Genomic DNA, 57,671 nt, shown 5'->3' with positions numbered 1-57,671 from the left:
TCAATGTATCAATGCCATTTTTCTTTGGCATCATCACGTCGAGCAATAAAAGGTCAATGGTGTCATCAAGAAGCTCCAACGCTTGTTCGCCATCGTGGGCAACAATTACGTTAAAACCTTCCATGTCGAGCAGTTCCTTTAACAGGGAAGTAAGCTCTCGGTCATCATCAACTAGCAGAATTTTATTCATTGTTAAATTACCTCCGAGGCAGAAATTACGTCATCAAGGCGCGCTAATCTATGACTTTACGTTGTTTTACACCCCCTGACGCTAGTTTGCAGCGGGAATCGTAGACTGACTCTCGTTGAATCGCAGCACAGATGATTTCAGGAGCAAGTGATGCGCAATGTTACCGCTGCCGTCATGGCCTCTACATTGACTCTGATTACCCTGGCGAGCCAAGCCAGAGAGTTACCGGCTAGCGATAACTGGTACCAGGGCGGTGAAGGCACGGTGAAGCGAAATAGCCTTCAAAGCCATATGTTCGACGGGATTAACCTGACCGAACAACAGCGCCAACAAATGCGCGATCTAATGCAACGGGCACGGCATGATAGCCCACCCGTGAATGTAAGCGAAATGGAGACCATGCATAATCTGGTCACCGCAGAGAATTTTGACGAATCGGCAGTGCGTGCTCAGGCTGAAAAAATGGCACAAGAACAAGTGGCTCGCCAGGTTGAAATGGCGAAGGTACGCAATCAAATGTACCGCTTGTTAAGTCCTGAACAGCAGGCCGTTTTGAATGACAAACACCAACAGCGCATGAATCAGTTTCGTGAACTGTCGGATCTGCAACATATGTCTTCGTTGCAGGCATTGAGTAGTAGCAGTAAGCGTAGTAACCAGTAACAAACCCTGTTTTCCTTGCCATAGACACCATCCCTGTCTTCCCCGCCTTAACAGGCGGGTTTTTTTTGCCTGAAGGTTCGGATGAATCCGCTATACTAGCCAGCAATCATTCGCTGGAGCCCCTATGAATCAACAATATGGGAAGCTGGTCAGCCGTGCAGCAATTGCCGCAACGGTGATGGCATCGCTGTTACTTTTGATCAAGATTTTCGCCTGGTGGTATACCGGTTCGGTCAGTATTCTGGCTGCATTGGTCGATTCGCTGGTGGATATCGCCGCGTCGCTGACTAACCTTCTTGTCGTGCGTTATTCTCTGCAACCTGCGGATGAAGAACACACTTTTGGGCATGGGAAAGCGGAATCGCTGGCGGCACTCGCACAAAGTATGTTTATTTCTGGTTCCGCACTGTTCCTGTTTTTGACCGGGATTCAGCATTTAGCGGATCCGGCACCAATGAAACAACCGTTAGTGGGTGTGATCGTTACGGTTATCGCATTACTCAGTACACTTGTACTTGTGACGTTCCAACGTTGGGTCGTGCGCAAGACGCAAAGCCAGGCCGTTCGGGCAGATATGCTTCATTATCAGTCTGATGTTATGATGAACGGAGCCATTTTGGTTGCGCTGGCGCTGTCCTGGTATGGCTGGCATCGCGCGGATTCGATATTTGCATTAGGTATTGGCGTCTATATTTTATATAACGCGATTCGCATGGGGCATGATGCCGTGCAATCTCTTTTAGATCGCGCATTACCTGATGACGAACGACAGGCAATTGTTGATATCATCAATGCATGGCCCGGTGTTAAAGGGGCGCATGATTTACGCACGCGGCAGTCAGGGCCGACCCGCTTTATTCAAGTCCATATCGAAATGGAAGACAATCTGCCACTGGTTCAGGCGCATGTTATTGCCGAACAAGTGGAGCAAGCGATTTTGCGTCGTTTCCCTGGGTCAGATGTGATTATTCACCAGGACCCCTGCTCGGTAGTCCCGACGCAGCAGCAAGGGCATTTTGAGCTCTAAATATTCGTTGTAAAACCAGGCATTATCGGAATTTTTTGGATAAAATACCGACATATGGCCTGACCTGAATCAATTCAGCAAGAAGCGGTTGTTATACTATTTGTAGCAGAGTCGACGCCTCGGCATGCCGCAGGCCGTTTCCGGCAACAGGATTAATTTGCATTCAAAAGTTCAGAGGTAGTCATGATCAAAAAAATTGGTGTGTTGACGAGTGGCGGTGATGCGCCAGGTATGAACGCCGCGATTCGTGGTGTTGTCCGTGCAGCATTGTCGGAAGGTCTGGAAGTTGTGGGTGTTTATGACGGCTATCTGGGACTTTATGAAGACCGCATGGTGAATCTGGACCGCTACAGCGTGTCCGATATGATCAACCGTGGCGGCACCTTCCTGGGTTCCGCTCGTTTCCCGGAGTTTCGTGATGAGAAAATCCGTGAAGTGGCTATCGAGAATTTGAAAAAACGCGGTATCGATGCGCTGGTTGTTATCGGTGGTGACGGTTCCTATATGGGTGCGATGCGCCTGACTGAAATGGGCTTCCCATGCATCGGTCTGCCAGGCACCATTGATAACGATATCAAAGGCACCGATTACACTATCGGTTTCTTCACCGCTCTGGAAACTGTTGTTGAAGCAATCGACCGCCTGCGTGACACCTCTTCCTCCCACCAGCGTATTTCTATCGTGGAAGTGATGGGCCGTTACTGTGGCGATTTGACCTTAGCTGCATCGATTGCCGGTGGCTGTGAGTTTGTTGTCCTGCCAGAAGTTGAATTCAATCGCGAAGACCTGGTTGAAGAAATCAAAGCGGGCATCGCTAAAGGTAAAAAGCACGCTATCGTGGCGATTACCGAGCACATCTGTGATATCGACGAACTGGCTCAATATATCGAAGCGGAAACCAAACGCGAAACTCGCGCCACAGTTCTTGGCCACATTCAGCGCGGTGGTTCACCGGTTGCTTACGATCGCATTCTGGCTTCCCGCATGGGCGCTTACTCCATCGAACTGTTGCTGCAAGGCCACGGTGGTCGTTGCGTAGGCATTCAGAATGAGAAGCTGGTTCACCATGACATCATCGACGCTATCGAAAGCATGAAGCGTCCGTTCAAAGGTGACTGGCTGGATTGCGCTAAGAAACTGTACTAATTCACGAACAGTGAAAATTGAAGCCGGGGAAACCCGGCTTTTTGTTGTCTGTTATATGCCCAATAGTTATAGCCAATCTTTTTTTATTCTTTAATGAACGGTTAAATTTCTGGCACGCTGCTTTTATCAAATCTGATTAAAGAGAGCGAATGATGAACAAGTGGGGAGTTGGACTTACATTACTGTTGGCATCAACCAGCGTACTGGCGAAAGATATTCAGTTACTTAACGTCTCTTACGATCCCACTCGCGAACTTTATGACGAGTACAACAAGGCGTTCAGTGCTCACTGGAAACAACAAACCGGCGATAACGTTGTTATTCGTCAGTCTCACGGTGGTTCAGGTAAACAAGCAACGTCTGTTATCAACGGCATTGAAGCTGACGTAGTGACTCTGGCCCTGGCGTACGATGTCGATGCTATTGCTGAACGTGGCCGTATCGATAAAAACTGGATCAAGCGCCTGCCAGACAACTCCGCGCCTTATACGTCGACTATCGTTTTCCTGGTGCGCAAAGGCAATCCGAAACAAATTCATGACTGGAACGATCTGATTAAACCGGGCGTTTCCGTTATCACTCCAAACCCGAAAAGCTCAGGCGGCGCGCGCTGGAACTATCTGGCAGCGTGGGGTTATGCCCTTCATCACAACAATAACGATCAAGCCAAAGCGCAAGATTTCGTAAAAGCGCTGTATAAAAACGTTGAAGTGCTGGACTCCGGTGCTCGCGGTTCAACCAATACCTTCGTTGAGCGCAATATCGGCGACGTGCTGATTGCCTGGGAAAACGAAGCATTGCTGGCAACTAACGAGCTGGGCAAAGATAAGTTTGAAATTGTCACCCCAAGCGAATCAATCCTTGCCGAGCCTACCGTTTCTGTCGTCGATAAAGTGGTCGATAAGAAAGGGACTCAGGAAGTTGCTACGGCATATCTGAAATACCTTTACTCGCCAGAAGGCCAGGAAATTGCGGCGAAAAACTACTATCGCCCACGCAATGCAGACGTTGCGAAGAAGTATGAAAGTGCTTTCCCGAAACTTAAACTGTATACCATTGATGAAGAGTTCGGCGGCTGGACAAAAGCGCAGAAAGATCACTTCTCAAATGGCGGAACCTTCGACCAGATTAGTCAGCGTTAAGTTTAAAGGCGGCTCCGAAAGGAGCCGTTTTGCTTTTGAGTTTCCGTAAGTTGCGTTACGCTGAGCATCCCTCTTATTGTTTCTGAGGTTTCAATTGCGGTTACGACGCCCGGTAATTCTTTTAATCCTCGTATTGCTTGTTACCGCGATGGGATGGTTTAGCCTGCGGCAATATCTGCATCACCCCGATGCACTTTGGCGAATCGTCAGCCAGCAATGTGTTCCTCATCAGCAAAAAAACCAAAGCCCTGAACCTTGCGCCAAAGTGGATTTGCGCTCGGGATATGTTTTGCTCAAAGACATCAACGGCCCACTTCAATATCTGCTTATGCCCGCTGCGAAAATTAAAGGTATGGAAAGCCCTGAGCTTTTGCAGCCGAAAACACCGAATTTCTTTTGGCTGGCCTGGCAGCAGCGCAATGTGATGAGTGTTCACCGAGGATCTCACGTGCCTGACGACGTCATTTCGCTCACGATAAATTCCACGTCCGGGCGCACGCAAAACCAGCTGCATATTCATATTTCCTGTTTGCGGGAGGATGTGCGCGAGCAGTTGAATCGCTATACAAACACCCTGAACAGCCACTGGCAGCAATTCCCGGAATCACTGGCGGGAAACCAGTACATCGCAAGAAAAGTGGGTGCGGCGGAATTTTCACAATCTGGCCCGTTCATCATGCTGGCGAATCAGGTTGCGCAGGCACGCGAGCATATGGGGCGTTACAGTATTGCGATGGCACAACTGGCTGACGGAGATTGGGTGGTTTTGGCGACGGAGCGGAATTTACTACGCTTGAATCTGGCTTCTGCTGAGCAACTACAAGATCATGACTGCGGATTGCTCAAAAAATAAAGACCCTGCCGGAGCAGAGCCTTAACGTTTATTCGCGAGAGTACTTACGCTTTTTTCGCTTCAGCCGCAGCTTTAACGATAACGGCAAATGCGTCTGCTTTCAGGGAAGCACCGCCAACCAGCGCGCCGTCGATATCCGGCTGAGCAAACAGCTCTGCTGCGTTTTTATCGTTTACGGAACCGCCGTACTGGATGATCACTTGCTCAGCTACTTTCGCATCAGCTTTAGCAATGTGGTCACGAATGAATTTGTGAACAGCCTGAGCCTGAGCAGGAGTTGCTGATTTGCCAGTACCGATTGCCCATACTGGTTCGTAAGCGATTACCACGCCTTCGAATGCCGCAGCACCCTGAGTTTTCAGAACCGCGTCAATCTGACGTGCACAAACTTCTTCAGTTTTGCCCGCTTCGTTTTCTGCTTCGGTTTCGCCGATGCAAAGAACAGGGATCAGGCCAACTTCTTTCAGAATGGCGAATTTCTTAGCGATCAGTTCGTCAGACTCTGCGTGGTAAGTACGACGCTCTGAGTGACCGATGATGATGTATTTAGCACCAACATCTTTCAGCATTTCTGCAGAAACTTCGCCAGTGAATGCGCCAGACAGGTTCAGGTCAACGTTCTGAGCACCAAGAATGATGTGGCTGCCAGAAGCGGCATGTTTAGCCAGATCCAGATACATAGTAGGAGGAGCGATAGCCACGCCACAGCCAGCAACGCCAGCCAGTTCTTTGCGTAAGCCAGCAACCAGCTCGTGTACCATGTGCTTGCTGCCGTTCAGTTTCCAGTTACCCATCACCAAAGGATGTCGCATCTTAATTCTCCACAAGGTCAAACTAATAAAAGAATCGCTGCCATTCAGGGCAGCATGGTCTGTGAAACAGTATAGAGACTCAACTGCCTAAAGGCTTTGCTTTTTGTCATTTATTCGCCGTTGTTAAGCGTTTCAGATAGCGTCAGCTTAATCGGTTCAACTGCGAAGGTAAGCCCCTTTTCACCGTTATCCGCAACCACATAGCGAATCGCGCCATCTGTTTGCGCGTAATAACGCTTGTTCTTACCATTGCCGAGCAATTTGTTGAGTTTCGTAACGCTTTGCGGCTTTGAAAGCGATGGCGTAAACGTGCGAACCAGCGCCGCCATATATTCATTCGCTTTTGCGCGAGCGGCTTTTTGCTCCGGTCCCTGAATCGGTAACCAGGTTATCTGAATAGATTTTATCTTGAGCGTGCCGCGCTCAAGTGCGGCGGACGCATAGAGATTTTCGTTAATCTTACTGGCTGCGCGCATCAGGTTGATTTCATCGGCATTAGAGTCGATGGCGCGGAATTCGTTGATCGGCAACTTCGGATTTTCAGCGCTGAATTTTTCCCGAAACTGCGTGATGTTCATATCAAACGTTGGCGCTCCTGCCAGCAAATACGGAGCGGCTTGTAGCGTTGAAGCAGAATCTGTAGGCGGATCGGCCCAGACCATCGCGGCGGGTAGCATCATTAAAGCCAGAGCTGCAAACAGATGTCTCATTGACAAATTCTCCTGTGAATTCTGCGTCCCGATTAAATCGGCATTCCGTTGGCTTGTCAAAACCCGGCATAGCCAGGGTACACTACGGCGCTAAACAATAAAATGGACCTTACCATGACCATACAGCAATGGCTGTTCTCTTTTAACGGACGTATTGGACGCCGTGACTTCTGGATTTGGATTGGCGTTTGGTTAATCGCGCTGATCATTCTCTTCACCCTGGCGGGTGCAGAAATTATGCCTTATTCCACCGCGGGTTTCTTTTTATCGGGTTCGTTGATTCCAACGGCGGCGGTGATTGTGAAACGTCTGCATGACAGAAACAAGAAAGGCTGGTGGGCGCTGCTGTTTATTCCAGCCTGGCTGCTGCTCGCGGGCAACTGGGAAACTTTCGGAACTTTAGCGCAATGGGGACTTGGACGTTTTATTCCAACGCTAATTCTGGTGATGGTGATTATGGACCTGGGCGCGTTTGTTGGCACCCAGGGTGAAAACCGTTTTGGCAAAGACACCAGCGAAGTGAAGTACCGCTAACTTACCAGTAATGTTCAGCAGTCATATGGCCCGGTCGGCGACGTAAATGTTTGGTCATCTGCCGGGTATCTTTCAGCAATTGCTGCGTATCACGTACCATCTGCGGGTTTCCGCACAACATCACATGGCTGGTTTCAATGTTCATCGGCAAGCCGACTGCCGCTTCCAGCTCACCGTTTTCGATCAATGCAGGCACGCGTCCGGTTAGCGAACCCGGAATAGACTCACGGCTGACAACCGTCTGAATGCGTAACTTTCCTTCGTATTGCTGCTGGAGTTTTTGCATTAATGGCAAATAACTCAAGTCCTGCGCGTAACGTACCGCATGCAGCAAAACGATATTCTCAAAACGCTCGAGTCCAGTGCCTTCCTGCAAAATTGAAAGATACGGCCCTAATGCGGTTCCTGTCGCCAGCATCCATAGCGTCTGGCACTCAGGAATTTCATCGAGCACAAAGAAACCTGCCGCTTCGCTGACCAATGAAATTTCGTCGCCGGGTTGCAGCGCGTGTAAACGCGGGCTGAGTTTGCCTTCAGGTACGGTGACCAGATAAAACTCAAGATTCGGATCGCTGGGCGCGTTGACGTAGGAGTAGGCTCGCTGCACGCGTTCGCCATCGATTTCCATCCCAAGCTTGGTAAATTGGCCGGCGGTGAAAGGGGCGACAGGCGCATGAACAGTGAGACTAAACAGAGCATCGGTCCAGTTTTCAATCCGGATGACTTTACCTTTGACCCATTCCGCCATGATGAACGCTCCCCTTTGTTGTGTTTTCCCTATCTTCACCAGAAAAGTGTGAGATTTCCAGCCGGTTAAAGCTGGAAAGCTCAATCAGACAAACGGCGGCCTTACAGAATATGAGTCTGTACGTCCGGGTCTTTGCGGTCGAGATAGTGAATAGATTGGATACGGCGAATAGTGCGAGACTTGCCGCGAATCAGCAGTGTTTCTGTGATCGCCATATTCCCTTTGCGCGTAATCCCGTCCAGCAAATCGCCTTTAGTGATGCCGGTTGCGGAGAAGATAACGTTGTCGTTACGCGCCATATCATCGAGTTTTAATACCACACCCGCTTCAATGCCCATTGCCTTACAGCGTTCTAATTCTTTTTCACCGATAAGACGGTTTTCTTCGCTATCACCCTTCACATGGTGACGAGCTAACAGGCGGCCTTGCATGTCGCCATCCAGCGCACGAATAACCGCTGCGGAAATCACACCTTCAGGTGCGCCGCCGATGCCGTACATCACATCAACTTCGCTATCTGGCATACAGGTCAAAATTGACGCTGCAACATCACCATCAGGAATGGCGAAAACGCGCACGCCAAGTTTTTGTAACTCAGCAATGGTGGCGTCGTGGCGTGGTTTAGCAAGAATGGTAACGGTGAGCTCGCTCAGTGGCTTATTGAGCGCAACGGCGATGTTATAGAGGTTTTCAGCCAGTGGTAGATTGAGGTCGATAATGCCTTTCGCACCCGGGCCGACAATCAGTTTTTCCATGTACATATCGGGCGCATTCAGGAAGCTGCCTTTATCGCCGACGGCCAGCACCGCCAGCGCGTTGGCCTGGCCCATTGCCGTCATGCGGGTACCTTCAATCGGGTCAACGGCGATGTCTACCGCGTCGCCCTGGCCGGTACCGACTTTTTCACCAATGTAGAGCATTGGCGCTTCGTCGATTTCCCCTTCGCCAATCACAATCTGGCCATCAATATTGACCTGATTGAGCATGATACGCATGGCGTGAACGGCTGCACCATCCGCCGTGTTTTTGTCGCCACGACCCAACCATTTATAACCCGCCAGTGCCGCCGCTTCGGTTACACGGGAAAATTCAATCGCAAGTTCTCGTCTCATTACACACTCATTTAAGAAGCCTAATTGCGACCGAGTTTAGCACACGCGGGGTAGGGTGATCCCCTCTCCCTGAGGGAGAGGGTTAGGGGGAAGGGCAATTAACCTTCTTCGTGATCTTCCCAGGCGAGCGCACGTTTCACGGCTTTTTTCCAGCCAGCGTAACGGTAGTTGCGTTCGGTGGTTTCGATACCTGGACGGAACTCTTTTTCGATAACCGCTTTCTCGCTAACTTCGTCCAGGTTCTGCCAGAAACCAACGGCCAGACCCGCCAGATATGCCGCGCCCAAAGCTGTGACTTCGCGGACTTCAGGGCGTTCTACACGCGTACCTAGAATGTCCGCCTGGAATTGCATCAGGAAGTTGTTCGCCACCGCACCGCCGTCTACACGCAGAGCGTGAAGACGGATATTCGCGTCAGCCTGCATCGCTTCCAGCACGTCACGCGTTTGATAAGCGATGGACTCAAGCGTGGCGCGGATAATGTGGTTGGCGTTCACGCCACGCGTCAGGCCGAAGATGGCGCCACGGGCATACGGGTCCCAGTAAGGAGCGCCGAGGCCGGTAAAGGCTGGCACCACATATACACCGTTGGTGTCTTTCACTTTCGTTGCAAAGTACTCGGAATCCGTCGCGTCGCTGATAAGTTTCATTTCATCGCGCAGCCACTGAATAGAAGCGCCACCCATGAATACGGCACCTTCCAGCGCATAATTCACTTCGCCGCGTGGGCCGCAAGCAATCGTCGTCAACAAGCCGTGAGTAGATTTAACCGCCTGAGTACCGGTGTTCATCAACATAAAGCAGCCGGTGCCGTAGGTGTTTTTCGCCATCCCTTCTTTGACGCACAACTGACCAAACAGCGCGGCTTGCTGGTCGCCAGCAATCCCGGCGATAGGAATACGCGTACCGCCTTTACCCCCGATGTTAGTCTGACCATAAACTTCTGAAGATTTACGCACTTCTGGCAGCATCTCGCGTGGGATATCCAGCGCTTCGAGCATGCGGTCATCCCAGGTGAGATCGTGGATGTTAAACAACATGGTACGGGAGGCGTTTGTGTAGTCGGTGACGTGCACGCGCCCTTGAGTCATTTTCCAGATAAGCCAGGTATCGACCGTACCAAACAGCAATTCGCCACGGCGAGCACGTTCGCGCGAACCCTCCACATGGTCCAGAATCCACTTTACTTTGGTGCCGGAGAAATACGGGTCAACCACCAGGCCGGTTGCTGATTTGATGTACTCTTCCAGGCCGTCGCGTTTGAGCTGTTCGCAGATTTCTGCGGTACGACGGCACTGCCAGACGATGGCGTTATAAATCGGTTTGCCCGTCTCTTTTTCCCAGACAATCGCGGTTTCACGTTGGTTGGTGATACCAATGGCGGCAATTTGGTCTGAGTTGATGTCAGCTTTCGCCAACACTTCGACAAGTGTGGAACTTTGTGTTGCCCAAATCTCCATTGGGTCGTGTTCTACCCATCCTGCTTTTGGGTAGATTTGCTGGAATTCGCGCTGCGACACGCTGACTACGTTGGCATCGTGATCCAGGACGACGGCGCGGGAGCTGGTGGTACCCTGATCAAGTGCGACGATATATTTTTTTTCGTGAGTCATAATCTTGTCCTGAAGTCAGTCTTACAAAGAAGCATTTTGTTGCGTGGAGGTGCTGGATTTCTCTTTATCTTCAACACATACATCGCAAGGTAAATGGTGGCCAATCAACTTACGGTAGCCAAACGCGCCAAGCGCTGCGCCTACTATTGGGCCAAATACGGGCACCAGGAAGTAAGGAATATCGCGCCCACCCGTAAAGGCAACATCGCCCCAACCCGCGAGCCATGCAAACAGTTTCGGACCGAAGTCACGCGCAGGGTTCATGGCAAAGCCGGTGAGCGGTCCCATTGATGCGCCGATAACCGCAATCAACAAGCCAATCAGCAACGGTGCTAATGGGCCACGTGGAATGCCGTTGCCATCATCAGTCAGAGCCAGGATAACGCCCATCAAAATGGCGGTAATCACCATCTCTACGGCAAACGCCTGAATCAAATTGATGTGTGGATTGGGGTAGGTTGAGAAGATACCGGCCAAATCCAGGCTTTCTACGCTGCCGCGCACCATATGATGCGTCTGTTCGTAATCGAGGAATAAATTGTAATACAGGCCATACACCAAAGCTGCGGCGCAGAACGCACCTGCGACTTGTGAAACAATAAACGGAACCACTTTGCGTTTATCGAAGCAGGCGAACAGGCACAATGCGATGGTGACTGCCGGATTGAGGTGCGCACCGGATACCCCTGCGGTCAGGTAGATAGCCATCGCTACCCCCAGCCCCCAGATGATACTAATTTCCCATTGCCCGAAGCTTGCGCCTGCCACTTTTAAGGCGGCAACGCATCCGACACCAAAGAAAATCAACAATGCTGTACCCATGAACTCGGCGATGCACTGACCTTTCAAGGTTGATGGAGCTGTCTGACTCATAATAGGGTCCTGAAGGCAAAATTAATGATTATTGTTTGTTCGGGCATTCCCTGCCGCGCAGGTGCCATGTAGGCGTAGTGTTAATTTATCGTTAACGAACATAAACGAGAAATATCGAACCTTAAATTTGTGTGGCTCGTCATAAAAATGAGCGATTTCGCGTTATTATGTGCGCATTATCACCCAAAAATGACAACGCAAACGCGCACGTTAATCTTCAGTGCATTAACAAATAGTGATTTTAAGCCGCCCTGTCGTTCGGTATATGCCGAAAAACGTTATGTTACGCAAAGAGCGCTTGAACTCGCTGGACACGGGTACTCACGCTACTTACAATCGAGACACGCTGCGTGGTGCGCATATATTCATAAGGTGTCTTCGGGGAATATCCGGGACGGGGATTTAGACATCCATCAACGCCTTGCAATTCAGGAGAGGTTCGAAATGTCATTTGAAGTGTTTGAGAAACTGGAAGCAAAAGTACAGCAGGCGATTGATACCATTACCCTGCTGCAGATGGAAATCGAAGAACTGAAAGAGACGAACACCAATCTGTCTCAGCAAGTTCAGCAATCTCAGAGCAATCATGAAGAATTAGTACGCGAAAACAATTCTCTGAAAGAGCAACAGCACGTGTGGCAGGATCGTCTGCACGCCCTGCTGGGTAAGATGGAAGAAGTGTAAGACCACAGCTTCAATAAAAACGGGCGCCCCAGGGCGCCCGTTTTGTTATTCGATTTTGTTACTCAATATCGAGGGGATCTTCGGAAAGGATAATGCCGGTGTTATCCGCATACAGATGGTCGCCGGAGAAGAATGTCACGCCGCCAAAGTTAACGCGCACGTCACTTTCGCCAACGCCAACACCCGCAGAGCCAACAGGAATGGCGGCAATTGCCTGAATACCAATATCCAGTTCTTCCAGGTCATCGACCTGGCGCACGGCACCGTATACCACAATGCCTTCCCACTCGTTTTGAGTCGCCAGACGGGCAAGTTCTGCGTCAATCAACGCGCGGCGAACTGAGCCACCGCCATCAATCACCAGCACTCGGCCACGGCCATTTTGTTCGAGCAGATCATACAACAATCCGTTGTCCTCGAAACATTTCACCGTGATGATTTGCCCGCCAAAGGACGACCGCCCACCGAAATTGGAAAACAGCGGTTCAACGACGTTGACATCTTCCTGGTAGATGTCGCAAAGCTCGGAAGTATCATATTTCATAGGATTAAGATTCTGTTGCTGCACGAGTTGTCAGTATATCGCTTAATGTTAACTGTTGGCAAAATCATCAATTGTTAATTGATATTTGTCAGCTAAAACGACACCGTACTGAGCACAACTCCTATCGCAAACAATAGGTTAGTCAACAACGCGGCTTTTACCGTGCGCTCGAGCATGGGACGCATCGCGAGCGGATCCCTTTCGCGCAGCACAAACAGGGTCTGCTTAATCAGAAGCGGTGCTGCCAGCACAAACAGCCAACCCCACAGACTTTGTAGCCACACCAGATTAAACACGGCCAGGCAGGCCAGAGCGCCCATCAGCAGGCAGGCGTGATAACGACGAGCCTGTGCTGGCCCCAGACGCACCGCCAGCGTGTTTTTACCGTTTTCACGGTCGCTGTCGATATCGCGCAAATTATTGATGTTAAGCACGGCGGTCGCTAACAGCCCACACGCGGTTGCAGGTAAAAAGACTAAAGGCGCGAGAGAGTGCGCTTGTAGATACCAGGTTCCTGCCACGCTCAGCCAGCCGAAAAACACCAGCACCGAAATATCACCAAGCCCCATGTAACCATACGGACGTGTGCCGACGGTGTAGGTGATGGCCGCGATGATTGCCAGTAAACCTAAAGCCAGGAAGCCGAGGAAATCTGCCAGCGTACGGCAGGCAACGGCCACCAGGGCCAGGCCAGAAAGACAAATTAGTACCACGGTGATCATCAGCGCCTTTTTCATTTGCGCCTGAGTAATCACTCCTTTTTGCATCCCGCGCAATGGCCCGATACGATCTTCTTTGTCGCTGCCTTTTACCGCATCGCCGTAATCATTCGCCAGATTTGAGAGGATTTGCAGTAACCCCGCAGTCAACAATGCCAACAATGCGATTGCAGGGTTAAACACGCCTTGCCAGAAAGCCAATGCCGAGCCACAAACAATTGAGGCAAATGCCAGAGGTAACGTGCGTGGGCGCAGGCTTTCAAGCCAGGCCTGAGTGGTGCTTACAGAGTGCGATTCGCTCATAGTTCTCTCTGTTAGATATAAAAAAATGGAGGGCATAAGCCCTCCATTTCAAATGAAGAAAATACGTTGAGCGGGATTATAGGATAAAACGGCTCAAGTCTTCATCTGCTACTAACTCATCCAGATGTTTACTGACATATTCGCCATCGATCAGGATGGATTGGCCGTTCATCTCGCTGGCATCATAAGAGATATCTTCGACCAGACGTTCCAGCACAGTGTGCAGACGACGCGCACCGATGTTTTCAGTCGATTCGTTCACTTGCCATGCGGCTTGAGCAATACGACGAATACCATCTTCGGTGAAGTCGATATTCACGCCCTCTGTGCCCAACAGCGCTTTGTACTGCACAGTGATCGACGCGTTTGGCTCAGTCAGAATACGCTCGAAATCTTCAACAGTCAGCGCTTGTAATTCCACACGAATTGGCAGACGACCCTGCAATTCTGGAATCAAATCAGACGGGCTTGCTACCTGGAATGCGCCAGATGCGATAAACAGAATATGGTCAGTTTTGACCATACCGTGTTTAGTCGAAACGGTGCAGCCTTCAACCAGCGGCAGCAAATCACGCTGCACACCTTCACGAGACACATCCGGGCCGGAGCTGTTGCCACCGCGCTTACAGATTTTATCGATCTCATCGATAAACACGATGCCATGTTGCTCAACGGCATCAATTGCGTCTTGCTTAAGCTCTTCCGGGTTCACCAGTTTCGCAGCTTCTTCTTCAATCAGAAGTTTCATCGCGTCTTTGATTTTCAGCTTGCGTGGTTTTTGCTTCTGGCCGCCGAGATTCTGGAACATGGACTGCAACTGGCTGGTCATTTCTTCCATGCCAGGAGGAGCCATAATTTCAACGCCCATCGGTGCCGCAGCCAGATCGATTTCAATTTCTTTATCGTCCAGTTGGCCTTCACGCAATTTCTTACGGAAAGACTGACGCGCCGCAGATGGCTCAGGTGCAGTTTCGTTTTGGCCCCAGTTGTTTTTAGCTGGCGGGATCAGCACATCAAGAATGCGCTCTTCTGCCATTTCTTCAGCACGATAGCGGTTTTTCTCGATGGATTGCAGACGCACCATTTTCATCGCGGAATCAGTCAGATCGCGGATGATAGAATCCACTTCTTTACCCACATAGCCGACTTCGGTGAATTTGGTCGCTTCAACTTTGATAAACGGCGCGTTAGCCAGTTTTGCCAGACGGCGGGCGATTTCGGTTTTACCTACGCCAGTTGGGCCGATCATCAGAATGTTTTTTGGCGTAACTTCATGACGCAGCTCTTCATCAAGCTGCATACGGCGCCAGCGGTTACGCAGCGCAATCGCCACGGAACGCTTGGCATTGTCCTGGCCAATGATGTGTTTGTTCAGTTCGCTGACAATTTCGCGTGGAGTCATTTCAGACATGGGGATTCCTTACGCCTTAGACGCTAATTCTTCAATAGTATGGAAATGGTTGGTGTAGATGCAGATATCACCGGCGATCCCCAGCGATTTCTCTACGATGTCACGAGCACCTAGTTCAGTATTTTCAAGAAGCGCACGTGCCGCAGCCTGGGCATAAGGGCCGCCTGAACCAATTGCAATCAGGTCATCTTCTGGTTGGATAACATCACCATTACCGGTGATGATTAGAGAGGCGTTTTCGTCAGCGACTGCAAGCAGAGCTTCTAGTTTGCGCAGCATACGGTCGGTACGCCAGTCTTTTGCCAGTTCAACCGCGGCTTTCACCAGGTGGCCCTGGTGCATTTCAAGCTTGCGTTCAAACAGTTCGAATAGGGTGAAGGCATCCGCAGTGCCGCCAGCAAAGCCAGCAATCACTTTGTCGTTATACAAACGACGTACTTTTTTGACGTTGCCTTTCATTACAGTATTGCCGAGCGTGGCCTGACCATCACCACCGATTACGACATGGCCGTTACGGCGCACACTTACTATTGTTGTCACGAGCAGACCCCTTATTGCATCAGCTAAATAAGTACCCCGACATTTTATCGGGGCTGAATGCAATTATAGATGGGGGGGATTTTGGGGGTTTCAACCCCCAGTGCCAAGACGAATACAGTTAGAGTGACCCGCCATCTTCAGACGATTGATCGTTCCATCAGCATTGTCTTTGCCTTTGATTGGGCCAATGACGACGCGGTTCCAACCATTGTTGGTGGTAATCCGGGAATCAAAGCCTTCAAATGCAAGCTGTGCACGAACGGTTTCCGCCTGCTCGCTGCCTTTAAACGAGCCGCACTGAACCATCCAGCGTTTCTCATCCTTTGGCTTCTCCTGAACTGCCGGAGCTTGTTTCGCTACTTCCTCACGGGTAATCGGAGCCGCCTTCGGCTGCGCGGATTCACGCGGTTGTGTCACCGGCTGTGCGGCACGCTGCTGAGTGTTATGTGGCGGCGTTTGCAACAAATCCTGGTACGGCTGTTGTGCCGTTGTTGTGGTGCGCGACTGCTGCTGAACAGTACGAGGCTGTTGCGCGGCAGGTTGAGACTGTGGCTGTACCGTACGCGTCTGCGGTGCAACTTGTTGCGCAGTGAATTGCTGTTGCTGCTGAATCACTTTCTGGCGCTGAAGTGTGTTCTGACGCTGCTCTGGTGTCTGTTCGTTCCAGGGGACTTCATTGAGCTGCGTCGGTTGTTGGCGCATATCTGCCTGCATTTGCTCCAGCAACTGGCGCTGTTCACTGGTGAGCTGATCTTTATTTTGCACTTCACCACCGGCAGAAGGCTCGGTAGGGGCGCGCACACCCGTCTGACGGTTTTCCAGTTCTTTGATATAACGCCAGCGTTCTTCGGGTTTAGGTGGCAGGCCGTTACCTGTGACTTTATGCCCAGGCAGGGCTTCGCTTTCATCTTTTTTGTGATGAGTAATGAAGTACAGGGCACCAATAAAGGTCACCAGAACGGCTGCCGCGATAGCGACCATCGTCGGCGAAACGGATGGCATGCTGCGTTGCTTGCTACGGGTGTTACTTTTCTTACGCCGCGTACCTGCCGATTGCCCGCGGCGTACATAATCTCGTTGTGCCACTATTGATTCGCTATATTTTTTTCGTTTATCAGCCCGCCATGTTACTTAATGGGCATCCCTTTGACCAGAATCCAGTGTCCTAAAGCGGGTCATTTTCTATTGCCAGGTGCGCTGGTAGAGCCTCGTTCAATCAGCTCGCAATCCAGTAAACGCGAGCCACTACTTACGGCGTGACCGTTTAGCTGATCCAAAAGCAGTAGCATAGCCTCCCGCCCGATATCGAAACGGGGTTGGGCGACGGTAGTCAGCGGTGGGTCACAGAACTGTGAAAGTGCAATGTCATCAAAGCCCATAATTGATAAATCTTCTGGCACGCGCAAGCCGCTACGTTTGGCTTGAGACAACGCGCCCAGCGCCATGACGTCGCTATGGCAGAAAACTGCGGTCGGCGGATTAGGCAGCGCCAGGAGTTGCGCCAAAGCTGCCGCACCGGCTTCGTACGTAAAATTACCGCGCGCGATATAATGCGGATCGACCACCGCTCCCGTACGACGCAATGCCTGCACGTATCCTTGTAAGCGATAATGGCAAAGTGGCATTTCTTCCGGGCCAGCGATACAGGCTATTTTCTGATGTCCGAGCTGCTGCAAATAATAAACAGCGTTGAACGCAGCGGTCAGGTTATCAATATGAACCGTTGGTAGCTCGAGTTCGGGAGCAAATTCGTTCGCCATTACCATTGGCGGTAAATTGCGTTGTTCTTCAATGCTGGCATCAAAGGGCAACCGTGAACCGAGCAGCAACATGCCATCAATCTGCTTAGTGATGATCAGGTTGATGAAGGTTTTTTCCTGCTGATTTTGATGAGCGCAATCGCCAATCAACACCAGGTAGCCTTGCTCGGCTGCGGTCACTTCAATTCCGCGAATAATTTCGCTAAAGAAGGGATCACAAATATCCGGGACAATAACCAGAATGGTGCGTGACTCATTACGCTTTAAATTTCGCCCCAGGGAATGGGGTAAATAGCCAACGGCAATTGCCGCTTGTTCCACACGACTTCGAGTGCTTTGCGATACTTTGTCCGGGTTCATTAACGCCCTGGACACTGTTGCCGTTGAGACTTTCGCCTGTACAGCAACATCTTTCATGGTTGCATTGGCAACCTGATTCTTCGGCTTCAACTTCTTCTCCTCGCGTGCACTTTACAGGTGCTGACAACGTCCCTGGTGTCTGACCATGTCCACATTCTTAGCAGAAATTGATGCCGGTTAGTTACAGTTATTTCATTAAAAGTGTGATGGTTGTTGAATTTTTCGATCTGCTTCGCATATCCACAGGGCTTTGTGCTAGCCGTCTGTCGGGTCAACATCCAGCATCCACTTCACTTTACGTGATTCCGGTAACGTATTGACCAGTTTCAATGAATGGCTAACGAGGCGCTGCAGGCGAGCGCGGGAAGGGTGTTGCAGGAGTATTTGCCAGCGAAAACGCCCGCCGCGTTTAGGTTGCAAACACGGCACCGGCCCCATTATCCACAACTGATCATCTCTTAACGGGCTGGATTCCAGCAGGTTCCGTAACTGCTGCAAAAAGAGGGGAGCCTGATGGTTATTCTGATCTTCCGCACGGAACATGATGTGGCTGGTAAATGGCGGCAAGAAGACTGTTTTGCGTTCCGTGAGCGCCTGGCTTGCGAAATCGTCGTAGCCTTTTGTGAGCAACGTTTGTAATAAAGGATGCTCAGGGTGGTGAGTTTGCAGCAGAACTTCACCTTGTTTACCGGCTCGCCCGGCACGGCCTGATACCTGAATATAAAGCTGCGCAAAACGTTCCGCTGCCCGGAAGTCAGCTGAAAATAGCGCACCGTCGACATCCAACAACGCAACCAGTGTCACATCCGGGAAGTGATGGCCTTTCGCCAGCATTTGCGTACCAATCAAAATGCGTGCGCCGCCACGATGGACTTCTGCCAACTGTTGCTCAAGTGCACCTTTGCGGCTGGTGGTGTCGCGGTCGATGCGTGAAATTGGTACGCCCGGAAACTCAGGCTCAAGGCTGTGCTCAAGCTGCTCCGTTCCCATACCAACCGGAACCAGGTTGGTAGAACCACAATGCGGGCATTGCTGGGGAATCGCTCTTTGGCTGTCACAATGGTGGCAGCGCAAATGGCGCTGGCCCTGATGGTAAGTGTAATAGTGATCGCAGCGTGGACATTCTGCTATCCAGCCGCATTCATGGCACAGCAAAGCCGGGGCAAATCCTCGGCGGTTCAGGAACAGAATTACCTGATTATCGGCTTTCAGGTGCTGGCCAATTTTTTTGATGAGTGCTGGCGCAAGCCCTGATTTTAGCGGCTGACCTTTTAAATCCACCACTTGCTGCGTGGCCGGGCGTGCATTCCCGGCGCGTTTTGTCAGCCGTAACTGGCGATATTTTCCGACCTGAACGTTATGCAGGGTTTCCAGCGCGGGTGTTGCCGAGCCAAGAATAATCGGAATATCTTCTGCGTGAGCGCGATACACGGCTAAATCACGTGCGTGATAGCGCCAGCCTTCTTGCTGCTTATAAGAGCTATCGTGCTCTTCATCAATCACGATCACACCGAGACGGCAAAACGGAGTGAAAAGTGATGAACGCGTGCCAATCACAATCGCCGCTTCGCCACTGCGTGCTTTCAGCCATACCGCGAGGCGTTCGCTATCGTTAAGCCCGGAGTGCAAAACTTCGACCGGCGCGTTAAAACGCTCGCGAAAACGGGCGATAGTTTGCGGCGTTAAACCAATTTCTGGCACCAGAACCAGGGCTTGCTTACCCTGCGCCAGCACGTTTTCCAGCACGCTGAGATAAACTTCGGTTTTGCCTGATCCGGTAATGCCTGCCAGCAACCAGACGGCAAAATGGTCGGCGGAGCTATGAATGGCACCGATGGCGGTGGCCTGCTCGGTGTTGAGCCGTAAACGCTCACCCTCTACCGAATAGCTATCGCGCCAGTCTGCGGCCGACGGCGCAGCACTTTTCAGGTCGCATAAACCTTTGGCTCGCAGCGCTTGTAGCCCGGTCTCGCTGATTTCCAGCTCGCTAACCTGATGACGCCAGATGATGTTTTGCCGTACCGCCGCCAGAGCTTGCTGCTGTTTAGGCGCACGTTTCAGGCTATTAAGGTCTACGGCTTTGCCTTCTTCAGTGGCGAACCAGTACCACAACGGCGCGTGGTGGGCGGGTTTCCCCTGGCGCAGCAAACCCGGTAGTGCGTGGAAGAGCACGTCGCCTAGCGGATGGTGGTAATACTCGGCCGCCCACAGCAGTACGCGCCAGAGCGAATCCGGAAACAACGAAGCGCCATCCAGAACTTCAGCAACAGGCTTTAGCTCGTTGAGAGGCAATTCGCTGTGCTCGCTAACAGAAACAACGATCCCGACAGCCTGTCGTTTACCAAACGGCACCATGACGCGACAGCCTGACGCCACCTGCATTCCAGCAGGAATGAAGTAGTCAAAAGTACGGGCGAGAGGAACCGGTAAAGCGACGTGGGCGACAGGCATTAATTCTTCCGAAATGGTAAAAATGACGAGATAGTGTACACTGTGTGTTCCAGAAAATGCGGATCAGTTTGCATCTACTCGCGGGCTTCTGTATGATTCGCCGCCTTTGATGCGCAGTTTTTGGTGTCAAAAAACCTAATTTATCAACTTCGCGCGGTGTCTGGCGTTAGGGCTGGAAGAGCGGCGCGGCCTTATACAGAGGTTTTCCATGAAAAAGAATATTCACCCGAACTACGCAGAAATTACTGCAAACTGTTCTTGCGGTAATTCTATCAAGATTCGCTCTACCGTGGGTCATGATCTGAACCTGGACGTATGTGGCGAATGCCACCCGTTCTACACTGGCAAGCAGCGTGATGTTGCTACCGGTGGCCGCGTTGACCGCTTCAACAAGCGTTTCAGCGTTCCAGGCGCGAAGAAGTAATTCTTTGCTCTACGGTAGTAAGAAAAAGGCGCCTAACGGCGCCTTTTTTGTTTCTGTCGATCCCGTAAAACCTTAATATTCCCAGGTCTCTGGATCAATCCCCAGCTCGCGCATAATCACTTTTGCCGCTTCAGGAATTTCATCGCTACGCTCTTTGCGCAGGTCTGCATCGTTTGGCAACGGTTGGCCGGTAAACGCGTGCAGGAAAGCTTCGCACAGCAACTCACTGTTTGTTGCGTGACGCAGGTTATTCACCTGGCGACGGGTACGCTCATCGGTGAGGATTTTTAACACCTTCAGAGGAATGGAAACCGTAATTTTCTTTACTTGCTCACTCTTCTTCCCGTGCTCAGCGTAAGGGCTGATATATTCGCCGCTCCATTCAGCCATGAGATACTTAATCCTCTTATCAATGTATTTAGGCCTCCACCGGTCACATGCGCGGCAAAAGCGATTATCTGGTCGTAGTGTAAGCGTTTATTGATCCGCGGTCTGCGGCGCTATCACCCTAAAGCATATAATTTTAACGGCTATTTCGCGTTTGCTCAATCTATACGCAAAGAAGTTTAGATGTCCAGATGTATTGACGTCTAACTCGGCAGTGTTTACTCTGGTGCCTGACCTTTATTCGACCAGCAAGGATTCGAGAGCCATGACGCGCAAACAGGCAACTATCGCAGTACGTAGCGGTTTGAACGATGACGAGCAATACGGCTGCGTTGTCCCACCTATCCACCTTTCCAGCACTTATAATTTCACCGGATTTAACGAACCTCGTGCGCATGACTATTCGCGCCGTGGGAATCCTACGCGTGATGTCGTACAGCGCGCGCTGGCAGAACTGGAAGGCGGAGCGGGCGCGGTGCTGACGAATACCGGTATGTCAGCAATCCATCTGGTCACGACCGTTTTCCTGAAACCTGGCGACCTGCTGGTGGCTCCTCATGACTGCTACGGTGGCAGCTACCGGCTGTTTGATAGCCTGGCAAAACGCGGCGCATATCGCGTTTTGTTTGTTGATCAAGGTGATGAGGCTGCATTAAATGCTGCACTGGCCGAAAAACCGAAGCTGGTGCTGGTCGAAAGCCCAAGTAATCCCTTGTTACGCGTGGTAGATATTGCGAAAATCTGCGCCGCAGCGCGTGAAGCAGGGGCAATCAGCGTGGTGGATAACACCTTCCTGAGCCCGGCTCTGCAAAATCCGCTGGCCCTGGGTGCAGATTTGGTTCTGCATTCTTGTACTAAATACCTGAACGGTCACTCAGATGTGGTCGCAGGTGTTGTAATTGCGAAAGACGCTGAAACCGTGACTGAGCTTGCCTGGTGGGCAAACAACATTGGTGTAACCGGCAGCGCTTTCGATAGCTACCTGCTGCTGCGTGGCCTGCGTACACTCTCACCTCGTATGGAAGTGGCACAACGCAACGCCCAGGCGATTGTTGATTTCCTGCAAACGCAACCGCTGGTGAAAAAGCTGTATCATCCTTCGCTGCCTGAAAACCAGGGCCATGAAATTGCGGCTCGTCAGCAAAAAGGTTTTGGCGCGATGCTGAGTTTTGAATTTAATGGCGACGAGCAAACATTGCGTCGTTTCCTGAGTAGCCTGACTCTCTTCACGTTAGCGGAATCGCTGGGTGGAGTAGAAAGTTTGATTTCACACGCGGCGACGATGACCCATGCGGGCATGGCTCCAGAAGCGCGTGCGGCAGCGGGGATTTCAGAAACCTTGTTGCGTATTTCTACTGGCATTGAAGATAGCGAAGATTTAATTGCTGACCTGGAAAATGCCTTCCGGGTTGCAGCCGAGGGGTAAGCATGAGTGTTTCAGCACCAACAGGGGCGTCGGGTCGTCAACTGCATAAATTTGGCGGCAGTAGTCTGGCAGATGTGAAGTGTTACCTGCGCGTTGCGGGGATCATGGCCGAGTATTCTAAACCTGGCGACATGATGGTGGTTTCTGCCGCCGGCAGCACAACTAACCAGTTGATTAACTGGCTAAAATTGAGCCAAAGCGATCGTCTTTCTGCTCATCAGGTTCAGCAGGCGCTACGTCGTTATCAAAGCGACCTGATTAGCGGCCTGGTGGCAGCTGATGTTGCTGATACTTTGATTGGCCAGTTTATTCACGATCTTGAGCGTCTGGCGGGTTTACTTGACGGCAAAATGACTGACGCGGTGTATGCCGAAGTCGTGGGTCATGGTGAAATTTGGTCTGCACGCCTGATGTCTGCGGTGTTGAATCAATTAGGTCATCCAGCAGCCTGGCTTGATGCGCGTGAATTTATGCGCGCTGAACGCTCGGCGCAACCTCAAGTTAATGAAGGTTTATCCTGGCCGCTGCTGCAAGAATTGATGGCGCAGCATCCACACAAACGCCTCGTGGTTACCGGCTTTATCTGCCGTAACGATGCGGGTGAAACCGTGCTGTTGGGTCGTAACGGTTCTGACTATTCTGCAACGCAGATTGGTGCTCTGGCTGGGGTTTCCCGCGTGACCATCTGGAGTGACGTTGCCGGGGTTTACAGTGCCGACCCACGTAAAGTCAAAGATGCGTGTTTGCTCCCATTGCTACGCCTGGACGAAGCCAGTGAACTGGCGCGTCTTGCCGCTCCCGTGCTGCACGCCCGTACATTGCAGCCCGTTTCAGGTAGTGACATCGATCTGCAATTACGTTGTAGCTATTCACCAGAGCAAGGCTCCACACGTATCGAGCGCGTGCTGGCTTCCGGCACTGGCGCACGCATTGTTACCAGCCACGACGATGTCTGCCTGATTGAACTGGAAGTTGCTCCGCAGCAAGATTTTAAACTGGCGCACAAAGAACTGGATACGCTGTTAAAGCGCGCTCAGATTCGCCCGTTGTCGATTGGTGTTCATCCTGACCGCAATCTGCTCCAGCTTTGCTATACCTCAGAAGTGGCTGGCAGCGTGCTGCAAACCCTTCAGGATGCTAATCTTCCTGGCGAATTACGCCTGCGAGAAGGTCTGGCGCTGGTCGCAATGGTAGGGGCGGGCGTTTGCCGTAATCCACTGCACAGCCACCGCTTCTGGCAGCAACTGAAAGATCAGCCTGTCGAGTTTATCTGGCAGTCAGAAGATGGCATCAGCCTGGTGGCGGTGTTGCGTGTTGGCCCAACCGAAAACCTCATCAAAGGCCTGCATAAATCACTGTTCCGTGCTGAAAAACGTATTGGTCTGGTCCTGTTTGGGAAGGGCAATATCGGCTCGCGCTGGTTAGAACTTTTCTCTCGCGAACAAGAAACCCTTTCAGCTCGCACCGGCTTTGAATTTGTTCTGTCGGGTGTGGTTGATAGCCGCCGCAGCTTGCTGAATTACGAAGGTCTGGACGCCAGTCGTGCGCTCGCCTTCTTCAATGATGAAGCCGTAGAGCAAGATGAAGAGTCATTATTCCAGTGGATGCGTGCGCACCCATATGATGATTTAGTGGTGTTGGATGTGACGGCGAGCGAACAGCTGGCCGACCAATACCTTGATTTCGCCAGCCACGGTTTCCATGTTATCAGCGCCAATAAAGTCGCGGGTGCCAGTACCGGTCAGAAATACCGTGAAATTCGCAACGCGTTTACCAAAACGGGCCGCCACTGGCTTTACAACGCAACCGTAGGCGCGGGCTTGCCGGTGAACCATACCGTGCGTGACTTACGTGAAAGCGGCGATTCTATTCTGGCTATCAGCGGTATTTTCTCGGGTACGCTTTCCTGGCTGTTCCTTCAGTTCGACGGCACTGTTCCATTTACCGATTTAGTTGACCAGGCCTGGCAGCAAGGGCTGACTGAACCCGATCCACGCGTCGATCTCTCCGGGAAAGATGTGATGCGCAAGCTGGTGATTCTGGCTCGTGAAGCGGGTTATGACATCGAGCCCGATCAGGTGCGTGTTGAGTCGCTGGTCACAAGCGGAAGTGAAACGGGTTCCATCGACCATTTCTTCGAAAATGGCGATGAGATCAATGAGCAAATGCTTCAGCGCTTTGAAGCCGCTCAGGAAATGGGGCTGCTTCTGCGCTATGTGGCGCGTTTCGACGCTAACGGTAAAGCGCGTGTTGGTGTGGAAGCGGTACGCCCTGAGCATCCTCTGGCCTCACTGCTGCCGTGCGATAACGTGTTTGCCATCGAAAGCCGCTGGTATCGCGATAACCCACTGGTGATTCGCGGGCCAGGTGCCGGGCGCGATGTGACAGCGGGTGCTATCCAGTCGGATCTCAACCGTCTGGCACAGTTGCTGTAACGATTGCGAAAAAAACCGAGGCCAGCTTTTGCTGGCCTTTTTTAATTATTCACGGCCATCGTGAATAAATTTCAACTTGATTGAGAATTCCTCATTTCTTGTGTTGAATTATCAGTTGACGGCGCCATGCTTTTCCTTCATCTTGCTATCTGGACGTCTAAACGTCTGGATGTAGTAAAACACAACACCACATAATAAAATGCGATTGATGAGGTAAGGGTATGAGCTTTTTTCACGCCAACCAGCGGGAAGCACTGAATCAGAGTCTGGCCGAAGTTGCCGGGCAAATTAACGTTTCCTTTGAATTTTTCCCGCCGCGCACCAGTGAAATGGAACAAACCCTGTGGAGCTCAATTGACCGCCTCAGCAGCCTGAAACCGAAATTTGTCTCCGTAACTTACGGTGCAAACTCTGGCGAACGCGACCGTACCCATAGCATCATCAAAGGCATTAAAGATCGCACTGGCCTGGAAGCTGCCCCGCATTTGACCTGTATCGATGCCACCCGCGAAGAATTGCGCACTATCGCGCAGGACTACTGGAATAACGGCATTCGTCACATCGTCGCTCTGCGCGGCGATTTACCGCCAGGCGGCGGCAAGCCGGATATGTACGCTTCAGATCTGGTCACATTGCTCAAGGACGTCGGTGATTTTGATATCTCCGTCGCCGCTTATCCGGAAGTTCATCCGGAAGCGAAAAGCGCACAGGCTGATTTGATCAACCTGAAGCGTAAAATTGACGCAGGCGCAAACCGCGCAATTACTCAGTTCTTCTTCGATGTGGAAAGCTATCTGCGTTTCCGCGATCGCTGCGCCGCAGCGGGTATCGACGTCGAAATCGTGCCTGGCATTTTGCCGGTGAGTAACTACAAGCAGGCCCATAAATTCGCCACCATGACCAACGTGCGTGTCCCGCACTGGATGGCGCAAATGTTTGAAGGGCTGGATAACGACGCTGAAACGCGCAAAATGGTCGGTGCCAATATTGCGATGGATATGGTGAAAATCCTCAGCCGTGAGGGCGTGAAAGACTTCCATTTCTACACGCTTAACCGTGCAGAAATGAGCTACGCAATTTGCCACACCCTGGGTGTTCGCCCGGCAGTATAATTCTGACAATGGCCCGCAAGGGCCATGACTTTCCGCTGTATATCCATTCCCCCTCTCAATACCCCTTTCATTTCTAATGTTAAGTTTTGAAAGTTTATGTTGCTGTCGACGTTTCTTCGAATCAGTTTTGCTATGTTGCTCATTAGCCAACAGGAAATATCTATCAAATCTGTAGTTTTTTTCATCTATAACTTATCTGCAGAGCCGTATATCCTGGTATTAAAATAGCGAAGGGAGCAGGAAGATGAGCACAAACGAAAACGATCATAATAAGTTGTCGACAGACGCAGGGAAGTGCCCGTTTCATCAGAGCGGAAATGATGAAAGCGCGGGAGCAGGAACAAGCACTCGTGACTGGTGGCCAAAACAACTCCGCGTAGACCTTCTTAATCAGCACTCCAACCGTTCAAATCCTCTTGGCGAAGATTTTGATTACCGCAAAGAATTCAGCAAGCTGGATTATTCTGCGCTGAAAGGTGACCTCAAAGCATTATTAACCGATTCCCAACCCTGGTGGCCTGCTGACTGGGGTAGCTACGCCGGGCTGTTTATTCGTATGGCCTGGCACGGCGCGGGTACTTATCGCGCGGTAGACGGACGCGGCGGTGCCGGTCGTGGGCAACAGCGCTTTGCACCGCTGAACTCCTGGCCGGACAACGTCAGCCTTGATAAAGCTCGTCGCCTGCTGTGGCCTATCAAAAAGAAATATGGCCAGAAAATCTCCTGGGCTGACCTTTATGTGCTGGCAGGTAACGTGGCACTGGAAAACTCCGGCTTCCGTACCTTTGGTTTTGGCGCCGGGCGTGAAGATGTCTGGGAACCTGATCTTGATGTGAACTGGGGTAATGAAAAAGCCTGGCTGGAACATCGTGACCCAGAAGCACTCGCAAAACGCCCATTAGCAGCGACCGAAATGGGGCTGATTTACGTTAACCCTGAAGGGCCAAACGCCAGCGGTGAACCGCTCTCTGCGGCCGCCGCTATTCGTGCCACTTTCGGCAATATGGGAATGAATGACGAAGAAACGGTGGCGCTCATCGCCGGTGGTCATACATTAGGCAAAACCCACGGCGCGGCAGAAGCGACCCATGTGGGCGTCGACCCGGAAGCAGCACCGATTGAATCTCAAGGCTTGGGTTGGACCAGCAGCCACGGGAGTGGTGCAGGTGCGGATGCGATTACTTCTGGTCTGGAAGTTGTCTGGTCACAAACCCCAACGCAGTGGAGCAACTACTTCTTCGAGAACCTGTTTAAATTCGAATGGGTGCAAACGCGCAGCCCTGCTGGCGCCATTCAGTTTGAAGCCGTTGATGCACCTGAAATTATTCCTGATCCCTTTGATCCATCGAAAAAACGCAAGCCGACCATGCTGGTGACTGACCTGACGCTGCGTTTTGACCCTGAATTTGAGAAGATCTCACGTCGTTTCCTTAACGATCCGCAAGCTTTCAACGAAGCTTTTGCCCGCGCATGGTTCAAACTGACGCACCGTGATATGGGGCCGATTGCACGTTACATCGGACCGGAAGTGCCAAAAGAAGAGCTAATTTGGCAAGATCCGCTGCCAAAAGCAGTATTCAGCCCGACTCCGGCAGATATCGATCACCTGAAAGCAGCTATCTCACATTCTGGTTTGTCTGTCGGTGAACTCGTCTCTGTAGCCTGGGCATCAGCGTCCACTTTCCGTGGTGGTGATAAACGTGGTGGTGCCAATGGTGCGCGCCTGGCGTTGGCTCCACAGCGGAGTTGGGATGTGAATGCCATCGCGGCTCGCGTTCTGCCAACGTTGGAAGCGATTCAGAAAGAGGCTGGCAAAGCTTCGCTGGCCGATATCATTGTGCTGGCGGGCGTGGTAGGCGTTGAACAAGCGGCGGAGGCTGCGGGTGTCAGCGTGCGTGTTCCGTTTATTCCTGGGCGTGTGGATGCCAGCCAGGATCAAACTGATATCGAGATGTTCAACCTGCTTGAGCCAGCGGCAGATGGATTCCGTAACTACCGTGCTCGTGTGGATGCGGCAACAACGGAATCACTTCTGATTGATAAAGCGCAGCAACTGACGCTGACTGCCCCGGAACTCACCGTTCTGGTCGGCGGCTTGCGTGGGCTGGGTGCGAATTTCGACGGCGGTAAGCAAGGCGTGTTCACCGATCGTGTAGGTGTTCTCAGCAACGATTTCTTTGTCAATCTGCTGGATATGGGCACCGAATGGAAAGCCACTGATGACTCTTCTGAACTGTTCGAAGGGCGTTGCCGTCAAACGGGTGAAGTGAAACATCTGGCAAGCCGCGCAGACCTGGTCTTTGGCTCAAACTCTGTTCTGCGCGCACTGGCAGAAGTTTATGCCAGCGGCGATGCAAAAGAGAAGTTTGTGAAGGACTTCGTTGCTGCCTGGGTGAAAGTGATGAATCTGGATCGTTTTGACCTGAAGTAAGTTGAGATCGGTAGTGAGAATCCCCGCTTGTGAGCGGGGATTTTTTTATGGCCTTATTCCCATTCTTGCAGGAAACGTTGCCCATATTGGTCAGCAACCAGTAGAGCGGCATACACCTGATCCGGAGTCGCCCCACCAGGCATGTTATGAATGGTTTCACCTTCTGCGCAAGATGCCTGAGCAACACGGCGCATTTTTGCCTCAACATCCTGCTTGATATCCAGTTGAGCCAGCGTTATTGGCAGACCAACGGAGTGGCAGAGTGCTGCGACAGTTTCTATTTCTTCGACCGATGCATTCTCAAGCACGAGCTGCGTCAGCGTTCCGAAAGCGACTTTTTCACCATGATAGTAATGATGCGCATCTGGAATGGCTGTCAGGCCGTTATGCACAGCGTGAGCCGCTGCCAGACCACCACTTTCAAAGCCGACGCCGCTCAGATAAGTATTGGCTTCTATTACGCGCTCAAGAGCCGGGGTCACGACGTGCAACTCAGCAGCAAGCATCGCTTTTTCACCTTCTTCGAGCAGCGTGTTATAGCAAAGTTCAGCGAGCGCTAATGCAGCCTGAGTGCACTTGCCGCCGGCCATTGTGGTTGCGCCGCTGCGTGAGCAGGCTCGCGCTTCGAACCAGGTTGCCATTGCATCGCCAATCCCGGCTGCCAGCATTCGCGCGGGTGCATTCGCCACGATTTGGGTATCAACAATCACCATATTAGGGTTGTTTGGTAGCATCAGATAACGGTCAAACTCACCGGTATCGGTATAGATAACGGAAAGTGCGCTGCAAGGCGCATCGGTGGAGGCAATAGTCGGTGCAATGGCAACCGGCACGCCCATAAAGTGAGCCAAAGCTTTGGCGGTGTCGAGAGTCTTTCCACCCCCGATGCCGAGTACCGCGCTGCACTGTGCTTTTTGCGCAACGCCACGCAAACGGTCGATTTCATTTTGCGAACATTCGCCGCCAAATGGGGCTATTTCCAGCATCAACCCGGCATCTTTAAAGCTTTTTTCCAGCGTAGATTCGGCAAATCCTAAGACAAATTTGTCTCCAACGACTAGCCAACGTTCAGCCATCGGTTTGAGATATTCTCCAATACGCGTGATGGCATCAGCGCCCTGGATGTATTTACCTGGTGATTGAATAATGCGATCCATACTCTATTTCCCTCACAAGTTGATATGACCAAATGCGTTAGCCCAGTCTTGCTCAAACTTAGCTATAGCTGACTCTACCGCAGGGGTATTGAGCATTTGTTGCGCTACATCTAACGGAAGGGTGATCGCTTCGCAGCCTGCCAGTAAGCAGTCCAGCGCCTGGCGTGGTGTTTTGAAACTGGCTGCCAGCACTTTACTTTCGGGCGCGTGAAGATTCAGTAGGGTTTGTAATTCCTGAACCATGCGAATGCCATCGCCTCCCTGCGCATCAACGCGGTTTACATACGGCGCGACGTATTTCGCTCCCGCCAGTGCCGCCAGCAGACCTTGCGACGCGCTGTAAACGGCCGTTCCCAGCGTAGTGATTCCCTGCTTTTTCAGCAGCTTTATTGCAGCCAGCCCCTCTGAGGTGACAGGGATTTTCACCACGATACCCGGAACAGCAGAGCGCAGGCGTTTGGCCTCGTTCACCATGCCCTGAGCATCACGGCTCATGGTCTGGGCAAACAGAATGCCGCCTGCACCGATGGCCTTTTGTAGTCGTGGCAGGACATCCCAGATGGGTTCTTTACTGGCGGCAATAATGCTCGGGTTCGTGGTGACACCTGCTATTGGGAAGACTCGTGCCAGGCGTTCGACTTCTGCTACGTTTGCGGTATCCAGATACAGTTCCATAGTTCGTCCTCTTAGAGTTCTAATTCGTGTTGTAGCAGGCTGGCGATAGCCTCTTCCGAAACGGCGTGAACCAGTGCATGACGAAATTCCTCATGCATGATGCGGCGCGCCAGGCGGGAGAAAATACGCATATGCTGATCGCCTGCGGCGTGTTTATTGAGCGTCAGCATAATGATGAACTGGGCTTCGTCATCACCCCATTTCACTGGGGCCGGAAGCCGTGCCACGCTAATTGTTGATTGTTCGATATGTTCAGATTTGCTGTGTGGTATCGCGAAGCTAAAACCTAAGCCCGTTGAGAACACGGCTTCACGCGCCCACAGGTCGGCTTCTAGTTTGCGTGGATAGCGGCAACGCCCGGCAATCAACAGGTTATCTGTCATGCCTTTAATCACCTCTTCTTTGCTGCGCCAGTCGTTGGTCAGCGAGATGCATTGTGGGGTGATCAGGGGGGCATCTTGCTGAGTCATGCGGAACTGGGCCAGCAGATGTTCGACCTCGAGGGAGGTACGGCAGGCCATCGCCTGGTTAAGCAGCTGGCGGCAGGCTTTGCTGTCAAGCTGTGCCAGGCGTGCTTTCGTGGCCGGAATTGAAGGGGCGCTCATGCTGATTTCATCCAGCCCCAAGCCCACCAGCAACGGTAAAACTGAGCCTTTCGCACCTAGCTCACCACATAGCCCAATCCATTTCCCCTGGCGATGAACCGCCTGTACTGCAAAATCCAGAGCGCGCAAAAATGCTGGATTTAAGCTGTTGTAATGTCGGGTAACTTTCGCATTGTCACGGTCAACTGCCAGCAGATATTGCGTCAAGTCATTGCTGCCAATGCTGAAGAAATCAATCTCCTCGCAGCACTGATCGATGATGAACATCACCGAAGGCACTTCAAGCATGATGCCGAGCGGGATTTTTTCATCAAATGGGATGTGTTCGCTGCGTAGCGACTGTTTTACTTCGGCGAGTTGATCTTTCACCCACAAGATCTCTTCCATTGAGGAGATCATGGGGATCATGATTTTTAATGATCCGTGTGCCGATGCGCGCAAAATGGAGCGTAACTGGCTATGGAAAAGCGACAGGTATTCTTGATAAATACGCACGGCACGGTAGCCAAGGAACGGGTTGTTCTCCGCTGGAATATTCAAATACTCCACTGGCTTATCACCGCCGATATCTATCGTGCGTACAATAATGCTGCGCCCATTTGCCCCTTCCAGCGCCTGGCAGTAGATATTGTAAAGTTCGTCTTCCGATGGCGCATGCACGCGGTCCATATACAGCATTTCAGTGCGGAACAGACCAACAGCTTCTGCACCGTTATTAAACGCTGGAGCCGATTCAACACAATGAGCAATGTTGGCGGCCACTTCCAGACGAAGACCATCCGCGGTGCGCCCCAACTGGTTGAGCCATTCTTTTTGCTGATCGCGCAGAACTTGCTGCACCCAGGCTTCTTGTTGGTAATAGCGTTTTACCGAATCGGTAATATTGACGACGATGAGACCAAGATCGCCGTCGATTTGCACCGTTTGTTGCAGCCAAGGGCGCAGTGCATCTGTATCCATTCCCACAAGTGTTGGGATATTAAATGAGCGAGCCAGAATCACCGTGTGGGAGGTCGTTCCGCCGCTACGCAGCACAAGCCCTTTGAGCAAGGTCTTATCCAATTCCAGAAACTGACTAGGTGTAATTTCATCTGCTACACAGATGGCTTCCTGCTGTAACTTGCCGGGCGTTGGGAAGCGCGTTTCACCGTAAATATGCTGTAACAGCTGGAAGCAGACATCCCGGACATCAAGTACACGCTCTTGCAGATACACACTTTCTGATTGGGAAAACTGAGCGCAAAAGTATGCTGCTGTTTTCACTACTGCTGCCGCACAACTTGCACCTGCGTGTATCTGTTCCAGAAGCTGCGTGCGTAATGAAATATCACTCGCAAGGGAGCGATGTGCTTCAAGAATAGCGCTAGCCGTACCGTCGCTGGCGAGCTGACGGAGATTGATAGCTCTTAGCAATTGCTCAAGCCCGCTCTCAAGTGCCGTTTGTTCCACGTCAATGCTTCGTGCCGCAGGCAAATCCCCTAGTTTGTTCAAATCAAGTGAAGCGAGCGGAATGAGGATTCCGCTGGCACTTCCGCCACACACCGGATTTGCACGGAAGAAGGAGGGATTCAGGCGTGAGAGGGATTCTGGAACAGGAGCTATTTCGCTGTTTTGTGCTTCCGGTAGTGGGGCGTCACAGTGAGGAAACTCATCTTTTATGAAGGTGGAAAGCGTGGCGAAAGCATGATCTTCATCGTTACCTGCGACCCGAATTTGGCAGTCGTCCCCTTTTAATGTCCCTGTTCCGATAAGCGACAATGCACTTTTTGCATCACCATGACGATCGGTGCGCAAGTTATGCCATTCAATTGTTGAGGAAAACTGATTGCACAGTGTTTCAACAAGACTGGCGGGGCGGGCATGTACTCCGTTTGGTAAATCACAGCGGAAATGAATAACCAGTGCCATAGAAGTTCTCCTGAACCAACTCAATACAATGACTACAGAATAAGTGGCCTTTGTCATGAGTCGCCATGAGACAAAACTGTCAAAAACTGGATAAATGTATTGTGTATGGGTATTTGCGAGATTCCTCACAAAACCTGATTAAGCAAGTAATGAAACCAGTAATGTTAAGTTTTGAGGCGGATCGCATTTCTATTTTCGTATTACAAAAATCCAGTAAATGACGTTTTTATCCACTGTCTGTCGCTGCTCGGATTGCCTATTGTGTTCCCAATATTTTGGACATATGCCGCTAAGGCCGGGAGTGCTTTATGAAAGAGTTGGTCCAGATCCTCAAAAACACGCGACAGCATTTAATGACCGGTGTGTCGCATATGATTCCCTTCGTGGTGGCAGGCGGTATTTTGCTGGCTGTTTCCGTCATGCTCTATGGCAAAGGTGCTGTGCCAGATGCTCTGAGCGACCCCAATCTGAAAAAACTGTTTGATATAGGCGTTGCAGGTTTAACGCTGATGGTTCCGTTCCTCGCGGCCTACATCGGCTATTCAATTGCAGAGCGTTCTGCGCTTGCCCCTTGTGCAATAGGTGCCTGGGTGGGGAACAGTTTTGGGGCCGGGTTCTTTGGCGCAATCATTGCCGGGATCATCGGCGGCATTGTTGTCTTCTATATCAAGAAAATCCCGGTGCCCAAAATACTGCGCTCGGTGATGCCCATTTTTGTCATTCCTATTGTCGGCACCTTTATTACTGCGGGCATCATGATGTGGGGTTTAGGAGAACCCGTCGGTGCGCTGACCGGTAATCTGACTCACTGGCTACAAGGGATGCAGCAAGGCAGCATTGTAGTTCTGGCGGTGATCATGGGTCTGATGCTGGCCTTTGATATGGGTGGGCCGGTTAACAAAGTGGCTTACGCCTTTATGCTGATATGCGTCGCACAAGGCGTGTATAGCGTGGTGGCTATTGCTGCTGTTGGAATCGCTGTTCCGCCATTAGGGCTTGGCCTCGCAACGCTGATGAATCGCAAGAATTTTAGTAGTGAAGAGCGTGAAGCAGGCAAGGCGGCATTGGTCATGGGATGTGTTGGCGTGACTGAAGGAGCGATTCCGTTTGCGGCTGCCGATCCGTTACGCGTTATACCTTCCATCATGCTCGGGTCTGCATGTGGGGCGACCACTGCCGCACTCATGGGAACGCAATGCTATGCAGGCTGGGGCGGATTAATTGTGCTGCCGGTTGTTGAAGGCAAGTTTGGCTTTGTTCTTGCGTTGTTGGTGGGTGCAGTCGTCACCGCAGTCTGCGTGAATCTTTTGAAAACGTATGCCCGTAAAAAGCAGACTGATACACCCGCGAAAGCAGAAGACGATTTAGATCTGGATTTTGAAATTAACTGATTGATAAAAAGGAATTAACCATGACGAAGATTATTGCTGTTACTGCTTGCCCATCAGGTGTTGCTCATACCTACATGGCTGCTGAGGCACTCGAAAGTGCCGCTAAAGCAAAAGGCTGGGAAGTGAAAGTGGAAACTCAAGGCTCAATCGGGCTTGAAAATGAACTGACCGCTGATGATGTCGCCAGTGCGGATATGGTGATTCTGACCAAGGATATAGGCATCAAAATGGAAGAGCGCTTTGCCGGTAAAAAGATTGTGCGCGTCAATATTAGTGATGCCGTGAAACGTGCCGACGCCATCATGAGCAAGATTGAAGCCCATCTGGCACAAACCGCCTGAGCCTTTGACTGACCAGTAAGGAGCACATCATGACTCATCGTATCGAACGTTTGAAATCAGCATTGTTTGCCCAACCGCGAGAAATTTCTCTGGAGCGCGCGGTGCTTTACACCGCCAGTCACCGTACAACGGAAGGTGAACATGTGCTGTTACGCCGGGCTAAAGCAACAGCGTACATTCTGGATAACGTGCAAATAGCGATTCGAGAGGATGAGTTGATTGCGGGTAATCGAACCGTAAAACCGCGCGCCGGGATTGTGTCGCCGGAGATGGACCCTTATTGGTTGCTCAAAGAATTGGATCAATTCCCGACTCGCCCGCAGGACAGGTTTGAAATCAGCGAGCAGGATAAAGCGTTATACCGCGAACAGCTTTACCCCTATTGGGAAAAGCGTTCGATGAAAGATTTCATCAATAGCCAAATGACTGATGACGTCAAAGAGGCGGTAAAAACGCAAATTTTTAGCGTCAACCAAACTGATAAAGGGCAGGGGCATATCATTATTGATTACCCGCGCCTGTTACAAAACGGTTTGGGTAAGCTGGTGGAGGAATTGCGTGAGCACTGCCTTAAATCACCCGATAACCATTTCTATCAGTCAGCATTAATTCTGTTGGAAGCCTCACAGCGGCATATCCTGCGTTACGCTGAATTGGCCGAGAACATGGCGGCTGAATGCGAAGATGTCGAGCGCCAGGGTGAGTTATTGAAAATTGCTTATATCTCTCGCCACAATGCCGAATCACGCCCAAAAGATTTCTGGGAGGCGTGCCAGCTGTTCTGGTACATGAACATTATTCTCCAGTATGAATCGAACGCTAGTTCGCTGTCGTTGGGGCGCTTCGATCAATACATGCTGCCGTTTTACCAGACCTCGTTGAATCAGGGGGAAAGCCCTGAATTTTTGCGCGAGCTGCTGGAGTCGCTGTGGGTAAAATGTAATGACATCGTTTTACTGCGATCCACCAGCAGTGCTCGTTATTTTGCTGGTTTCCCAACCGGCTACACCATTTTACTGGGCGGATTGACTGAAAACGGGCGTAGCGCTGTGAACGTGCTTTCTTTCCTGTGTCTTGATGCCTACCAGAGTATCCAATTGCCGCAGCCGAACCTTGGGGTGCGGGTAAATGAACTGATTGACCGCCCCTTCCTGCTGAAAACAGCTGAAACCGTGCGCCTGGGAACGGGTATTCCGCAAATCTTTAATGATGAAGTTGTGGTGCCTGCATTCCTGAACCGGGGCGTGTCGCTGGAAGATGCGCGCGATTACGCCGTTGTAGGGTGCGTAGAGCTATCCATTCCTGGGCGAACTTATGGCCTGCATGACATCGCCATGTTTAATCTCTTGAAGGTGATGGAAATTGTTTTGCTGGAAAACGAAGGCAGCAGCGCTTTGGACTATGAGAACCTGTTGCAGCAAATCCGCGACAAAATTTGCCACTACATCAAACTGATGGTTGAAGGCAGCAACATTTGCGATATCGGGCATCGTGATTGGGCACCAGTACCGCTGCTTTCATCGTTTATCGATGATTGCCTGCAAAGCGGTAAAGACATTACTGAAGGTGGGGCCCGCTATAACTTCTCTGGTGTGCAGGGAATAGGCATCGCCAATCTTAGCGACTCATTGCATGCGCTCAACGGTATGGTGTTTGAGCAGCAGCGGTTAAGTTTTGATGAACTTTTGGCGGTGCTGAAAGATAACTTTGAAAGTACGGAAGGGAAGCAAATACGTGCGCGTTTAATTAATCGCTTTGAAAAATATGGCAATGATATCGACGAAGTGGACAACATCAGCGCCGATCTGCTGCGTTTTTACTGCAAAGAGGTCGAAAAATACCGTAATCCACGCGGCGGTAGCTTTACACCTGGCTCATACACGGTGTCGGCGCACGTGCCGCTTGGCGCAGTGGTAGGTGCCACACCTGACGGGCGTCATGCCGGTGAACAACTTGCCGATGGAGGATTATCTCCCATGTTGGGGCAGGACTGTCAGGGGCCAACTGCGGTACTAAAATCGGTTAGCAAGCTGGATAACTATTTGCTCTCCAATGGCACATTGCTGAACGTGAAATTTACCCCCAGCACGCTGGAAGGGGACGCTGGACTTCATAAACTGGCAGATTTCCTCGGAGCGTTCACTAAGCTTAAATTGCAGCATATCCAATTCAATGTGGTGAATGCCGAAACGCTACGTGATGCCCAAAGTCGGCCACAAGATTATGCCGGGCTGGTAGTGCGAGTGGCCGGGTACAGCGCTTTCTTTGTGGAGCTGTCGAAGGAGATTCAGGATGACATTATCCGCCGTACCGCGCATCAGTTGTGAGGTTATCGAAGAAGGGGAGGTAAAAGCGCGTATCTTCAATATCCAGCGCTACTCCCTGAATGATGGCAATGGCATCAGGACAGTGGTTTTTTTTAAAGGCTGCCCACATTACTGCCCGTGGTGCGCTAACCCGGAGTCAATCTCCGGTAGGATTGAAACTGTGCGGCGTTTATCAAAATGCCTGCACTGTCCGACTTGTCAGAATGATGTGGATGAATGCCCTTCAGGGGCAATGGAAAGTATTGGCCGTGATTATTCACTGGCCGAACTCGAAAAAGAGGTTCTGAAAGATGACGTTTTCTTCCGGTCATCAAAAGGTGGAGTTACGCTTTCAGGAGGCGAGGTACTGATGCAGACAGATTTTGCGACCCGCTTTCTCAAGCGTCTGAAAGCGCTAGGAATCCATACTGCTATTGAAACCGCTGGCGATGCGGCATCTGAAAAAGTGCTTACTTTGGCGCGGCAGTGCGACGAAGTCCTGTTCGATTTGAAAATCATGGATACTGAGAAAGCAAAATCCGTGCTGAATATGAATCAACCCAGAGTCCTGGTAAATCTTAAATTGCTGGTCGAGTCGGGAATTCGCGTCATCCCCCGCGTGCCTTTGATTCCGGGGTATACCCTTGAGCAGGGTAATATGGCTGCGATACTTCAATTCCTTGCCCCCTTAAAACTGACCGAAATCCACCTGCTGCCTTTCCATCAATACGGTGAGGCAAAATATCAATTGTTGGGGCGAACCTGGACTATGAGGGGAATAGAGCCGCCTGATGCTTCAGAAATCGCGCCATTGCGGCAGATGGCAGAAAGTGCAGGGTATCATGTAACCATTGGTGGTTAGTTTTCATAGAGGGGAGCGGAGATGACTCGACATTTAGTCGCAGTAACTGCATGTGTTAGTGGTGTCGCTCATACCTATATGGCGGCGGAACGGCTCGAAAAGCTCTGCCAGCAAGAAAAGTGGACCGTAAAAATAGAAACTCAAGGTGCACTAGGAATTGAAAATGAGTTGTCGCAAACGGATATCGAACAAGCCGATGTGGTATTGCTGATTACCGATATTGAGCTGGTGGGGGCGGCGCGTTTCGTACATTGCCGCTGTGTGCAATCCGGCATTAATGCATTCCTGCGCGAGCCGCAAAAGGCGATGTCGGCGGTGCGACGAATTTTTGGCACTCCGCAAGACACTCGCATCATTCTCGATTAATTGTTCTTTCCGTCAACTGACTATGGTACTGGCGCCGATATTCCGATGGCGATCGCTCGGTATTCTTCCTGAATAAACGGCAAAAATAGTTACTGTCGACAAAACCGCAGGCATGAGCCACCTCTTTGACCTTCAATTCGTAGCGTTTCAGTAATGTTTTGGCATGCTCCAGGCGGGTGTGGTTAAGATATTCGTTAAAGCCCACCGTACCGGTTTTTTGAAATAGATGTGAAAGGTAGTTCGGTGAGATATGAAATACCTGAGCAACAGATTCTCGGGTTAAAGGGTCAGCATAATTTTCATCAATGTATTCCCGCACGGCTTCGAAAAGTGCCTGACTACGTGAAGCCGTCTGGATTTGGCTATCAAGCAAATCAGTACAATGACTCAGAATACTGCTGACAATAAACCGCGCTGTTTGCTGATCGTGTGGTTGCATGACCAGTTCATTGAGAGCCTGAAGCAGAAACGAGCCGATTCGTGGCCCACGGCGAGCAACATTCTGTTTACCCAATGTTTTAAACGTCGTTCCATCCCATTGCAGAATACTGAATCCAAGTTGCTGTTTGCCAAATAAAATACTTAGCGTCGTTACGGGGGAATTCCATTGCGGGTTGTTCCAGCATTTTGCTGGAACGTAGAGCACGTCATGCTGCTCAAGTCTGGCAGGCATTCCCGCATCGCAGGCATCCATTAAAACGCCATCTAATACGACTTCGATTCGCGGAAAATCAACCTGATAAGCAAGTTCGGATGGGGCGGTTTGGTTGTCTGCTAGCCAGATACGCTGAATGCCTGACGGACTATTGAGCAGATGAGAAATAATTTGGCTCACGTCGTAGTTCATAACGCCCCGCAGTGGGTCAGAAGGATGAGAGAGTAATCACCAGGCCACCTCATTTTTGAGATGGCCTGGTCAGCAACTTACTGATTACCCTTCTGATCGCCGAAAGGCAAGGTGTCATAGTCGATCAGTGCATTTTTCTTATACGGATTGCCAATCCAGCGAGTTGTTTCCTTAAACTCCGGGCTGGTTATTGAGCGGGTCGGATCGAATCCGTCATAACTCAGTCCTGCCAAATCAGACCAGGTATGTATCAGCTCTGAACTGCTGTATTTGCGATTAACGTCCGCTGAGAAATCACGCGGATGTTCCGCCTGCCATTTTTCGGAAGTCCAAAGAATAAATGGCACCGTATACATGTGACGGGTTGGGTTTTCCTCGTTACGGCCCTGCATTTGATGCGGTGGCGTATCGTAAACTTCTTCACCATGGTCTGAGAAATAGAGCAGGAAACCATTCGGATCGGTGGCCTTGTAATCCTTAATCAGGCTTGAGACAACGTGATCGTTATACAGGTTAGCGTTGTCATAATCGTTCCAGGCTTCCTTTTGATCATCGCTTAAGCCGGCAGGGATTCCGGTCGTTTGATTATCAAATTTGCCCCAGTTTTCTGGATAACGGTACTTGTATTTAATGTGTGTTCCGAGCAGATGCACAATGATGAATTTCTTCGGTGCAGGGTCGGCCAGAACGTCTTTAAACGGTGCCAGTACATTACTGTCGTACTCACGTGCACTTTGCGTACGCTGCTGATTCATATAGAACTGTTTATCAGTCTGGCGCGAGAATACCGTCAGCATGGTGTTACGTTCGGTCATCGTCTGCTGATTGGTAATCCAGAAGGTTTTATATCCCGCCTGTTTCATCATATTCATCAGCGTCGGCTTGCTCAGATAAAGATCCGGGTTCTTCTCGTTGGCGAATGTTAGAGCTTGCTGGAGAATTTCGATGGTGTAAGGACGTGAAGTCACTACGTCGTTAAATACCGTCATCCCTTTATCTGATTTAGACAACGTATCCAGTTCCGGCGTTGTCTCTCTTGAGTAGCCATACAGGCTCATGCGACCGCGTTGGGTAGACTCCCCAATAACCAACACTAAAGTGCGCGGTGTATTGGCGTTTTCATCTTTAAGATTTGCCAGCGGAGGCAGAGCATTGTTTTCGTTAAGTAGGCTATTCAGGCTGTCCAGTTGTTGGCGGTATTGATAGTAGCCAGAAATAAACTGCCACGGTGCCGCGGGTTCCATGCGTGAAGAAAGACCGGAAACGGTTTTGCTCAACGGTTGATGGTTTATCGCATTGCGGACCAGTGGATGCAGAATTAATGCATAAAGGATAATCAGCGATACCAACCAGCGCCATGGTTTAGGGATATACACAGGGCGTAGACGGGACCACAGGAATAGGCATATCGCAGTGTAGATAAGCGCTGTCAGGACAATCTTCAGGCTAAAGTACTGGCTTAAATATTCACCGGCTTCGCCTGCATTTGATTCGAACATCACAAACAGGACGCTTTGTGAAAACTCCTGCCCGTAAATAACGAAATAACAGATTGCCGCTAATGATGTTGCCCAAAGCACTACGCCAATGACTGCGGCGATGATCCGCGTCCGTGCAGGGAACAAGAATACAGGGATAAGCCAAAGGGAGCTGTATAACAGGGAGTCACGTAAGCCGTTAGTGCCGCTGTATCCGCTGATGAATATTTTGGCTTGTAATGCCGTGGAGAAAAACCAAAAAAAGAGTAATGCCCATCCCAGAGCTATCCAGCTAAACTTTTGTTTAGCTTGGTTTTTTATAGAAAACATAAACTGTGCCTGTCGACAAAAAGTATCGCCTAGTTTGGCGATTAAATCTTAATCAAACCTTAATCAAGGTGAAAAAGGCCATATGCTCGTTCGTGGTATGAGTTTTGAACGAAAAATTTGCAGGCGGAAATATATGGAATGTGAATGAATTAAGACAGTTGAATTTAACAATCCCCCGTTTTTTTCACGGGGGATTGTTAAAGGGTTTAACTTAGCCTGTGTTACGCATACCTGCCGCAACACCAGCGATTGTCACCATTAGCGCTTGTTCAACTTGCGCATCTGGTTCTTCGCCTTTTTCTTCAGACTGACGCGAACGATGCAGCAATTCAGCCTGTAATACGTTCAGCGGGTCGGTGTAGATATTACGCAGCTGAATAGATTCGGCGATCCATGGCAGGTCTGCCATCAGATGTGAATCGTTGGCGATATCCAGCACCACTTTGATGTCAGCTTCCAGTTGGTCACGCAGTTGTTTGCCAAGCGCCCACAGCTCTGGTTTCACCAGACGCTGATCGTAATATTCCGCAAGCCACAGGTCGGCTTTCGCAAAGACCATTTCCAGCATGCCGAGGCGCGTTGAGAAGAATGGCCAGTCGCGACACATGGTTTCCAGCACGTCCTGTTTGCCGTCTTCCACCACTTTTTGTAGTGCAGCACCGGCACCCAGCCAGGCTGGCAACATCAGGCGGTTCTGCGTCCAGGCGAAGATCCACGGAATGGCACGCAGGGACTCAACGCCACCGTTAGGTTTACGCTTCGCAGGACGTGAACCCAGCGGCAGTTTACCCAGCTCCAGCTCTGGTGTTGCCGAACGGAAGTACGGCACGAAGTCTTCGTTTTCGCGGATGTACCCACGATACATATCACATGAGGTTACAGACAGATCCTCCATGATATGTTTCCACTCTTTCTTCGGTTCTGGCGGCGGAAGAAGGTTGGCTTCGAGAATCGCGCTGGTGTAGAGCGACAGGCTGCTGATGGTGATTTCTGGCAGACCGTATTTAAAGCGAATCATCTCGCCTTGCTCAGTCACGCGCAGGCCGCCTTTCAGGCTGCCCGGTGGTTGAGAAAGCAGGGCGGCGTGAGCTGGTGCGCCGCCACGGCCAATTGAACCGCCGCGTCCGTGGAAGAGCGTCAGTGTAATTCCGGCTTTCTCGCAGGTTTTGATCAGCGCGTCCTGAGCCTGGTACTGTGCCCAGGATGCAGCCATGACACCTGCATCTTTTGCCGAGTCAGAATAGCCAATCATGACCATCTGTTTGCCCTGAATAAAGCCGCGATACCAGTCGATATTCAACAACTGAGTCATCACGTCGTCGGCGTTGTTCAAGTCGTCGAGTGTTTCAAACAGTGGCGCAACAGGCAGTGCGAAGGTGCAACCGGCTTCTTTCAGCAGCAAGTGTACTGCCAGCACGTCAGATGGCGTTTTCGCCATGGAAATAACATAAGCGGCAATAGAACCACGCGGGGCTTCGGCAACCACTTTGCAGGTTTCCAGCACTTCGCGGGTATCGTCGCTTGGCTCCCACTGGCGTGGCAGAAGCGGGCGCTTAGAATTCAGTTCACGGATCAGGAAGGCTTGTTTGTCTGCTTCAGACCAGCTTTCGTAATCACCAATGCCCAGGTAGCGCGTCATCTCGCCCAGAGCTTCGGTGTGACGAGTGCTTTCCTGGCGGACATCAATACGCACTAGCGGAACGCCAAAACTCTTCACGCGGCGCAGGGTATCAAGCAGTTGGCCGTTAGCGATGATGCCCATGCCACACGCTTGCAGCGACTGGTAACATGCATAAAGCGGATCCCAAAGCTGTTCGTTTTGAGTCAGTAAACCTTCTGGTTTTGGCAGGCGCTGGCCTTTCAGGCGAGCTTCCAGCCAGGCTTGAGTCGACAGCAACTGCTGACGAATGCCTTTCATGATGCAGCGATACGGTTCTTGCGCAGCGTCAGGGCCAGCCAGTTCGCTCAGCTCAGGTGTGCATTCCACCATTGAAAGCTCAGAAATCAGCACCTGAATATCGCGCAGGAATAGATCGGTGGCTTTCCAGCGGCTTAACAGCAAGACGTGGCGGGTAATATCAGCGGTCACGTTCGGGTTGCCGTCACGGTCGCCGCCCATCCATGAGGTGAAACGTACCGGGACAAAATCGACCGGCAGTTTGTAATTCAGGTTGTCTTCAAGCTGTTCGTTCAGCTCACGCAGGTAGTTTGGAACCCCTTCCCACAGGCTGTTTTCTACTACCGCAAAGCCCCATTTTGCTTCATCTACTGGGGAAGGGCGGTGCTTACGAATTTCATCGGTGTGCCAGGCCTGAGCGACGAGTTGGCGCAGGCGGCGCATAATTTGGTTGCGTTCGTAATCGGCGATGTCGCTGTGGTCGAGTTGCTTCAGGCAACTATTTACTTCAACCAGTTTGTGAATCAGGGTGCGACGGGTGATTTCGGTTGGGTGCGCGGTCAGCACTAATTCCAGTGACAATGACTCAACAGCATTACGAATGGCGTCTTCGCTAAGATCGGGCTGATTTTTTAATTTTTGGAGTGTCTTAGCAATAACTTCAGGATTGCTGGCGGCTTCGCCATTGGCGGAAATGCTGTGATATTGCTCGGCGGTGTTGGCCAGGTTCAGGAATTGGCTGAATGCACGGGCTACGGGAAGTAGTTCGTCGTTAGACAGGTTCTGTAACGTGGTTAGCAGCTCCTGGCGGTTGGCTTCATTGCCAGCCCGTGAGGACTTAGACAATTTGCGGATTGTTTCTACGCGGTCAAGAATGTTTTCACCTAACGCATCCTTGATGGTATCCCCGAGCAACTTGCCGAGCATACTGACATTACTTCGCAAAGCGGAATACTGTTCGTTCATATGACCCCAGACACCCTATCCAATCTAATATGTAATTTAATTTCACCCGTGAAGGTTCAACACCGTCTTTATAAAGCCACGTAAGTCTACTTTCGTCAATTGCTACGAAATCGTTTCAGCAAACGAATAAATTGCGCTAATTCATGAAATTTAATTACTAACTTCGTGGATAAGCATTTCTTATGAGGATCCGCTAAAAAGTCGTTCAAAAAGGGGGCAAAACCCCCATAAACGCTATTTTTCAATGCCAGCAAAAATGATGCACTACCTGCGTGATCAGTTTGCGAGTTGGCTCGATAAAACGTGTTTCGATGTATTCATCCGGCTGGTGCGCCTGGTTGATGGAACCCGGACCGAGTACCAAAGTTGGGCACAGCGTCTGAATAAATGGCGCTTCGGTGCAGTAGTTCACTACTTCTGTTTGCGCGCCGAGCAATTTCTCAACCACTTGCACTAACTGGTGATCTTTGGCGCATTCATAGCCAGGAATTGGCGGATGCAGTTCGGAAATCGTCAGGCGGCCAGGCCATTTTTGGCTAACCGGTTCCAGCGCTTCATTAAGCAAACCGTTCAAATCGTTTAATGTCAGCCCCGGAAGCGGGCGGATATCCATATGCAGTTCGCAGCAGGCACAAATACGGTTGGCCGCATCGCCACCGCTAATATGGCCAAGATTTAGCGTTGGATACGGCACGGTGAAAGCGTCATGGTGATAACGATCTTTCAGCGTGTTTTTCAGCGACATAATGTGACCGATAGCGTCATGCATCAGCTCGATAGCATTGACACCGCGAGCCGGATCGCTGGAGTGGCCGGACTGGCCGAGAATGCGAATCGCATTCGAGATATGGCCCTTATGCGCACGCACTGGCTGCAAAGAGGTCGGTTCGCCGATGATGGCGCAATCCGGGCGCAGGCTGGTGGTTTCAGAGAAATAACGCGCACCTGCCATCGTCGTTTCTTCATCGGCAGTCGCCAGAACATAAAGTGGTTTTTTAAGCGTCGTGACATCGACATCGCGCAGCGCATCGAGAATAAACGCAAAGAAGCCTTTCATATCGGCGGTGCCGAGGCCGTAGAGTTTATTTTCGTGCTCGGTCAGTGTGAATGGGTCGCGTGTCCAGCGGCCATCATCAAACGGCACGGTATCGGTATGGCCCGCCAGCAACAACCCGCCCGCGCCGCTTCCGGTGCTCGCCAGCATATTGAATTTATTGCGTGTTCCCGGCACCGCCTGGATTTCGACATTAAATCCAAGATCGCGGAACCATCCCGCCAGTAAATTGATTAAAGACTCATTGCTCTGATCCAACGCGCTGTCGGTGGCGCTGATAGAAGGAGTCGCGATCAACGCGCGGTAAATCTCGATAAAAGGAGGTAATTTCATCTTCACTGTTGACAGGCCTTAGCTCGGGTTGGTATACATAATCATGCAGTTATATTGAATAAAAATACAATACTCGCTGCCGTAAGGGAACCCCAGGTTCCGGTGGATTTAACCACGTAAATGTACGTTGGGTGATGGCTTACCAGCTGACACCTTTAGCAGACACAACCTAAGAAGGTGTACAGCCGAGATGTTGAATACGCTGATTGTTGGTGCCAGCGGTTATGCGGGCGCAGAACTTGTGACCTATTTGAATCGCCATCCTCATATGAACATAACCGCATTGACGGTTTCAGCGCAAAGTAATGACGCAGGAAAGTTGATATCTGATTTGCATCCGCAACTAAAAGGTATCGTCGACTTGCCGTTACAGCCAATGTCAGATATCAGCGAATTTACTGACGGCGTAGACGTGGTGTTCCTCGCAACAGCCCATGAAGTGAGCCATGACCTGGCGCCGCAATTTCTGGCGAAAGGCTGTGTCGTCATCGATCTTTCCGGTGCATTCCGCGTTAACGATGCCAGGTTCTATCAGCTCTATTATGGCTTTACGCATCAGCATCCTGAGCTGCTTGAGCAAGCGGTTTATGGCCTGGCAGAATGGGAAAGCGACAAACTGAAAGAAACCAGTTTGATCTCCGTTCCTGGCTGTTACCCAACGGCTTCGCAACTGGCGTTAAAACCGCTGATTGAGGGCGGACTGCTGGATTTGAACCAGTGGCCAGTTATCAATGCGACCAGCGGGGTTAGCGGCGCTGGGCGTAAAGCAGCGATATCCAACAGTTTCTGCGAAGTGAGCCTGCAACCGTATGGCATTTTTAACCATCGCCATCATCCAGAAATTGTCACGCATTTGGGTACGCCGGTCATTTTTACTCCGCACCTGGGCAATTTCCCGCGTGGGATTCTGGCAACCATTACCTGTCGTCTGAAAGATGGCGTGACGCAGCAGCAAGTCGCTGACGCTTTTAACCAGGCCTATCAAGATAAGCCTTTGGTGCGTCTGTATGAAAAAGGCGTGCCAGCGCTAAAAAATGTTGTTGGCCTGCCGTTTTGCGATATCGGCTTTGCCGTGCAGGGCGAGCATGTGATTGTTGTCGCCACCGAAGACAATCTGCTTAAAGGTGCATCGGCTCAGGCCGTGCAGTGCCTGAATATTCGTTTTGGCTTTGCCGAAACACAGTCTCTTATTTAATTAACGCCGGGTGACATGATGAATCCATTAATTATCAAATTAGGTGGCGTGCTGCTGGATAGCGAAGAAGCGCTGGAGCGTCTGTTTACCGCGCTGGTCAATTACCGCGAATCCCATCAACGCCCGCTGGTGATTGTGCACGGTGGCGGATGTCTGGTAGATGAGTTAATGAAAAAACTCTCTCTGCCAGTGACCAAGAAAAACGGCCTGCGTGTGACGCCTGCTGACCAGATTGACATTATTACCGGTGCGCTGGCGGGTACGGCGAACAAAACCTTGTTGGCGTGGGCGAAAAAGCATGGCATCAATGGTGTCGGTCTTTGCCTCGGCGATGGCGACAGCGTCACCGTGACCAAACTTGATGAAGCGTTGGGTCATGTGGGACTTGCGAAACCGGGTTCGGCAAAGCTGATTACCACGCTTTTAGATTCTGGCTTCCTGCCGATTGTCAGCTCTATTGGCGTGACAGCGGAAGGCGAGTTGATGAACGTGAATGCTGACCAGGCGGCTACGGCGCTGGCGGCAACGCTTGGCGCTGACCTGATTCTGCTGTCCGATGTGAGCGGGATTCTGGATGGCAAAGGGCAACGTATTGCAGAAATGACGGCGGCGAAAGCGGAGCAGTTAATCGCTCAGGGCATTATTACCGACGGCATGATAGTGAAAGTTAACGCGGCGCTGGATGCAGCACGCACGCTGGGTCGCCCGGTGGATATTGCATCCTGGCGTCATGCGGAGCAGTTACCTTCTTTGTTTAACGGCGTCGCCATTGGCACCCGTATTCTGGCCTAGTTTAAAATTAAGTTTTTGAAGGATAAGACAATGCAAAATCACGGAATCAAAAAAATCGTTCTCGCATACTCTGGCGGCCTGGATACTTCTGCCATCATTCCATGGCTGAAAGAAAACTACGGCGGCTGTGAAGTGGTCGCGTGCGTAGTGGATATCGGCCAGGATCGCGAAGACCTGCAAGGCGTTGAGCAAAAAGCACTGCGTTCTGGCGCAACGGAATGTTACGTCGTTGATGCGCGCGAAGAGTTCATCAGCGATTACGTTTACCCGGTATTGCAGACTGGCGCACTATACGAAGGCACCTACTTGCTGGGGACTTCTATGGCGCGTCCGCTTATCGCTAAAGCGCTGGTTGATGTGGCAAATAAAGTTGGCGCAGATGCGCTGTGCCACGGTGCGACCGGTAAAGGTAACGACCAGGTGCGTTTCGAATCCGCATGGGCGGCACTGGCACCACATCTGAAAGTGGTTGCGCCATGGCGTGAGTGGAACCTGCGTTCCCGTGAAGCGCTGCTGGATTACCTGAAAGAGCGTGACATCCCGACGACCGCTTCTCTTGAGAAAATCTACAGCCGTGACGAAAACGCATGGCACATTTCTACCGAAGGCGGCGTGTTGGAAAGCCCGTGGAATGCACCGAACAAAGATTGCTGGGTCTGGACTGTTGATCCTAAAGAAGCGCCAGATCAGGCTGAAGAAGTTACCGTTACGGTTAAAAAAGGCAAAGTCGTTGCCGTTAACGGCGAAGCGATGACGCCATTCCAGTGCCTGGAAACATTGAACAAGATGGGTTCTAAGCACGGTATCGGTCGTATTGATATCGTAGAAAACCGTCTGGTAGGGATTAAATCCCGTGGCTGCTACGAAACTCCAGGGGGCACCATCATGATGGCTGCACTGCGTGGCGTTGAGCAACTGGTTCTGGACCGCGATAGCTTCAAATGGCGTGAGCAACTGGGCCTGGAAATGTCCTACGTAGTTTACGATGGCCGTTGGTTCGCTCCGCTGCGTAAATCTTTGCAGGCTTCTGCGGAATCACTGGCGGAAGAAGTTAACGGTGAAGTGGTGCTGGAGCTGTATAAAGGCCATGTCACCGCGAAGCAGAAAAAATCTCCGAACAGCCTGTATAGCGAAGAGTTCGCAACGTTCGGTGAAGACGAAGTGTATGACCACAGCCACGCGGGCGGCTTTATCCGTCTGTTCTCGTTGTCATCACGGATTCGTGCACTGAATGAATTGAAGAAGTAGTTTTTTAATTAATAGCCCTCACCCTAACCCTCTCCCCCAGGAGAGGGGACTTTCTTTTCTCCCTCTCCCAGGGGAGAGGGTCGGGGTGAGGGGGAACAAGACGATAATTTATGGAGCATCACTATGGCACTTTGGGGTGGACGTTTTACTCAGGCAGCAGATCAGCGGTTCAAATCGTTCAATGACTCATTACGCTTTGATTACCGACTGGCGGAGCAAGATATTGTGGGTTCTGTCGCCTGGTCCAAAGCGCTGGTTACCGTTGGTGTTCTGACTGTTGCTGAGCAGCAGGAGCTTGAGCAGGCATTGAATTTCCTGCTGGAAGAAGTGCAGGCCAATCCGCAGGCGATTCTTGAGAGCGATGCGGAAGACATTCACAGCTGGGTGGAAGGCAAGCTCATCGATAAAGTCGGTGCGCTGGGTAAGAAACTCCACACTGGCCGTAGCCGTAATGACCAGGTCGCCACCGATCTTAAACTGTGGTGCAAAATGCAGATCAGTGAACTGCTGGGGGCCACTCGCCAACTGCAGCATGCACTGGTTGAAACCGCAGAAAACAATCAAGACGCTGTGATGCCGGGCTATACCCACTTGCAACGTGCACAGCCGGTGACTTTTGCACACTGGTGTCTGGCTTATGTTGAAATGCTGGCGCGTGATGAAAGCCGTTTGCAAAGTACGCTTGAGCGTCTCGACGTTAGCCCGCTGGGCAGCGGCGCGTTAGCTGGCACGGCTTATGAAATCGATCGTGAACAACTGGCGGGTTGGTTAGGTTTTGCGTCGGCAACGCGTAACAGCCTGGATAGCGTGTCCGATCGTGACCACGTGCTGGAACTACTTTCTGACGCGTCCATCGGCATGGTTCACCTGTCGCGTTTTGCAGAGGATTTGATTTTCTTCAATACCGGCGAAGCTGGGTTTGTTGAGTTGTCTGACCGCGTGACATCAGGATCTTCCCTCATGCCACAAAAGAAAAACCCGGATGCATTGGAGCTTATCCGTGGCAAATGTGGCCGTGTGCAGGGCGCGCTGACAGGCATGATGATGACCCTGAAAGGGCTGCCGCTGGCGTATAACAAAGATATGCAGGAGGACAAAGAAGGCCTGTTCGACGCGCTCGATACCTGGATGGATTGCTTGCATATGTCGGTGCTGGTGCTGGATGGTATTCAGGTTAAACGCCCGCGTTGTAAAGAAGCCGCCGAGCAAGGTTATGCCAACGCAACTGAACTGGCTGATTACCTGGTAGCGAAAGGCGTGCCGTTCCGTGAAGCGCACCATATTGTGGGTGAAGCGGTAGTCGAAGCGATTCGCCAGGGCAAAGCGCTGGAAGCATTATCACTCGCCGATTTGCAGAAATTCAGCGCAACGATTGGTGATGATGTTTATCCGATTCTGTCTTTGCAATCCTGCCTTGATAAGCGCGCAGCAAAAGGCGGCGTTTCTCCTCAGCAGGTAGCACTGGCGATTAGCGACGCGAAGCAGCGACTGATTTAAAATTATTGCGCTACAAAATGAGCCTGGCCTTGAGCCGGGCTTTTTTGTTTGTGATGGATGGTTTGTGCGGTTGAGGGCCGTTATTCAATATCAACTGTTGATAGGGATAATCGTTCGTTGCTATGATTTCTATCGCCATGGGCTATCATGGCGACGGAGGATAGAGAATGAATATTCGTGATCTAGAATACCTGGTGGCGCTGGCTGAACATCGTCACTTTCGTCGGGCAGCGGATGCCTGCCATGTCAGTCAGCCAACGCTTAGTGGTCAGATTCGTAAACTTGAAGATGAACTCGGCGTGATGTTGCTTGAACGTACCAGCCGTAAAGTCTTGTTCACTCAGGCGGGTTTGCTGCTGGTGGACCAGGCGCGTACGGTGCTGCGCGAAGTTAAAGTGCTCAAAGAGATGGCAAGTCAGCAGGGCGAGGCAATGTCCGGGCCGCTGCACATCGGCTTAATCCCAACCGTTGGGCCTTATCTGTTACCGCAGATTATCCCGATGTTGCATAAAACTTTCCCCAAACTAGAAATGTACCTTCACGAGGCACAGACCCATCAGCTGTTAGCGCAGCTTGATAGTGGCAAACTCGATTGTGCGATTCTGGCATTGGTGAAAGAGAGCGAAGCGTTTATTGAAGTGCCGCTGTTTGATGAGCCGATGATGCTGGCGATTTACCAGGATCATCCGTGGGCGGACCGCGATCGCGTGCCATTGTCGGATCTTGCGGGTGAAAAGCTGCTGATGCTGGAAGACGGGCACTGTCTGCGCGATCAGGCGCTGGGTTTCTGTTTTGAAGCAGGTGCTGAAGAAGATACCCATTTCCGTGCAACCAGCCTTGAAACGCTGCGCAACATGGTCGCTGCCGGAAGCGGGATAACATTGTTACCTGCGCTGGCTGTGCCGAACGAGCGTTGCCGCGATGGCGTGGTTTATTTGCCATGTTATAAACCAGAGCCGCGTCGTACTATCGGCCTGGTTTATCGTCCGGGTTCTCCGCTGCGTGGTCGCTATGAGCAACTCGCAGAGGCCATCCGTACCCATATGGATGGCCATTTTGAGCCAGCGTTAAAACAAGCGGTTCAAGCCGTTTAAAGCCGCTACCCGATAGGCTTCCGCCATGGTCGGGTAGTTGAAGGTGGTGTTAACAAAGTACTCAATGGTGTTGCCACCACCTTTCTGCTCCATAATCGCCTGGCCGATATGAATAATCTCGGCCGCGCGCTCACCAAAGCAGTGAATCCCTAAAATCTCTTTCGTCTCACGATGGAAGAGAATTTTTAGTGTACCCACGTTCATACCGACGATTTGTGCGCGAGCAAGGTGTTTGAACTGCGCCCGACCCACTTCGTACGGCACTTTCATCGATGTTAACTGCTGTTCGGTTTTCCCGACTGAGCTGATTTCCGGAATGGTATAAATACCGGTCGGAATATCTTCAATCAGATGCGCCGTCGCTTCGCCTTTGACCATCGCTTGTGCAGCGATTCGGCCCTGATCGTAAGCCGCTGATGCCAGGCTTGGATAACCAATCACATCGCCAACGGCATAAATGTGCGGCTGTGCGGTCTGGTACATGCTGTTGACCTTCAACAGACCACGACCATCGGCTTCCAGCCCCACGTTTTCCAGTGACAGCGAATCGGTATTACCGGTGCGCCCGTTCGCATAAAGCAGGCAATCCGCTTTCACTTTTTTGCCGGATTTAAGCGAAACAATCACGCCGTCTTCCACGCCTTCAATATTCTCGAACTCTTCGTTGTGACGAATAACCACGCCGCTGTTCCAGAAGTGGTAAGAGAGCGAATCAGACATCTCCTGATCGAGAAACGCCAGCAGACGGTCGCGGGTGTTGATCAAATCAACTTTGACGTTCATGCCCCGGAAAATCGACGCATACTCGCAACCAATCACCCCTGCGCCATAAATAATGACGTGGCGCGGTTCGTGGTGCAGGTTGAGAATGGAATCGCTGTCATACACGCGTGGATGCGAGAAATCGACTTCCGGTGGACGATACGGGCGCGAGCCGCAGGCTATCAGGAACTTCTCGGCGGTAATCATCTCCACCGAACCATCGTGACATTCCAGCGAAATAGTATGCGCATCGACAAAACGTGCATCGCCTTGCAGCATCTCGCAGCGGTTGCGCTCATAGAAGCTCTGGCGCATACGAGTTTGTTGGTTAATTACGCTGTCGGCATGATTGAGAATGTCGGCGAAGGAAGAACGGAGTAGATGGGTGTGGTCGCTGTATAAAGGGTTTTGATTAAATTCGATAATGCGGCTGACGGCGTGGCGGAGGGCTTTCGAAGGGATGGTTCCCCAGTGGGTACAGCCGCCACCCACGTTATGGTAGCGCTCAACAACAGCTACCCTTGCTCCAAGTTTCACCAGCCCCATTGCAGCGCCTTCGCCGCCTGGGCCGGAACCAATTACTACTGCGTCATAATCGTAGGTGTGTGACATGGTAAGGCTTACCTGTTCTTATACATAAAAGCAACACGATGGTAACATTAACGCCAGGATAACCCAATTGTCGTTGTGCTTTTTGCTGCGTAACGCGAGCAAGCTCGCGTAAACAATCATTCACAAACCTGTATAAAACCAGTTAAGTTATTCTCTGGTATAGTGCGACGTCGATTTAAGAGATTCAGGCAACATGATGGGTGTAAGAGCGCAACAAAAAGAAAGAACCAGGCGTTCTCTGGTCGAAGCCGCGTTTAGTCAATTAAGTGCTGAACGGAGTTTTGCCAGCCTGAGTTTGCGCGAGGTCGCCCGTGAGGCAGGAATTGCGCCAACATCGTTTTATCGCCATTTCCGTGATGTTGATGAACTGGGTCTGACTATGGTTGATGAAAGCGGTCTAATGTTGCGCCAGTTAATGCGGCAGGCTCGCCAACGAATTGCCAAAGGCGGGAGCGTAATTCGAACTTCTGTCTCAACATTTATGGAATTTATCGGTAATAATCCCAACGCATTCCGCTTGCTGTTGCGTGAACGGTCTGGAACGTCTGCCGCGTTCCGTGCCGCTGTCGCGCGTGAAATTCAGCATTTTATTGCGGAACTTGCGGACTATCTGGAACTCGAAAATCGCATGCCACGCAGTTTCACTGAGGCGCAGGCTGAAGCGATGGTGACGATTGTCTTTAGTGCTGGTGCCGAAGCGTTGGACGTTGATGCCGATCAGCGTCGTCAGCTTGAAGAGCGACTGGTGCTTCAGTTACGTATGATTTCAAAAGGTGCGTATTACTGGTATCGCCGGGAGCAAGAGAAAGTGGCATTAGCTCAAATATCCGAAGAGTGATTGAAAGGAAGAGCAATGAAACAGTTACAAGAGAGAGGTACGCTCGGGTTAGCGTTTATCGCGGGCCTTGCGATTAACGGAACGTTTGCCGCGTTGTTTAGCTCGGTTGTGCCGTTTTCCATTTTCCCTATTATTACGCTGGTGCTGACGGTGTACTGTTTGCATCATCGCTACCAAAACCGCACGATGCCGGTTGGCCTGCCAAGTATTGCAGCGGCTTGTTTTGTGCTGGGAGTGTTGTTGTACAGCGCCGTTGTGCGGGCTGAATATCCGGCAATGGGTTCTAACTTCCTGCCAGCGGTACTTTCAGTCGCATTATTGTTCTGGATTGGCTTTAAAGTCCGGGCGCTTAAAACGCAAGTCACTGAATAATATCCTGAGCTAAAAACAAAAACGGACGCCGAAGCGTCCGTTTTGCTATTTGCGTGTTAACCACACGCCGCATTCCATATGGTGCGTGTAAGGGAACTGGTCAAATAGCGCCAGGCGCGACACGTTATGCGTTTCGCACAATGTTTCCAGATTCTCGCACAGGGTTTGCGGATTGCAGGAAATGTAGAGAATGCGCGGGTACGCCTGCACCATCTTCACGGTATCTTTATCCAGGCCACTGCGCGGTGGATCGACAAAAATCGTTTCGCACTGGTAGCTTTTCAGGTCGATGCCTTTCAGGCGGTTAAACTCACGCACGCCATTCATTGCCTGGGTAAAATCTTCAGCTGCCATACGAATGATTTGCACGTTTTCAATTTCATTCGCTTCAATATTGTATTGCGCGGCAGCAACAGACGGTTTGGCGATTTCAGTTGCCAGCACGCGGTTAAAGTTACGCGCCAGTGCCAGCGAGAAGTTACCGTTGCCACAATACAGTTCCAGCAAGTCGCCGGTTGAGTCTTGAGTCGCGTCCAGCGCCCATTCCAGCATATGAACATTCATCGCCGCGTTGGGTTGCGTGAAACTGTTTTCCACCTGGCGATAAATCATCTCTTTGCCCGCAACGGTCAAACGCTCGTCGATGAAATCCTGATCCAGCTCGATTTTGGTTTTGGTGGCGCGGCCAATTAAGTGAACGTTGAAACCCTGAGCACGTAATTTATCGCGCAACGCCTGGGCGTGTTCTTGCCATTCTTCACCCAGTTTGCGGTGATATAGCAGTGAAACAACCGCCTGGTTGCTCATTGTCGTCAGATAATCAATCTGGAAAAGCTTATGGCGCAGGGCGGGAATATCACGCACGCCGTCGAGCATTGCAGGCATCAACGCGTTGATAAGCGAGCTGGCTGCGGGGAAGGTGTTAACCCTAATACGCTGCTTCGTTTCCTGGTCAAACATGATGTGGTACAGATCATCTTCATCATGCCAGATGCGGAATTCAGCACGCATCCGGTAATGGCTGACAGGCGAACGGAACACCTCCGGCGCAGGCGCTGCAAAAGGGGCCATCATGCTTTGCAAGCGGGCGACTTTTTCGGCCAGTTGCGCGTCGTACTGTTCAATCGGGAGATGTTCGGGGGTCATGAGCTGATACCTGTTAATAGAGTCAAACTACGCGGCGAATTGTAGGGAATAGGTTCCTGATGTCCAGTGCTGTTGCACTTTGATGTTTATAGACAAACTTATTAACAAAATCGTAGCATAGCGTTTCCGGCCTTTTTATAAGTTAAAAGGGAACCCAGTGCAATTCTGGGGCTGACGCGCAGCGGTAAGGAAGAGCGGGATGAGTGCCATGTGCAGACACTGCTTATATAAGTGGGAAGTCATCATCCATTAACAAACGCCTCCAAGCCCGAAGACCTGCCGGTATACGTCGCAATTTGTCATAACTATCGCGTGCTATCGGTTATGTCTGCGGCATCCTTTTTGGAAAGCGGATGCTTATATAAATGAAGTTAAAAAAACTTTCGCTGTTTACGGCGTTGTCCGTAACGGCTTTTTCAGGCTGGGCGCAAGACAGCAATTCTGATAATAGCCTGGTAGTAACGGCTAACCGTTTTCAGCAACCGGTAAATACTGTTCTGGCTCCAACCGATGTTGTAACCCGGGAAGATATCGACCAGTGGCAGGCAAAATCGCTTAACGATGTGATGCGTCGTTTGCCAGGCGTGGATATCGCGCAGTACGGCGGCATTGGGCAAGGTTCTTCTATGTTTATTCGCGGGACCAATGCAAGCCATGTGTTAGTGCTGGTAGACGGTATTCCTATCGCTCGCCCAGGAATCTCTAATACTGCTGATATTAATCAAATCCCCCTCTCATTAGTGCAACGCGTGGAATATATTCGCGGCCCTCGTTCAGCGGTTTATGGATCGGGTGCAATTGGCGGTGTGGTGAATATCATCACGCAGACCGATGAAGAGAAATCGCAAATCAATGCGGGTGTCGGCTCGAACGGCTATCAGCAATACGACGGGACTTTGCGTCATCGTTTTGGTGACACCGTGGCGACGGTCGCGGGTTCGTATGAAATGACCAAAGGCTTTAACGTCCTGCCGGATTCACCTTATAGCGGCGATAGTGACCGCGATGGCTATCGCAGCAAATCTTTCTGGGGCGGGCTGGAGCATAAGTTCAGTGACGAGTTTGATGGTTTCTTCCGGGGTTACGGCTATACCAACAATACCGATTACGACCAGGGCTCGTATGGGTATGCCGGTGGCGGCGATGAAGAGCAACTTTACAACCAGACATTCGATGCAGGCATGCGTTTCCACTCTGGCCTTTACTCTTCTCAATTGTTGGCTAGCTATCAAAAAGTAAAAGACTACAACTATAGCAGCGTGAATGGCCGCTATAACGACGGTACTACTCTCGACAATATGACCCAGCGTAACATTCAATGGGGTAATAACTTTGTTGTAGGAAATGGCTCAGTCAGTGCAGGCGTTGATTGGCAGCAGCAGCGCTTAACGTCTTCAGATACGGCAATGTCTGATACCTATAAGCGCGATAACACGGGTGTTTACCTCAGTGGTCAGCAGCAGTTTGGCGATGTGACGCTGGAAGCCTCTGGTCGTGAAGACAATGACGAACAATTTGGCTGGCATGGCACATGGCAGACGGCCGCTGGTTGGGAGTTTGTTGAAGGGTATCGTGCCACGGTTTCTTACGGCACCGGGTTCCTTGCTCCCTCGCTTGGGCAGCAATTTGGTTCGACACGCTTTGGTATCGACTCAAATCCAAACCTGAAGCCAGAAGAGTCTAAACAATGGGAAGCCGGACTTGAAGGATTAACAGGGCCAGTAGATTGGCGCTTGTCGGCTTATCATTACCAGATAGAAAACCTCATTACTTACTATTCTGCTCCGGGATCTTTCGAAGGGAATTACGACAACATCAAGTCCGCGACCATCAAAGGGCTGGAATGGACGGGGAGTGTTGATACTGGCATCTTTACCCATAAAGTGACGCTTCAGTATATGGACCCACGTGATGACCAGACGGATGAGGTGCTGGCTCGTCGTGCCAAGCGTCAGGCTAAGTATCAGCTCGACTGGAGTATGTTTAATGTTGATATGGATGTTGCGTGGCAGTATTACGGCAAACGCTACGACAACAACACTTCTTCGTATAGCCCGACTCAGCAGGTTTTGCCGAGTTATAGCACTGTTGATGTTTCCGCATCATATCCGGTCACCTCACAGCTAACCGTTCGTGGTAGAATTGCCAACCTGTTCGATAAAGATTACGAGACGGTTTATGGCTATCAAACCCCAGGACGGGAATACTACCTCACTGGCAGCTATACCTTCTAATACACGTCCCACCGTACTGGTTTTTGATTCCGGTGTCGGTGGGCTCTCTGTGTATGACGAAGTCCGGCAGCTTTTGCCTGACCTGCACTATATATATGCTTTCGATAACGTAGCATTTCCCTACGGCGAGAAAAGCGAAGAGTTCATTGTTGAACGCGTGGTAGAAATTGTGACTGCGGTTCAGGAACGCTACCCGCTCGCACTCGCCATCATTGCCTGTAATACGGCGAGCACCGTTTCACTTCCTGCGCTTCGCGAAAAGTTCGCATTCCCTGTTGTCGGCGTTGTACCAGCTATCAAGCCAGCTGCGCGCTTGACGACTAATGGTGTTGTCGGATTGCTGGCGACTCGCGGTACAGTTCGCCGTCCTTATACTCACGAACTGGTCGCGCGCTTTGCGTCAGAATGCAAAATCGAAATGCTCGGTTCGGCGGAACTGGTGGAGTTAGCTGAGGCCAAGCTGCATGGCCAGCCAGTTGATCTTGAGGAACTGCGTAAAATCCTGCGTCCGTGGCTGAGAATGAAAGAGCCGCCAGATACCGTAGTATTGGGTTGCACCCATTTCCCTCTATTAGAAGAAGAGTTGCTGGAAGTCCTGCCGGAAGGAACTCGGTTGATAGATTCAGGCGCTGCGATTGCTCGTCGTACGGTATGGCTTTTAGAACATGAATCTCCGAATGCATTATCTGCGGATGAGAATATTGCGTTCTGTATGGGACTCACGCCAGAGATTGCTCAATTAGCACCCGTTTTACAGCGTTATGGCTTCCCAAGGCTTGAAAAACTGGCAGTTCGCAGCAATTTTGAATAAAAAAACGACGGTTGAAATAAAAAATGAAATTAGGGGTTGTCAGCTTCCTGAAAATCCCTATACTGCGCCTCCACTGACACGGCACAACGGCTTACAAACCGGCCCGTCAGCCAGATGAAAAGCGAAAATAAACGCTTGACTCTG

Annotated in this window: 50 protein-coding genes and 1 riboswitch (1 of these 51 running past the window's edge); of the genes, 26 read left to right on the top strand and 24 right to left on the bottom strand. The window is 51.1% G+C overall.

Features of this window, described 5'->3' with window-relative positions:
* Positions 1 to 190, bottom strand: the beginning of a protein-coding gene (cpxR, locus tag M2371_RS20000) for an envelope stress response regulator transcription factor CpxR (protein WP_034461436.1). Its footprint begins 509 nt before the window's first position; the window shows 190 of its 699 coding nt (coding positions 1–190); it begins with the start codon at positions 188 to 190; the stop codon falls past the left edge of the window.
* 150 nt (positions 191 to 340) lie between these two features.
* On the opposite strand from cpxR, the gene cpxP reads away from it, so the two are divergent.
* From cpxP to M2371_RS19975, 5 genes are all read left to right on the top strand, one after another.
* Entirely contained in the window at positions 341 to 853 is a 513-nt protein-coding gene (cpxP, locus tag M2371_RS19995; RefSeq protein WP_259268537.1) for a cell-envelope stress modulator CpxP, read from the top strand.
* A 124-nt stretch (positions 854 to 977) separates the two neighbouring features.
* Positions 978 to 1,880 carry a CDF family cation-efflux transporter FieF gene (gene fieF / locus M2371_RS19990; RefSeq protein WP_172895979.1) on the top strand — a complete coding sequence of 301 codons (903 nt, stop codon included), beginning with the start codon at positions 978 to 980 and terminating at the stop codon, positions 1,878 to 1,880.
* Between the two features lie 183 nt (positions 1,881 to 2,063).
* Positions 2,064 to 3,026 (top strand): 6-phosphofructokinase, encoded by a 963-nt coding sequence (pfkA, locus tag M2371_RS19985; protein ID WP_034500037.1) that lies wholly within the window; start codon positions 2,064 to 2,066, stop codon positions 3,024 to 3,026.
* Between the two features lie 152 nt (positions 3,027 to 3,178).
* Complete coding sequence (gene sbp, locus M2371_RS19980) at positions 3,179 to 4,168, top strand: sulfate/thiosulfate ABC transporter substrate-binding protein Sbp (RefSeq protein WP_034500038.1); 990 nt, start codon at positions 3,179 to 3,181, stop codon at positions 4,166 to 4,168.
* Positions 4,169 to 4,262: 94 nt separating this feature from the next.
* The gene (locus M2371_RS19975) at positions 4,263 to 5,021 is read left to right on the top strand and encodes a CDP-diacylglycerol diphosphatase (RefSeq protein ID WP_259268536.1); all 759 of its coding nucleotides are present in this window, start codon (positions 4,263 to 4,265) and stop codon (positions 5,019 to 5,021) included.
* A 44-nt stretch (positions 5,022 to 5,065) separates the two neighbouring features.
* Here the strand turns inward: M2371_RS19975 and tpiA are convergent, their stop codons facing one another.
* Complete coding sequence (tpiA, locus tag M2371_RS19970) at positions 5,066 to 5,833, bottom strand: triose-phosphate isomerase (protein WP_034500041.1); 768 nt, start codon at positions 5,831 to 5,833, stop codon at positions 5,066 to 5,068.
* A 110-nt stretch (positions 5,834 to 5,943) separates the two neighbouring features.
* On the bottom strand, positions 5,944 to 6,513 hold the full coding sequence (locus M2371_RS19965) for a DUF1454 family protein (protein WP_404979415.1): 570 nt from the start codon (positions 6,511 to 6,513) through the stop codon (positions 5,944 to 5,946).
* A 144-nt stretch (positions 6,514 to 6,657) separates the two neighbouring features.
* Here M2371_RS19965 and M2371_RS19960 point away from each other — a divergent pair, with 144 nt between their 5' ends.
* Positions 6,658 to 7,077, top strand: coding sequence for a DUF805 domain-containing protein (locus tag M2371_RS19960; protein ID WP_034500043.1), 420 nt, complete (start codon positions 6,658 to 6,660; stop codon positions 7,075 to 7,077).
* 1 nt (position 7,078) lies between these two features.
* On the opposite strand, the gene fpr is transcribed toward M2371_RS19960, so the two are convergent.
* The 4 genes from fpr to M2371_RS19940 form a co-directional block, all read right to left on the bottom strand.
* Positions 7,079 to 7,825, bottom strand: coding sequence for a ferredoxin--NADP(+) reductase (gene fpr / locus M2371_RS19955; protein WP_172895975.1), 747 nt, complete (start codon positions 7,823 to 7,825; stop codon positions 7,079 to 7,081).
* A 101-nt stretch (positions 7,826 to 7,926) separates the two neighbouring features.
* Positions 7,927 to 8,937: a class II fructose-bisphosphatase gene (gene glpX / locus M2371_RS19950; RefSeq protein WP_259268534.1), complete on the bottom strand. Its 1,011-nt coding sequence runs from the start codon at positions 8,935 to 8,937 to the stop codon at positions 7,927 to 7,929.
* Between the two features lie 98 nt (positions 8,938 to 9,035).
* Positions 9,036 to 10,550, bottom strand: coding sequence for a glycerol kinase GlpK (gene glpK, locus M2371_RS19945; protein ID WP_172895974.1), 1,515 nt, complete (start codon positions 10,548 to 10,550; stop codon positions 9,036 to 9,038).
* A gap of 21 nt (positions 10,551 to 10,571) precedes the next feature.
* Positions 10,572 to 11,423, bottom strand: coding sequence for an MIP/aquaporin family protein (locus M2371_RS19940; protein ID WP_172895973.1), 852 nt, complete (start codon positions 11,421 to 11,423; stop codon positions 10,572 to 10,574).
* Between the two features lie 444 nt (positions 11,424 to 11,867).
* Between M2371_RS19940 and zapB the strand changes: the two genes are divergently transcribed.
* Positions 11,868 to 12,107 (top strand): septal ring assembly protein ZapB, encoded by a 240-nt coding sequence (gene zapB, locus M2371_RS19935; RefSeq protein ID WP_064561531.1) that lies wholly within the window; start codon positions 11,868 to 11,870, stop codon positions 12,105 to 12,107.
* A gap of 58 nt (positions 12,108 to 12,165) precedes the next feature.
* On the opposite strand, the gene rraA is transcribed toward zapB, so the two are convergent.
* The 7 genes from rraA to priA form a co-directional block, all read right to left on the bottom strand.
* Positions 12,166 to 12,651 (bottom strand): ribonuclease E activity regulator RraA, encoded by a 486-nt coding sequence (gene rraA / locus M2371_RS19930; RefSeq protein ID WP_034500052.1) that lies wholly within the window; start codon positions 12,649 to 12,651, stop codon positions 12,166 to 12,168.
* Positions 12,652 to 12,743: 92 nt separating this feature from the next.
* Positions 12,744 to 13,673, bottom strand: a complete 930-nt coding sequence (gene menA, locus M2371_RS19925; protein ID WP_259268533.1) for a 1,4-dihydroxy-2-naphthoate polyprenyltransferase — start codon at positions 13,671 to 13,673, stop codon at positions 12,744 to 12,746.
* Between the two features lie 76 nt (positions 13,674 to 13,749).
* Positions 13,750 to 15,084, bottom strand: a complete 1,335-nt coding sequence (gene hslU, locus M2371_RS19920) for an HslU--HslV peptidase ATPase subunit (RefSeq protein WP_034461420.1) — start codon at positions 15,082 to 15,084, stop codon at positions 13,750 to 13,752.
* Positions 15,085 to 15,093: 9 nt separating this feature from the next.
* Positions 15,094 to 15,624: an ATP-dependent protease subunit HslV gene (gene hslV, locus M2371_RS19915; protein ID WP_034461419.1), complete on the bottom strand. Its 531-nt coding sequence runs from the start codon at positions 15,622 to 15,624 to the stop codon at positions 15,094 to 15,096.
* A 90-nt stretch (positions 15,625 to 15,714) separates the two neighbouring features.
* Entirely contained in the window at positions 15,715 to 16,710 is a 996-nt protein-coding gene (gene ftsN, locus M2371_RS19910) for a cell division protein FtsN (RefSeq protein WP_259268532.1), read from the bottom strand.
* 89 nt (positions 16,711 to 16,799) lie between these two features.
* On the bottom strand, positions 16,800 to 17,834 hold the full coding sequence (gene cytR / locus M2371_RS19905) for a DNA-binding transcriptional regulator CytR (protein WP_259268531.1): 1,035 nt from the start codon (positions 17,832 to 17,834) through the stop codon (positions 16,800 to 16,802).
* A 165-nt stretch (positions 17,835 to 17,999) separates the two neighbouring features.
* Complete coding sequence (gene priA / locus M2371_RS19900; protein WP_259268530.1) at positions 18,000 to 20,195, bottom strand: primosomal protein N'; 2,196 nt, start codon at positions 20,193 to 20,195, stop codon at positions 18,000 to 18,002.
* A gap of 208 nt (positions 20,196 to 20,403) precedes the next feature.
* Here priA and rpmE point away from each other — a divergent pair, with 208 nt between their 5' ends.
* Positions 20,404 to 20,619 carry a 50S ribosomal protein L31 gene (rpmE, locus tag M2371_RS19895; protein ID WP_034500060.1) on the top strand — a complete coding sequence of 72 codons (216 nt, stop codon included), beginning with the start codon at positions 20,404 to 20,406 and terminating at the stop codon, positions 20,617 to 20,619.
* 72 nt (positions 20,620 to 20,691) lie between these two features.
* On the opposite strand, the gene metJ is transcribed toward rpmE, so the two are convergent.
* Positions 20,692 to 21,009, bottom strand: coding sequence for a met regulon transcriptional regulator MetJ (gene metJ, locus M2371_RS19890; protein WP_034461414.1), 318 nt, complete (start codon positions 21,007 to 21,009; stop codon positions 20,692 to 20,694).
* A 262-nt stretch (positions 21,010 to 21,271) separates the two neighbouring features.
* Here metJ and metB point away from each other — a divergent pair, with 262 nt between their 5' ends.
* The 4 genes from metB (at position 21,272) to katG (ending at position 28,410) form a co-directional block, all read left to right on the top strand.
* Positions 21,272 to 22,432, top strand: coding sequence for a cystathionine gamma-synthase (gene metB / locus M2371_RS19885; RefSeq protein WP_034500061.1), 1,161 nt, complete (start codon positions 21,272 to 21,274; stop codon positions 22,430 to 22,432).
* Positions 22,433 to 22,434: 2 nt separating this feature from the next.
* A complete protein-coding gene (locus M2371_RS19880; RefSeq protein ID WP_259268529.1) occupies positions 22,435 to 24,867 on the top strand; it encodes a bifunctional aspartate kinase/homoserine dehydrogenase II in 2,433 nt (810 codons plus the stop codon).
* A gap of 221 nt (positions 24,868 to 25,088) precedes the next feature.
* Positions 25,089 to 25,979, top strand: a complete 891-nt coding sequence (gene metF / locus M2371_RS19875; RefSeq protein WP_034500064.1) for a methylenetetrahydrofolate reductase — start codon at positions 25,089 to 25,091, stop codon at positions 25,977 to 25,979.
* Between the two features lie 244 nt (positions 25,980 to 26,223).
* On the top strand, positions 26,224 to 28,410 hold the full coding sequence (gene katG / locus M2371_RS19870) for a catalase/peroxidase HPI (protein WP_034500066.1): 2,187 nt from the start codon (positions 26,224 to 26,226) through the stop codon (positions 28,408 to 28,410).
* A 53-nt stretch (positions 28,411 to 28,463) separates the two neighbouring features.
* On the opposite strand, the gene M2371_RS19865 is transcribed toward katG, so the two are convergent.
* The 3 genes from M2371_RS19865 to ptsP are packed head-to-tail and all read right to left on the bottom strand — an operon-like array spanning position 28,464 to position 32,755.
* Positions 28,464 to 29,567 carry a glycerol dehydrogenase gene (locus tag M2371_RS19865; RefSeq protein ID WP_259268528.1) on the bottom strand — a complete coding sequence of 368 codons (1,104 nt, stop codon included), beginning with the start codon at positions 29,565 to 29,567 and terminating at the stop codon, positions 28,464 to 28,466.
* A gap of 12 nt (positions 29,568 to 29,579) precedes the next feature.
* A complete protein-coding gene (gene fsa / locus M2371_RS19860) occupies positions 29,580 to 30,242 on the bottom strand; it encodes a fructose-6-phosphate aldolase (RefSeq protein WP_259268527.1) in 663 nt (220 codons plus the stop codon).
* Positions 30,243 to 30,253: 11 nt separating this feature from the next.
* Positions 30,254 to 32,755: a phosphoenolpyruvate--protein phosphotransferase gene (gene ptsP / locus M2371_RS19855; protein WP_259268526.1), complete on the bottom strand. Its 2,502-nt coding sequence runs from the start codon at positions 32,753 to 32,755 to the stop codon at positions 30,254 to 30,256.
* Between the two features lie 308 nt (positions 32,756 to 33,063).
* Between ptsP and M2371_RS19850 the strand changes: the two genes are divergently transcribed.
* From M2371_RS19850 to M2371_RS19830, 5 genes are read left to right on the top strand one after another with little or no spacing between them, the layout of a single operon-like run.
* Positions 33,064 to 34,146, top strand: a complete 1,083-nt coding sequence (locus tag M2371_RS19850; protein WP_259268525.1) for a PTS fructose transporter subunit EIIC — start codon at positions 33,064 to 33,066, stop codon at positions 34,144 to 34,146.
* 20 nt (positions 34,147 to 34,166) lie between these two features.
* Complete coding sequence (locus tag M2371_RS19845) at positions 34,167 to 34,487, top strand: PTS fructose-like transporter subunit IIB (protein ID WP_259268524.1); 321 nt, start codon at positions 34,167 to 34,169, stop codon at positions 34,485 to 34,487.
* A 29-nt stretch (positions 34,488 to 34,516) separates the two neighbouring features.
* Positions 34,517 to 36,814, top strand: coding sequence for a formate C-acetyltransferase (locus M2371_RS19840; RefSeq protein WP_259268523.1), 2,298 nt, complete (start codon positions 34,517 to 34,519; stop codon positions 36,812 to 36,814).
* Positions 36,780 to 37,655, top strand: a complete 876-nt coding sequence (locus M2371_RS19835; protein WP_259268522.1) for a [formate-C-acetyltransferase]-activating enzyme — start codon at positions 36,780 to 36,782, stop codon at positions 37,653 to 37,655. Before M2371_RS19840 ends, M2371_RS19835 begins: the two co-directional genes overlap by 35 nt.
* Positions 37,656 to 37,676: 21 nt before the next feature.
* Positions 37,677 to 38,021 carry a PTS fructose-like transporter subunit IIB gene (locus tag M2371_RS19830; protein WP_034500077.1) on the top strand — a complete coding sequence of 115 codons (345 nt, stop codon included), beginning with the start codon at positions 37,677 to 37,679 and terminating at the stop codon, positions 38,019 to 38,021.
* On the opposite strand, the gene M2371_RS19825 is transcribed toward M2371_RS19830, so the two are convergent.
* From M2371_RS19825 to argE, 4 genes are all read right to left on the bottom strand, one after another.
* The gene (locus tag M2371_RS19825) at positions 38,008 to 38,868 is read right to left on the bottom strand and encodes a helix-turn-helix transcriptional regulator (RefSeq protein ID WP_172895960.1); all 861 of its coding nucleotides are present in this window, start codon (positions 38,866 to 38,868) and stop codon (positions 38,008 to 38,010) included. The genes M2371_RS19830 and M2371_RS19825 overlap by 14 nt on opposite strands.
* Positions 38,869 to 38,945: 77 nt before the next feature.
* Positions 38,946 to 40,676 (bottom strand): phosphoethanolamine transferase CptA, encoded by a 1,731-nt coding sequence (locus M2371_RS19820; RefSeq protein WP_259268521.1) that lies wholly within the window; start codon positions 40,674 to 40,676, stop codon positions 38,946 to 38,948.
* A 211-nt stretch (positions 40,677 to 40,887) separates the two neighbouring features.
* Positions 40,888 to 43,539: a phosphoenolpyruvate carboxylase gene (gene ppc, locus M2371_RS19815; RefSeq protein ID WP_034500080.1), complete on the bottom strand. Its 2,652-nt coding sequence runs from the start codon at positions 43,537 to 43,539 to the stop codon at positions 40,888 to 40,890.
* 241 nt (positions 43,540 to 43,780) lie between these two features.
* A complete protein-coding gene (argE, locus tag M2371_RS19810; protein WP_034500081.1) occupies positions 43,781 to 44,932 on the bottom strand; it encodes an acetylornithine deacetylase in 1,152 nt (383 codons plus the stop codon).
* Between the two features lie 184 nt (positions 44,933 to 45,116).
* Here argE and argC point away from each other — a divergent pair, with 184 nt between their 5' ends.
* The 5 genes from argC to oxyR all read left to right on the top strand — a co-directional run bounded on the left by argC (position 45,117) and on the right by oxyR (position 50,752).
* On the top strand, positions 45,117 to 46,121 hold the full coding sequence (argC, locus tag M2371_RS19805) for an N-acetyl-gamma-glutamyl-phosphate reductase (RefSeq protein ID WP_172895958.1): 1,005 nt from the start codon (positions 45,117 to 45,119) through the stop codon (positions 46,119 to 46,121).
* A 15-nt stretch (positions 46,122 to 46,136) separates the two neighbouring features.
* Positions 46,137 to 46,913 (top strand): acetylglutamate kinase, encoded by a 777-nt coding sequence (gene argB / locus M2371_RS19800; RefSeq protein ID WP_115631631.1) that lies wholly within the window; start codon positions 46,137 to 46,139, stop codon positions 46,911 to 46,913.
* A gap of 30 nt (positions 46,914 to 46,943) precedes the next feature.
* Positions 46,944 to 48,161, top strand: a complete 1,218-nt coding sequence (locus tag M2371_RS19795) for an argininosuccinate synthase (RefSeq protein ID WP_034500087.1) — start codon at positions 46,944 to 46,946, stop codon at positions 48,159 to 48,161.
* A gap of 123 nt (positions 48,162 to 48,284) precedes the next feature.
* Entirely contained in the window at positions 48,285 to 49,658 is a 1,374-nt protein-coding gene (gene argH / locus M2371_RS19790) for an argininosuccinate lyase (RefSeq protein WP_172895955.1), read from the top strand.
* A gap of 167 nt (positions 49,659 to 49,825) precedes the next feature.
* Positions 49,826 to 50,752: a DNA-binding transcriptional regulator OxyR gene (gene oxyR, locus M2371_RS19785; protein ID WP_034500089.1), complete on the top strand. Its 927-nt coding sequence runs from the start codon at positions 49,826 to 49,828 to the stop codon at positions 50,750 to 50,752.
* Here oxyR and sthA read toward each other — a convergent pair.
* Complete coding sequence (gene sthA / locus M2371_RS19780; RefSeq protein WP_034500091.1) at positions 50,726 to 52,126, bottom strand: Si-specific NAD(P)(+) transhydrogenase; 1,401 nt, start codon at positions 52,124 to 52,126, stop codon at positions 50,726 to 50,728. The two genes, oxyR and sthA, sit on opposite strands and share 27 nt — an antisense overlap.
* 193 nt (positions 52,127 to 52,319) lie before the next feature.
* Here sthA and fabR point away from each other — a divergent pair, with 193 nt between their 5' ends.
* Positions 52,320 to 52,964 (top strand): HTH-type transcriptional repressor FabR, encoded by a 645-nt coding sequence (fabR, locus tag M2371_RS19775; RefSeq protein WP_115631628.1) that lies wholly within the window; start codon positions 52,320 to 52,322, stop codon positions 52,962 to 52,964.
* A gap of 15 nt (positions 52,965 to 52,979) precedes the next feature.
* Positions 52,980 to 53,336, top strand: a complete 357-nt coding sequence (locus M2371_RS19770; protein WP_259268520.1) for a YijD family membrane protein — start codon at positions 52,980 to 52,982, stop codon at positions 53,334 to 53,336.
* A gap of 45 nt (positions 53,337 to 53,381) precedes the next feature.
* Here the strand turns inward: M2371_RS19770 and trmA are convergent, their stop codons facing one another.
* Positions 53,382 to 54,482, bottom strand: coding sequence for a tRNA (uridine(54)-C5)-methyltransferase TrmA (trmA, locus tag M2371_RS19765; protein WP_259268519.1), 1,101 nt, complete (start codon positions 54,480 to 54,482; stop codon positions 53,382 to 53,384).
* Between the two features lie 110 nt (positions 54,483 to 54,592).
* A riboswitch (cobalamin riboswitch) is annotated at positions 54,593 to 54,781 on the top strand.
* Between the two features lie 66 nt (positions 54,782 to 54,847).
* On the opposite strand from trmA, the gene btuB reads away from it, so the two are divergent.
* Both btuB and murI read left to right on the top strand, forming a co-directional pair.
* Positions 54,848 to 56,716, top strand: coding sequence for a TonB-dependent vitamin B12 receptor BtuB (gene btuB, locus M2371_RS19760; RefSeq protein WP_172895951.1), 1,869 nt, complete (start codon positions 54,848 to 54,850; stop codon positions 56,714 to 56,716).
* A complete protein-coding gene (gene murI, locus M2371_RS19755) occupies positions 56,661 to 57,527 on the top strand; it encodes a glutamate racemase (RefSeq protein WP_172895950.1) in 867 nt (288 codons plus the stop codon). Before btuB ends, murI begins: the two co-directional genes overlap by 56 nt.
* Positions 57,528 to 57,671: the final 144 nt, after the last annotated feature.

This window comes from Buttiauxella sp. BIGb0471 (assembly GCF_024807715.1).
GTDB lineage: Bacteria > Pseudomonadota > Gammaproteobacteria > Enterobacterales > Enterobacteriaceae > Buttiauxella > Buttiauxella agrestis.
This window is presented reverse-complemented; position numbering and strand designations above follow the sequence as displayed.

What these genes read in the sequence shown, in the direction of transcription:
- murI (WP_172895950.1), top strand. Translation starts at nt 56,661, where the DNA reads ATGGCTATCAAACCCCAGGACGGGAATACTACCTCACTGGCAGCTATA.
- metB (WP_034500061.1), top strand. Translation starts at nt 21,272, where the DNA reads ATGACGCGCAAACAGGCAACTATCGCAGTACGTAGCGGTTTGAACGAT.
- metJ (WP_034461414.1), bottom strand. Translation starts at nt 21,009, where the DNA reads ATGGCTGAATGGAGCGGCGAATATATCAGCCCTTACGCTGAGCACGGG.
- trmA (WP_259268519.1), bottom strand. Translation starts at nt 54,482, where the DNA reads ATGACCCCCGAACATCTCCCGATTGAACAGTACGACGCGCAACTGGCC.
- M2371_RS19795 (WP_034500087.1), top strand. Translation starts at nt 46,944, where the DNA reads ATGCAAAATCACGGAATCAAAAAAATCGTTCTCGCATACTCTGGCGGC.
- cpxP (WP_259268537.1), top strand. Translation starts at nt 341, where the DNA reads ATGCGCAATGTTACCGCTGCCGTCATGGCCTCTACATTGACTCTGATT.
- tpiA (WP_034500041.1), bottom strand. Translation starts at nt 5,833, where the DNA reads ATGCGACATCCTTTGGTGATGGGTAACTGGAAACTGAACGGCAGCAAG.
- M2371_RS19825 (WP_172895960.1), bottom strand. Translation starts at nt 38,868, where the DNA reads ATGAACTACGACGTGAGCCAAATTATTTCTCATCTGCTCAATAGTCCG.
- M2371_RS19850 (WP_259268525.1), top strand. Translation starts at nt 33,064, where the DNA reads ATGAAAGAGTTGGTCCAGATCCTCAAAAACACGCGACAGCATTTAATG.
- argH (WP_172895955.1), top strand. Translation starts at nt 48,285, where the DNA reads ATGGCACTTTGGGGTGGACGTTTTACTCAGGCAGCAGATCAGCGGTTC.
- fpr (WP_172895975.1), bottom strand. Translation starts at nt 7,825, where the DNA reads ATGGCGGAATGGGTCAAAGGTAAAGTCATCCGGATTGAAAACTGGACC.
- M2371_RS19940 (WP_172895973.1), bottom strand. Translation starts at nt 11,423, where the DNA reads ATGAGTCAGACAGCTCCATCAACCTTGAAAGGTCAGTGCATCGCCGAG.
- M2371_RS19770 (WP_259268520.1), top strand. Translation starts at nt 52,980, where the DNA reads ATGAAACAGTTACAAGAGAGAGGTACGCTCGGGTTAGCGTTTATCGCG.
- menA (WP_259268533.1), bottom strand. Translation starts at nt 13,673, where the DNA reads ATGAGCGAATCGCACTCTGTAAGCACCACTCAGGCCTGGCTTGAAAGC.
- sbp (WP_034500038.1), top strand. Translation starts at nt 3,179, where the DNA reads ATGAACAAGTGGGGAGTTGGACTTACATTACTGTTGGCATCAACCAGC.
- M2371_RS19880 (WP_259268529.1), top strand. Translation starts at nt 22,435, where the DNA reads ATGAGTGTTTCAGCACCAACAGGGGCGTCGGGTCGTCAACTGCATAAA.
- zapB (WP_064561531.1), top strand. Translation starts at nt 11,868, where the DNA reads ATGTCATTTGAAGTGTTTGAGAAACTGGAAGCAAAAGTACAGCAGGCG.
- M2371_RS19830 (WP_034500077.1), top strand. Translation starts at nt 37,677, where the DNA reads ATGACTCGACATTTAGTCGCAGTAACTGCATGTGTTAGTGGTGTCGCT.
- ppc (WP_034500080.1), bottom strand. Translation starts at nt 43,539, where the DNA reads ATGAACGAACAGTATTCCGCTTTGCGAAGTAATGTCAGTATGCTCGGC.
- M2371_RS19835 (WP_259268522.1), top strand. Translation starts at nt 36,780, where the DNA reads ATGACATTATCCGCCGTACCGCGCATCAGTTGTGAGGTTATCGAAGAA.
- fsa (WP_259268527.1), bottom strand. Translation starts at nt 30,242, where the DNA reads ATGGAACTGTATCTGGATACCGCAAACGTAGCAGAAGTCGAACGCCTG.
- argC (WP_172895958.1), top strand. Translation starts at nt 45,117, where the DNA reads ATGTTGAATACGCTGATTGTTGGTGCCAGCGGTTATGCGGGCGCAGAA.
- glpK (WP_172895974.1), bottom strand. Translation starts at nt 10,550, where the DNA reads ATGACTCACGAAAAAAAATATATCGTCGCACTTGATCAGGGTACCACC.
- ptsP (WP_259268526.1), bottom strand. Translation starts at nt 32,755, where the DNA reads ATGGCACTGGTTATTCATTTCCGCTGTGATTTACCAAACGGAGTACAT.
- sthA (WP_034500091.1), bottom strand. Translation starts at nt 52,126, where the DNA reads ATGTCACACACCTACGATTATGACGCAGTAGTAATTGGTTCCGGCCCA.
- metF (WP_034500064.1), top strand. Translation starts at nt 25,089, where the DNA reads ATGAGCTTTTTTCACGCCAACCAGCGGGAAGCACTGAATCAGAGTCTG.
- pfkA (WP_034500037.1), top strand. Translation starts at nt 2,064, where the DNA reads ATGATCAAAAAAATTGGTGTGTTGACGAGTGGCGGTGATGCGCCAGGT.
- glpX (WP_259268534.1), bottom strand. Translation starts at nt 8,937, where the DNA reads ATGAGACGAGAACTTGCGATTGAATTTTCCCGTGTAACCGAAGCGGCG.
- M2371_RS19840 (WP_259268523.1), top strand. Translation starts at nt 34,517, where the DNA reads ATGACTCATCGTATCGAACGTTTGAAATCAGCATTGTTTGCCCAACCG.
- M2371_RS19845 (WP_259268524.1), top strand. Translation starts at nt 34,167, where the DNA reads ATGACGAAGATTATTGCTGTTACTGCTTGCCCATCAGGTGTTGCTCAT.
- rraA (WP_034500052.1), bottom strand. Translation starts at nt 12,651, where the DNA reads ATGAAATATGATACTTCCGAGCTTTGCGACATCTACCAGGAAGATGTC.
- fabR (WP_115631628.1), top strand. Translation starts at nt 52,320, where the DNA reads ATGATGGGTGTAAGAGCGCAACAAAAAGAAAGAACCAGGCGTTCTCTG.
- fieF (WP_172895979.1), top strand. Translation starts at nt 978, where the DNA reads ATGAATCAACAATATGGGAAGCTGGTCAGCCGTGCAGCAATTGCCGCA.
- M2371_RS19865 (WP_259268528.1), bottom strand. Translation starts at nt 29,567, where the DNA reads ATGGATCGCATTATTCAATCACCAGGTAAATACATCCAGGGCGCTGAT.
- hslU (WP_034461420.1), bottom strand. Translation starts at nt 15,084, where the DNA reads ATGTCTGAAATGACTCCACGCGAAATTGTCAGCGAACTGAACAAACAC.
- priA (WP_259268530.1), bottom strand. Translation starts at nt 20,195, where the DNA reads ATGCCTGTCGCCCACGTCGCTTTACCGGTTCCTCTCGCCCGTACTTTT.
- rpmE (WP_034500060.1), top strand. Translation starts at nt 20,404, where the DNA reads ATGAAAAAGAATATTCACCCGAACTACGCAGAAATTACTGCAAACTGT.
- btuB (WP_172895951.1), top strand. Translation starts at nt 54,848, where the DNA reads ATGAAGTTAAAAAAACTTTCGCTGTTTACGGCGTTGTCCGTAACGGCT.
- katG (WP_034500066.1), top strand. Translation starts at nt 26,224, where the DNA reads ATGAGCACAAACGAAAACGATCATAATAAGTTGTCGACAGACGCAGGG.
- M2371_RS19965 (WP_404979415.1), bottom strand. Translation starts at nt 6,513, where the DNA reads ATGATGCTACCCGCCGCGATGGTCTGGGCCGATCCGCCTACAGATTCT.
- oxyR (WP_034500089.1), top strand. Translation starts at nt 49,826, where the DNA reads ATGAATATTCGTGATCTAGAATACCTGGTGGCGCTGGCTGAACATCGT.
- M2371_RS19820 (WP_259268521.1), bottom strand. Translation starts at nt 40,676, where the DNA reads ATGTTTTCTATAAAAAACCAAGCTAAACAAAAGTTTAGCTGGATAGCT.
- argB (WP_115631631.1), top strand. Translation starts at nt 46,137, where the DNA reads ATGATGAATCCATTAATTATCAAATTAGGTGGCGTGCTGCTGGATAGC.
- M2371_RS19960 (WP_034500043.1), top strand. Translation starts at nt 6,658, where the DNA reads ATGACCATACAGCAATGGCTGTTCTCTTTTAACGGACGTATTGGACGC.